The organism is Labilibaculum euxinicum, from assembly GCF_009795715.1.
Classification (GTDB): domain Bacteria; phylum Bacteroidota; class Bacteroidia; order Bacteroidales; family Marinifilaceae; genus Labilibaculum; species Labilibaculum euxinus.
Map to the genome: position 1 here is coordinate 115,343 of NZ_WTCR01000007.1, position 57,671 is coordinate 173,013.

Sequence of the window (57,671 nt, forward strand, 5' to 3'; positions counted from 1 at the left end):
CACAGGCTTCTACCGTTGAAAACATTCATCAAATTCAATATCAGGCTCCTAATATTCTTAGTAAAATAGCTCTGCTTAAACACCTTTTAAAAGACAAAGAGGTATTTAACAAGGTGATGATATTTACCGAGACCAAGAAGAATGCGGATCGGATTGTGGATCGTTTGGAAGAATTTTTGGGCGAAGACCTAAGTGTAATTCACTCGAACAAAGCACAAAACACAAGGATTAAAGCACTTAACGACTTTAAAGAAGGTAGATCAAGAGTATTGATTGCTTCTGATGTTGCTGCCCGTGGTATCGATATTGAAAACATCAGCCACGTAATCAACTTCGACATTCCGAGCAACTACGTTGAGTATGTTCACCGTGTAGGTCGTACCGGACGTGCCGAAAAAGATGGTACTGCCATTAGCTTTGTAAATAAAGGCGAAGAGGAGTTGATGGAACAGGTAGAAGCTTTAATTAAAAAGCCTATTGAAATAGGAGCGGTTCCTGTCGAAGTTGTATTTACAAGCCAATTGCTTGAAGATGAAAAAATACAAACCCGAAATATTAAAATTAAAAACACCATCCGTTTGGATTTATCCAGTGGTGCCTTTCATAAGAAATCAGCTAAAAATTCAAAGACTCCATCGGGTTCAAAAGGCCGCCAAAAGGCAATTGAAAATAAGAAACGAAACCGAAAGAAGAAATCTAAAAAATAAACAAAACAATGAAAAGCCCGAAAGGGCTTTTTTTTGTGCATCAAAAAGCCTTAACAAATAAGGGGTGCCTGCATTTAAAAGCTTATAAATTCAGGAAGGCTTTGGTTTTTATATTTTCCGGGAAAAACATATCAACAAAAAAACGGCCGGACTGTAATAGTCCGGCCGCCATATATCTGTGAATTATCAATTACTTGATCATATCAACACTTCGTTTTACAAATTTTGCTAACTCTGCTCCTTTCAACATATTGTTGGCAAGCAATGCAAGGTCGATTAATTGTTTTACCAACTGATTGTCCTTACCATATCCTTTCAGCAATTCTTCTTTTTCAGCATTCACAGCAGAAATTTGCTTCTGAACCTCAGCCATTTTATCTTTTTCCTCCTGAGGAACTTCGTCTTCTTTCTTGTCCTTTTTCAAAGCATCCAATTGCTCTCTTTCCTCGAATAATGGAGTCAGTTTAGCTGAAACCTCAGCAAGCTTTTTGCCCATCTTAGCATCCTTATCGTTCAGAATGTTTTCAATTAAAGCATGATCCGAATTAACAACCAAATTAAAAGAATCAGGCATTTCACCATAGAATCCCATTCCAGCATTCATGGCAGCCATGTCTTTCATACGACGCATAAATTCCGATTGAGTAATCAGCAATGGCTGCGCTTCCTCTCCTAACGATTCGAAAGCTACAATATAGTTTACTTTCCCCGATGGCAAATGAGAATTGAAAACAGGAATCAAGTCATTTCTTTGTTCTTCAGTAAGCTTAGATACTTTCACTTCATCTTTCTGAATCAATTTTTCAATGATATCAGAATCAACACGAACATATTTTGTAGTTGGTGTTTTTTGCTCCAAATGATTAATCAGGTGATTGTCCAACTGACTGTCCATTACCAAAACATCATATCCTTTTGCTTTTGCAGCCTCAATGTAAGTATACTGAGCATCTACATCAGTAGCATATAAAGTAATGATGTTGCTGTCTTTATCTGTCTGATTTTCCTTGATAATTGCCTCATATTCTTCCATTGTAAAATACTTTCCTTCAGTATTTTTGAACAACATGAATTTTTTGGAACGATCGAAAAATTTATCTTCAGTCAACATTCCATACTGAATGAATATGCGTAAATCATCCCATTTCTTTTCGAAATCTGCACGGTCATTCTTGAAAATATCATTCAAGCTGTCGGCAACTTTCTTTGAGATATGACTGGCAATTTTCTTCACATTACCATCACTTTGCAGGTAAGAACGGGATACGTTCAATGGAATATCCGGAGAATCAATCACACCATGAAGCATGGTTAAAAATTCAGGAACAATTCCTTCAACCGAATCGGTAACAAATACCTGATTGCAGTACAATTGAATTTTGTTCTTTTGAATTTCAACACTGTTCTTAATTTTTGGGAAATACAGTATACCGGTCAGGTTAAAAGGATAGTCAACATTCAAGTGAATGTGAAACAAAGGATCCTCTCCCATTGGATACAACTGACGGTAAAAATCGCTGTAATCTTCCTCCTTCAAATCAGCAGGCTTCTTTGTCCATGCAGGATTTGTATCGTTAATAATATTGTCTTCGTCGGTATCAACATTCTTACCGTCTTTCCATTCCTTTTTCTTTCCAAAAGCAATTTCTATAGGTAAAAATTTACAATATTTGTTCAACAATTCCTGAATACGGCTCTCTTCCAAAAAGGCTTCTTCCTCTTCCGAAATGTGCATTACAATATCGGTTCCCCGATCAGCTTTCTCTACTTTCTCTAAAGTATATTCAGGATTTCCTTCACAACTCCATTTTACTGCTTCAGCACCTTCTTTGTGCGAAAGAGTCACAATATCTACCTTATCGGATACCATAAACGAAGAGTAAAAACCCAATCCAAAATGACCAATAATGGCATTCGCCTGATCTTTGTATTTATCCATGAACTCTTCAGCTCCCGAAAATGCAATCTGATTGATGTATTTTTCAATCTCTTCCTGAGTCATACCAATACCGTTATCGGAAATAGTAATCGTCTTTGCTTCTTTATCAATACTAACAGAAACTCTTAATTCTCCTACTTCCCCCTTAAATTCTCCTGAAGAAGCTAAAGTTTTCAATTTTTGAGTTGCATCAACTGCATTAGAAACAATTTCACGCAAAAAGATATCGTGATCTGAGTACAAAAACTTCTTAATAATTGGAAACAGATCGTTACTGGTAACACCAATTTTTCCTGTTGACATAGTTATATCGTTTTAAAATTTTGAATTACAATTTTTCGAATGTGGAATAGTCAAAGCCTATGCCAAGAGAAATTTTCTGTCAATAAGACAGGAAACAAGAAAAAATTTCAGAATGCTGTCAGTACTTCTCAAATTAAACGACAAACAAAGTACATAATTGTTAGCTGGCACGCAGACCTCAGCCATCATATTACTGATAATTGTTTACTGACACTTTACAAAACATGTTAAATACTATTCCATTTTATTAAAAAATCATAAAAAGCAACTGCTGTTTAACCTTATATTGTATTTTCCTGATAAATTTACAATTCTCAAAAGGAAGCAATATCAGCCAATTAAAATTACATTGTATCCTTTTCAAACGTTCAATCGTCTTAGTCTTACTAATAACAAAAACAAAGTATGATCAAATTCACAATTAGCTCCCTACTACTCTTATGCTCCTTACTGAGCAATGCACAACAAATTACAGGTACAATATCCGATACAGATGGCAATGCCATTCCATTTGCTAATATCTACATAAAAACGCTGGCTACCGGAACAACCTCAAATATCGACGGACAGTATCAATTAGACCTCCCCAACGGCGAATGGGAGCTCGAATACCGGTATTTGGGTTTTAAAACCAAAAATGTAAAGGTGAGGATCAACAACAAAGATGTTGAAATGAATGTTGCTTTGGCTCCTCAAACCTATCAGTTAAAGGAAGTAAAAGTATTGGCCAGCGGTGAGGATCCGGCCTACTATGTAATGAGGAAAGCCATTGCAATGGGCGATTATTATACCAAGCAAGTCAGCGAATACAACAATACGGTTTACTTAAAAGGATCGGGAAAAATCACCAGTGTACCACGGCTTTTTAAAAAGAAACTGGCTGAAGAAGGCATTACTGAAAACAAGACTTTTGTGACGGAAAACATATCTAAAATTCACTTCGAACTTCCCGATAAAATTGAAGAGGAAGTGATATCTGTTCGTTCATCGGGTTTAGGCGAGCAGACCAACCCAATGCAGTTTATTACGGCCAACTTATATGACACCAAGGACGATGGATTCATATCACCCTTAGATAAAACAGCATTTTCTGTCTACAAATTTCAGTTGAAATCGGTTTTTGAAGATCAGGGAAGAATGATCAACAGAATTAAAGTAACGCCCAAACGAAAAGGAAAAGATCTCTTTCGTGGATTTCTGAATATTGCCGAAAATTTCTGGAACATTCATTCCGCCGATTTACAACTCAATCTTCCAATGACAGATGTACACATGCATCAATTGTATGCTCCTGTTAACGAAAGCGTATGGATGCCGGTAAGTTTCGATTTTGATGTGAATTTTAAAGGAATGGGATTTGGCATGAATATGATTTATGTTGCTTCCATTAAAGACTATCAGATAACACTAAACCCTGATTTGGATCATGATTACCTAAAACAACAGGAACTGGCTTTAAAGCAGGAAGCTGAAAGCATCAGGGAAGTAACCAACCAGCAAGATTCGAAAGTTCTGTCTGTTAAAGAAAAAAAGCGGAAAAATGAAATCCAAAATCTTTTGGAAAAGGACGATATGAATAATTCGGAAATGCGAAAGTTGTACCGATTGATGGAAAAAGAAAATCAGGAAAAGCGTGCAGAGAAGGTAAAAGAACCTCTGGAAATTAAAATCGAAAAGCTGAAAATTGCTAAAGATGCCAAAGATAAAGATTCCTTATACTGGACTCAGATGAGACCCATTCCTCTATCGGAAGATGAAAAGATTAGTTTCACAAAAAAAGATTCGATCGAAATTGTTCGTAACACCCCGGAATACAAAGATTCTGTTCGCCAGGAAAATCGGAAATTTAAATTCAAACATGTTTTGTTTGGTAAAACATATCAATACAAAGAAGAAAATTCTTCACTCACAGTTCCAGGCCTTTTTGCTTTCGATAAAATTTCCTACAACACGGTTCAGGGTTTTACATTTAATGCGCCTTTCAGATATACTAAAAAGGATACCATTGGTCATTATTTCGATTTATCACCTGATTTCACCTATGCCTTCTCCCGAAAGCATCTCGATTATTCATTAAGCAGCAGATATCGTTACAACGGTATGAAACGGGCTTGGATCGGGTTTAAAGGAGGAAGCAAAGCGGTTGATTTTAATGAAGAATCCGGTATAAATCCGATGCTGAATATGATGACTTCTCTTTACTATAAAGACAATCATTTAAAACTGTATGATAAAAACTATGTGAATATCTGGCATGAAACCGATCTGGCAAATGGCTTAAATCTTCATACGGAATTAGAGTATGCCAACAGGAAACAACTTTACAACACCAATAAATTCTATTTCACTGGTCCGAAAGACAACGCCTATACTCCCAACATCCCAACAGGCGTAAATCCCGAATTGATTCGAGACAACAAAGCATTAACTTTTATTGCCCAATTAGAATACACTCCTCGTAATCGATACACCATTAAAAAAGGTGTTAAAAGCATGGTCAACTATCATTCGCAACCAACATTTTCAATACTTTATAAACAGGGAATTAGCGATGTAATCGATTCGGAAACCGACTATTCCATGTTGGAAGTATCGGTAAAACAAGCATTTGACATTGGCTTTAACGATCGTTTAAAATATAGCACCCGAGCCGGAAGTTTCCTTACCAACAAGCAGACTTTCTTTGCTGATTACCGCCATTTCAACACCAGCAAACCAGTACTTATGTTTGCGAACAAATGGGATACTTTCCGATTACTTGATTACTATCAACACTCAACAACAGAAGATTATCTAGAAGCACACCTGCAATACACATCCGATCGGTTTCTGCTAAAGCGGTTGCCAATACTGAATAATTCAATGGTAATTCAGGAAAGATTATTTGCCAATTACCTGACTCATGCTGATAAAAAGAATTACTGGGAGGTTGGATACGGTTTATCGCAAATATTCCTTCTCTTAGATGTAGAGGTTGTCTGGAGTTTTGATGGCAAACATCACCAGGACACAGGAATTAAATTGAAACTTAATTTCTAAATTGAACATATAAAAAGAGGCTGTCTCAATAGAAACAGCCTCTTCATTTTAATTTATATTCGGTAGAAAGGAATACCTCTCTCCATACTCAAGCATCTGCTCCATAAAATCCATTGGATAAGAAATTCGAACATCAACAATTTTGCCTTCTTCGTAAACCGGGTGGTAATCCGGATTAATAAAGCCGGCATAAGCAGCCAGATTCAGCTTTTCGAATCTTTCCTTCACTTCCTTATGTAACTCAACATCAACCTTCACGGCATAATCTTCAACCAGACGTTTACCTGCCTCAAAATCGCCTTCCGATTTTATTCGTTGTACTTCTTTCAATAAATCTCCAAATAGTGTTCTCAGTTTTAGATAATCATTCACAACATAGTAAGTCTTCCCTTCTTCCTGCACCTTCACAATCACCTTATCCGATTCTCCTTTTTCAAAAACCCACTTGGCTATTAACTGACGATTTCTCATGTGAGATTCTTCAATCTCTTTTCCCAAGTCAATTCTGGTCAGCTGAGTAATTAATCCATTGCGAATGTACCCGTCGTATTCAGCTTTGGCAACCTCCAAACATGGCATCAATCCCAAGTCTACCATTTTAGTATCCATCATGTAATACAAGGCAAATAAATCAGCCCGGGCCTCTTCCAATGTTGAATGGTAATTTTTTAATGCATCCATCCCCACACCAGGCAACAACTGTCCCGAACCATGACCAAGACATTCGTGCAAGTCGGTATGCAGGTTTCCTCCCAAATATCCATGCTCTTTTGCCCGAGCAACTTCCTCTTTACTATAGGCGAATTCATCAATCATTCCACTTTTTAAAGACGACTGATGATAGGCATGCGTAATGTTATCTATCGTAACTGATTTACTTCCATGTTCTTTACGAATCCATTCTGCATTTGGCAAATTAACCCCAATAGGCGTTGCCGGATGACAATCGCCCCCGAGCATGACTACCGTAATTACCTTTGCACTCACCCCTTTCACCTTTTCCTTTTTGAATCGCTTATCAACAGGAGAGTGATCTTCGAACCACTGTGCATTATCGGAAATAATCACAGCTCTTTTGGTGGCTTCAATATCTTTAAAATTAACGATAGATTCCCAACTGCCTTTAATTGCCAAAGCATCACCATACACTTCAATAAAACCGTTCACTACATCCACATGAGTATCTAAATCTTTCACCCATAAAATTGAATATTCATCGAAGGCTTTTAAATCGCCGGTTTTATAAAACTCAACCAATTTCACCAAGGATTCTCTTTGAAGTTCACTATCCGCAACAGGTATCGCCTTCTCCAGCCAAAACACAATTTTTTCAATGGCCTCGGAATACATTCCTCCCACTTTCCATGTTTTTTCAATCAGCTCACCATTTTCTTTCACCAACTTGGAATTCAAACCTGCAGAAATTGGCCGTTCCGGATCTCCCTTTTCCATTTTGGCATAAAAATCTTCCGCCTCCTTCTCACAAACTCCCTCATAGTAGTTATTTGCAGAATCCTTTATTAAATCCAGTTCAGGATTCAAAACCACACGTTTTGCATCCACATCTTCATCGAACAAAACAGGAACCAATCTGGTCAGCAAACCAACAACATCTTCTCCCTCCAACAAAGGCAACAACTCGTAATTTGTATTGCTCAACAGTTCGCCAAAGTACTCTTCAGAGAATTCAGGCATGAACTTATCCATCGAATAATGATGATGAATTCCGTTTGAGAACCAAACTCTCTTGGCATAAACCAAAAAGCTTTTGAATTCATCCGATTCCCGATCGCCATCGTATGATCTAGCAATAGCCTCCAAAGTGCGGCGAATGCTAAGATTATTTTTATTGTTTTGATCGAACAGAATATCGCGGCCGCAACGCGCAGCTTCCGCCAGATAATAAATCAATTCTTTCTGACTCAAACTTAGTTCCTCAAATCCGGGAACCTGGTATCTTAGTATCTTTATATCAGCAAACTGCTCTGTTTGATATTGGAATATTTTACTCATTTCTCTTTCTTATTTCTTACATCAATATTTTCAACTAATACCCATTTCCCTTTTTGATACTCAAGCGCATCGTAAGAAAAATCAGGTCCGTAATATTCAAATTGATTCTGATAAACTGGCAATGACGGCGCCAAATGATCAAATACAATTCTTTTATCTTTTTTGTTGTATTGAATAGTCATTCTTGCCTGTTTGGCGTATTCGAAAACTATTCTGTCTAAAATTTTTCCTTTCCAGATAATCACCGGCATACCAAAAGTAACTTTTCCTTTCTCATCAAAACTAAGCACTTCAACAAGCTTCTTGTTGGTTCGGAAATCATTTCCATCCCATCCCAACAAGAAATAAGAATTACCAGATTTTGCCTTAAACGGAATAATTTGATAGTACAACGCACCCGGCCAATTTACTGCCGGGTATTGATGAAACATATCAGCTACAAGCTTCGCATCATGCAAAACCTCAACCCGAGTTGATTTCTTCAGTTTAATTTGCAGCAGCCCAAAATATCGGTAAGTTCCATCATCCAAAACACAATTCCAATTAAAAATCCGAAATTTCTGATCGGGAGAAATCAACTTACCCATTTTTGATAATTCAGAAAACGGATAATCAAAACTCTGTTCTTCAACCAACAAATCCGAAAATATGTTTTCAATTTCATTACAGATACTCAATTTTAAAGAATCAGTATCAGCCAGAACCAAACGATCAAACTTAGATTTGATTTGCTGTTCCTTCTCCAATAAATTAATCTGCGAAAAAAGACTCGAAGACCCGAGTAAGACAAAAAACACAAGTAATAATTTTCTCATCAATCTATTTTTGAATATTCTTACAGGAACAGCATCAATTCTGTGAAATATTATTTTTTCACCTTATTCATTGCCTCAATTAGTAAATCTGAGGCATGATGAATTTCCTCATCAGTAATATTTAAGGGAGGTGCAATTCGAAAAGCTCCGGCACAAAATAAGAAAGGATCCATAATAACACCCAACTCATATGCTTCTTTCATGATAGCAAGCATGATCTCCTGAGATTCTACAATTACAGCAATAAACAGTCCCAACTGTCGAAATCCTTTCACCATTGGATGATCTTTTAGCAAAGTCACAAAAAGCTCTCCTTTGCGCTGAACATCATCAACAATATTTTCCTCCAAAAGCACTTCCAGAGCAGCCTTAGCCGCAGCACAACACACAGGATGTCCTCCAAAAGTGGTAATGTGTCCCAACATTGGATTGCTCTTAAACGTGTCAAGTATCTTTTTATCCGATATAAAAGCTCCAATTGGCATCCCGCCTCCCATTGCCTTCGCCAGACAAAGAATATCGGGAACAACATCGAAATGCTCAAACGCAAAAAGTTTTCCTGTTCGTCCAAATCCCATTTGAACCTCATCGAAAATCAGTAAAGCACCTTTTTCGGTACACCTTGCCCTCAAAGTCTGAATGAAATCTTTGGTTGGAATAATCATTCCTCCTTCGGACTGGATGGGTTCCAAAATAACACAGGCTGTTTTATTGGTTATTTCCTCTAAATCCAAAATATTTCCGAATTCAATAATTCGAATGTCCGGCAATAATGGACGAAAGGCATTTTTCAATTCCTCGTCACCCAATACACTTAATGCTCCGTGAGTACTTCCGTGATATGCATTTTTAAAAGTAATTATTTCAGATCTACCGGTAAATCTCTTAGCCAATTTTAAAGCTCCCTCATTGGCTTCACTCCCCGAATTCACAAAGTAAACCGAATTTAAACTCTCAGGCAGATTATCAGATAAGAGCTTGGCCAATTGAACCTGAGGAGATTCAATGAACTCACCATACACCATTAAGTGCATATATTTATCAACCTGATCTTTAATGGCCTGACGAACACGAGGATGCCCATGCCCAAGGTTACTAACAGAAACGCCCGATACGAGATCCAAATATGGCTTTCCGTCCGGGCTGTACATATATATACCTTCTGCCCTCTCTATTTCCAATGCAATAGGAAAATCAGAGGTTGTAGCTACATGCTGCAGAAATAATTGTCGATTTGTAATCATAAACAGAATTTTTATTTAAATACAAAATTCAATAAAAATCCTGCCATAAAAAAACTATCGTGTCATTAAATTAATATCTCCTAATAATTTATCACGATATGATTTTCCTATAGGAATTGCTTTTGACCCACTTTCAGTTTCAATCACAACTGAATTATCTTCAATCACTCCAATTTTACTCAAATTAACGATATATGAACGGTGGATTCTTGAAAAACGAGTAGAGGGCATCTTTTCTTCGATGGCCTTCATGGTAAAATGTATTGTGTATTTTTCATGATAAGAATTCACAACAACATAATTTTCAAGAGCTTCAATCCATAAAATGTCATCGTAATTCAAACGAACCAATGCCGAATTACTTTTTATGAAAATCTCATTCTTATCCTGCATAAAACCTTCGCTGTTTTTATAGCGACGGTTAGCCTTACTAACCGCTTTAAAAAACCTACTGTAACTAATAGGTTTTAATAAATAATCAGTAACATCGTACTCAAAAGCTTCCAGAGCATACTGTTCTTTTGAAGAGATAATAATAATTTGCGGTGTAGTACTTAAGCTATTTAAAAATTCCATGCCACTCATTTCCGGCATTTCAATATCTAAAAATATCAAATCAACAGGTTCGTTTTTTTTGATATTATTTATCGCTTCAATTGCACTTGGGTAGGAGGCTCCAAATGTTAGGAAGTCTGTTCTTTCAATATAACTTTCAACAACTTTTCTCGAAAGCTTATCATCGTCAATTACAACACAATTCATATAGTGGTAGTTAATTTTTATTCAAAAATAGGTAAATAAATCATACTTATCTATTGCAAAGTAGTTTTCATCAAAAATAACAATCTTTTTACCATTTCCGAAATATTTAACCAAAATATTCCCTTTTACAAAACTTAACTTAATATAACTTTTTTTTTCAAATAGGTTATATTATTGCTTCTTTTTTAGAAATTTACCGAGAAGCTCATCCCCCGATCTTACCGATCGCACCAACCAATCTAATTTCAACTCCAGCTTTTCATACTCAGACAATTGCCAATAAATATCCGATCGTCGAAGCTCCGTAGTAAGATGATTTAGTACTATAGCAGCAGAAACCGATATATTAAAACTTTCCGTAAAGCCGTACATTGGAATTTTCACAAATTCATCGGCATTATTCATTACTTCATCCGACAAGCCAGTCAGTTCCGTTCCAAAGAAAAATGCAGCTTTCCCCTTAGTCAGATCAAAATCGGGTAAAAGAATATCATTTGAATGAGGACTTGTTGCAATAATTCTATATCCCTGATTTTTTAATTTCGTAATTGTACTTAAGGTATTTCTTTCTTCTTTATTGTATCTGTGCAAATTCATCCACTTTGACGCTCCCATTACAACATCAGGATTTAAATGATATTCATTGTGATTTTCAATAACATGCAAATCCTGAACACCAAAACAATCGCATGAACGAATTACTGCACTGGCATTTTGAGCTTGAAAAATATCCTCCAAAACCAAGGTTATATATCTTGTTCTGTTTTCAATATTTTTATCCAGTAATCCGATGCGCTTTTCACTGGTAAAACCTTCCAAAAAATGAATCGATTCCTGCAATAACTTCTTCTCCATCCACAAAAAATTAGGAATAAAAAAAAGGAGGTATTATTGATACACCCCCTCTAACATCTTTTGACAACAATTATCTATTGTACAGAGTCTGCTAATTCAGAACCAGCCTTAAATTTGATAACTTTTTTTGCTGGAATATTGATTGGTTTACCAGTTTGAGGATTTCTACCGGTTCTAGCATCACGCTTAGAAACAGAAAATGAACCAAATCCTACCAGTGCTACTCTATCATCACTTTTTAATGCCTCAGTAGTAGTTTCAATGAAAGCATCTAATGCTTTTTTAGAATCAGCTTTAGTCAAACCAGCTTTGTTTGCAATTGCATCAATTAATTGAGCTTTGTTCATAACTTTATAAAATTTTAGGGTTAAAAATTGCTTTTAAATTTGAATCATATACAAATATAAAGGATTTCTGATGGTTTGCAAATTTCCGATAAGAAAAAATAAGAAATTTAACCTTTCAAAGATCGAAACATAATAAAACTATAAATTTTCAAGCTATTCCCCGTAAACAATAAAGAGCAGAATGTGAATTAAATCATAACTCTATTTAAAGGTCTTTCTTATTTAACTGATTTACTAAAATACTTTATTCACTAACATTTAATATGACATGCCAACAATAAACATAACCCCCAACACCACACACACAAACAACTAACATTCAACACTATAGTTAGATTTGAGGGATGTGTAAAACCATCATCAAAATCTCTTGTATATTTCGTTAAAATGTATTACACAATGATATACATCAGTATAAGATGATTGAAAACAAAAGGCTGTTCATAAATAATGACAGCCTTTCGGGAGATCCTATTTAAGTAAAAGGAAGCTTTTAAACTCTGAAAAATCTTTACTTATTAAAATACTCTTTTTTTCTTTTCCCAAACACTCCTGGAGATAGTCCGGAACTCTTATTTCAATATTAAGTACCTTTTCAACTGTATCCTTAAATTTTGCCGGGTGCGCTGTTTCCAAAAAAACACCTACCTCATCTTCTGTATTTAAGTATCTTTTCAAACCCAGATATCCAACGGCACCATGCGGATCAAGAATGTACTTATTCCTACTATATACATCTGCTATTGCCTCTTGAGTTTCCTTATCTGAAAACCACGCTCCCTTTACATCTTTGATTATGTCAAAATGTTTCTCCTGATACAATTCCATCATACGAGCAAAATTACTTGGAGCTCCAACATCCATAGCATTTGATATAGTTTGAACAGAAGCTTTTGGCTCATATTTCCCGGAACTTAAATAATCCGGCACAACCTTGTTTGTATTTGCTGATGCAATAAATGAATCGATTGGCAATCCCATTTGTTTTGCCAGCAATCCTCCTGTAAGATTTCCATAATTCCCGCTGGGAACTGAAAATACAACTTTTTTATCAGTTGGCTGCAATTGTGCCCAAGCGTAGAAATAGTAAAAACTTTGTGGTAACAAGCGAGCTATATTTATAGAATTTGCCGAAGTCAAACTCAATTCTGCATTCAAATCAGTATCTCCAAAGGCAGTTTTAACCAATGCCTGACAATCATCAAAAGTGCCATCAACCTCAAGAGCTGTGATGTTTTGTCCCATGGTGGTTAATTGCTGCTCTTGAATCTTACTCACCTTTCCGGCAGGATATAATATAATCACCTTTACACCCTCAACACCTAAAAAGCCATTGGCAACTGCACTGCCCGTATCTCCTGATGTTGCAACCAAAATGGTTACCTCTTCCTGATCCTGCTTTGCGAAAGCACTCAGACATCGAGACATGAATCTGGCACCTACATCTTTAAATGCACAAGTTGGTCCGTGAAACAGCTCTAAAGTGTTAACACCATCTTCTATCGGCACAACTGGAATCGGGAAATTAAGTACCTCTTTGGTAATTTTCTTTAAATCAAAATCGGAAATGTCGTCACCAACAAAGAGTTTAGCCACTTCATATCCTATTTCAGGCAAACTTAATTCTGTCAATCGTTGAAAGAATTCATCATCCAACTTTGGTATTGAAACCGGAAAAAACAATCCGTTATCCGGCGCAAGCCCTTTTATTACAGCTTCCTTAAAGCTATAACGTATATCTTTATTATTTGTACTAAAATATTTCACAAGTCTATCTTTTCTTGAATCAAAATCTATGCGATTTATTAACTAATTACACTTTTACAGAATTTTCACTCCACCTTCACTTACTTTGGAAACATAAATTTTGTAATCCAAATCGGTACGCTTATAAACTGTATCCATGGCGGCAGCAATAACATCTGCAGACTCCTTTCCTTTTGCCAATGCAAATACCGATGGTCCCGATCCGGAAATACTGCAGCCCAATGCTCCGGCTTCCATAACAGACAGTTTCAATTCATCAAATTCAGGTATCAGAACCTTCCTTTGTGGTTCTACTATATGATCTTCAAGAGAACGTCCGATCAAATCATAATCTGCAGTATAAAGTCCGGCCATTAAGCCTGCCACATTTCCCCACTGACGAATTGCCTTTTTTAGAGGAATTTGGGGAGACAATATTTCCCGTGCTTCTTTGGTCTTGATTTCAATTTGTGGATGAATAACGACACACCATAAATCTGCCGGTGGCTGAATATGAATTACATCCAGAGGATTGTATCCCCTAATCAGACAAAAACCACCAAGTGTTGCAGGAGCAACATTGTCAGCATGAACATCACCCGAAGCAACCTCCTCACCTTTCATGGCAAAATCAACCAATTGCATTCTTGTATATGGCTTACCCAACAATTCATTTACTGCAACAACCGCACCTGCCGCACTTGCCGCACTAGATCCGATTCCACTTCCAGGCTTAATATTTTTAATGATCTCAACATCAAAGCCCTGATCGCTTTCCAAATCATCCAATAAAGCCTGAATAGCAACACCTGCAACATTTTTCTTTGGATCGGTAGGAAGATCCTCATAATCCTTTACTGTTTGTATAATTATTTTATTCTGATCATTTTTAGTAATAATCATTTCATCGCCCACCCCATCGATGGCAAATCCTAATATATCGAACCCACAACCAACGTTGGAAACGCTGCCCGGAGCAAAAATTTTCACACTATCTGACATGTTATTCAATTTTCTTTGTTGGTAATTAATTGCTGGTTATTCTTATGATATCGCCAAAAATTCCCGAAGCTGTAACTTCTGCTCCGGCTCCGGCACCCTTAATAATCAATGGCTGATCGTTGTACCACTTCGTTTTTAACGAAATCACATTATCCTTACCATGTATATCGTAAAACGGATGATCGGGCGTAACCTCTTTAAGGCTTACATTAGCTTTGCCATCTGCGAAAGAAGCGATGTAACGGTACCTGATATTTTTTTCAGCCATCACAGTTCTCCATGCCTCAAAATGATCATTATGAGCTTCGAGATCGCGGATCAAATCAGCTGCCGTCTCTCCATTCAGACAAGATAATGGAATCATAGGCTCATGCTCTACATCCTTCACCTCTAACTTGTAACCAGCTTCGCGAGATAATATCAAAAGCTTTCTTAATACATCCATTCCGCTCAGGTCGATTTTCGGATCTGGTTCAGTAAATCCTTGCTCCATTGCCATTTTCACCGCTTCAACAAATGATTTACCATTATTAAACTCGTTCATTATAAAGTTTAAGCTGCCAGATACAACAGCGTCAATTCCAACAATTTTGTCGCCGGTATGAATCAGACTGTTAATTGTACTAATCACCGGTAATCCTGCTCCAACATTGCTTTCGAACATGAATTCTACATTGTGCTTTTTTGCAGCAGCTTTAATTCTTAGGTAGTTATCAAATTCTGAAGAAGCCGCAATTTTATTGCATGCCACAATAGAAACAGTGGAGTTCAAAACCTGCTGATACACCTTACTAACAGATTCACTTGCAGTGATGTCCACAAACACAGAATTTCTAAGGTTTGCCTGATCCATTCTCTTTACGAATTCCTGCAAATTGGCCACCTCTGATTCTTCCTCCAATTTCTGCTTCCAATCCTGAAGCATATTTTCATCCTTTGCAAAATACATTTTCCGACTGTTAGTCACTGCACGAACAATCAATTGCAAACCTTTCTCTTCAAGAAGATAATCGTATTGATTTTTCATGAATTCCAATAATTTTCCCCCAACATTACCTACTCCTGCAATGTACAGGTTCACTTTTTTATGAGTTGAGATGAAAAAATCCTCATGAATAACATTTAATACTTTTTTTACATCAAAGGTTGGAACCATGAAAGTAATGTTTAATTCATTACCGCCCTGAGCCATAGCCCGAATATTCACTCCGTTTCTTCCAAGTACACTAAATACTTTTCCCGAAATCCCAGGGGTATATCCCATGTCCTCACCAACAACGGCTACAATAGACAAATCCTGCTCAACAGCCGGTTCATTTACCAAGTTCATTCTAATTTCCATTTCGAACTCGGAACGAACCGCCTCAATAGCCAACGCCCTATCACCCTCATTAATCCCAACACTCATACTCTGCTCCGATGAAGCCTGAGTAATTAGAACCACATTAATTTTATTCTGAGCCAAACAAGTGAAAAAGCGAGATGCAAATCCGCTTATACCAACCATTCCACTTCCCGAAAGAGTAAATAAATTAATGTTGTTGATTGAAGAAAGTCCTCGAACTATTGAGCGTTCACTTTTAGGTGCAGAAGTGATCAGAGTTCCCTTTTCGTCGGGAGCAAACGTATTTTTAATGCGAACATTTATTTTGTTCTGCAGTACCGGAATTAAGGTTGGAGGATAAATAACTTTAGCACCAAAATGAGAAAGTTCCATTGCTTCCTGAAAAGACATCTGCTCAATTGGCTGAGCCTGCGATACCAATCTTGGATCGGCAGTAAACATACCACTGACATCAGTCCAAATTTCCAACTCGCTGCATTTTAAACCTGCCGCCAAAATAGAAGCTGTGTAATCCGATCCACCACGCCCAAGCAGTGTCATTTCACCTTTTTGACCGGAAGCTATAAAACCGGGAAACAAAGCAACTTGAAATTCTACATTTTTAACTGCTTCCAAATTCTTATTGGTCTGCTCGCTATTTAGAAATACTCCTTTGCCATTCTGTGTTTTGATAAAATCTCTGGAATCGAAAAGCACAGTATTCATACCACATTGATTTAAATAGGCTGAAAAAATTAAAGATGATAATATCTCACCTGATCCCATTACAGAATTTTTCACCTTTTGCGAGATTTCTTCCAATAGATAAACCCCTTGAAGTAGTTCTGCTATCTCATCAAATTTCTTTGATGTACCCAATTCTATTTCTGCTGGTAAATTAAGTTCATTAATTACTTGAAAATGCCTTTCCTTTACTTTAAAAAGGGAATTTTCATATTCTTTATTTCTATCACTGGCCAGATTAATGCATCTTTCCAACTCATCGGTAACTCCGCCAAAAGCTGAAACAACTACAACTTGCTTACAGTTGGCATAATCCCTTTTAATAATCTCCTGAACGCGCTTACAATTTTCTGAATTAGAAACTGAGCTCCCTCCAAATTTTAAAACCTTCATTGATTAATTTCTTAAGATAGATTCCCTTCCGTACAAATGTCCGGTTGTCCATCGGTTGATATAAATTTTGGTTAAATAGTTATTCTGCTTTATTATTAAGAATGCTCCAACAACACCAATTATAAAATAATCAGTTATTGTACAAGGTACAAAATACCCTATGTTTTTTGAGCAATCAACTACTCACCTGTGGCGATATGTAAAAATTCAACCCCCTAAAGGGTTGTGGTTGTAGTTGTGATTATTGTAGGAATAGTACAAATAGAAGTTTCAGACATAGACATTTCCATGCTGGTTCCCAACATGTTCATTTCAATCGCTATGTTATTTATCTGTTTCAAAAAAGCTATTCCTCATCTTTAAGAGTTTCAAATATATGCTTTTTTTTTTCTTATCTGTATCATTTCAAAAGGATTCTTTCAAATTTTATTGGCCAATAATAATACTGCAACCCAATGCAAACGATATTATTCTTCCTTTTTTTGCTTTTGCAGAAATACAATTCCAACAATTTTTATTGTGATTCCTCCTCAATTAGAACTAAAAATAAAATACTCATTACACCCTCAATACTAGCTGTTTAATAAATTTTAATTAGAATTATTCTAAATAAAATTGTAAATTAAGTCTTTATTCACCAAAACAATATTATCATGAGAAAGAGAATAATTGGTTTAGCAATTGCTTTATGTTTCAGTTTTGCTGTTACAGCACAAACCAATGAGAAAGCAGAGAAAACAGTTGTTGAAAGTGTTTACATTCTGCCAAAAAAAGGAATGGCTGATGAGTTCGAAAAAGCAATTAAAGCTCACAATGAAAAATTTCATCCCAAAGGTGATTATGTGGCAGGTTTACGAAAAGTGGAATACGGTAATAAAGCCGGCTGGTATGTTTGGATTATGGGTCCAACAACATATGCTGCTCTGGATACCCGCCCGGCAAAAGAAAACGGTCATGAAGACGATTGGGATAAAACAGTAGAACCCCTGGTTCAAAAATATGGTCCAATCAATCTTTGGAATTACAACCCCAAATTATCTTTTGGAAAAGAAATTTTAATGAATGCCAAGTATTATGAAGCCTGGGCAATCGATCTGAAAAGAGGACAATATTACCGTTTTGAAGCACTTGCTGAAAAATTAATGAAAACATCGGAGAAATTAGGATTTGCATTTCTAATTTTCAACAACCCATTACATACAAGCGAAAGTGCGGATGTTGGAATGATATGGGATTTTAAAAGCTATGCCGATTGGTCTTCGGATAGTGGATTTAAAAAAGAGTTTGAAAAACTATACGGAGAAGGATCATGGCAAAACATGTTCAATGAATGGATGGATATTACCAATGATTACAATGCTGAATTAAGAACCATCATTAGATAAATAAAACTTTAAAACTTAAGCGGTTAATTGGAATTCTAATTAACTGCTTTTTTTATGCTCAATTTTTTATTTAATTCCCTTTGCATACTTAGCCTGAGTTTACAATATTTGTACTTCTTAAACTTAATACAGATTGTAATGATAAAAGGAGTAGTTTTTGACCTTGATGGCACACTGGCCAATTCAATTGAAGACATTGCCGATTCAATGAATATTGTTTTAGCAGAAAAAGGATTTCCAACACATGACTATGATACGTACAAAACATTTGTTGGCCGCGGACTGAAAGCTCTGGTTGAAAATGCCCTGCCCGATTCTGTAAATGATGAATCTATATTAGAAGCATGCTTTAACAGGATGATGATTGTTTATGATGAAAACTGCATTACTAAAACTTGTTTGTATCCAGGTATTGCAGAACTTCTTACAGAACTGCAGAAAAGAGATATTAAAATTGGCATATTCTCGAACAAAGCCAATGAGTTAACACAGAAAGTAGTAAATGCTTTACTCGCTGACTGGACACTCGAAATGGTAATTGGTGCAGGTGGTGATATTCCAAGAAAACCAAATCCTAAAGGAGCAATACTTATTAGTACAAAAATGCGCATTGCTCCTGAAGAAATGATGTATGTTGGTGATTCAGGCGTTGATATGCAGACGGCAGAAAACTCGGGAATGTACGCAGCAGGCGTTTTGTGGGGTTTCCGCGACATGGAAGAATTACTTGAAAACGGAGCAAGAATCCTTGTCGAAAACCCAATGGACTTGCTTGATTCATTCAATTAAAATATTAGACAAAACGGGAAAGAAAATAGACTAATGCGTATGTTTTCTTTCCTGACTTACAACACTTTCATCTTCGCAAAAACCATTTATTTCCGGCTGAAGTGTAACATGATTAATTTCAAATTCGTCATGAAACATGTGCTCCAATTTATGCAGGACCTTACTTACTTCACTCAAATTGATATCTTTTCTAAAACTAATGTGAGCTTCCAGATTAATTTGATTATCATCCAGTTGCCACAGATGCACATGATGCATATTTTCAATTTCCTCCAGCTCTTTAACTTTCAGAAGAATTTCGTCCAGATTGAGATGAACAGGAGCAAACTGCATAAGAATACGGATACTTTCCTTTACCAAGCCCCAACTTGAATAAACCAGATAGAGCGCGATGAATATTGAAAGCACACTATCAACCCACGAAATTTCCCAAAGGTACATTGCCAATCCTCCCAATACCACTGCAACCGATGATATCATATCCGATAACAAATGCAAATAAGCCGATCGCATATTAATATTGTCCTTAGCATCCTTCTTTACCAATAACATGCTAAGTAAATTCAATAGAATTGACAAACCTCCCAGAATCATCACCAATCCTGATTCAATTTCCTGAGGTTCTGAAATCCGCTGGACAGCTTCCTTTAAAAGGAAAAATGCGATTACAGCTAAAGATATTGAATTAAACAAAGCGGCTAATATCTCAGCCCTTTTATATCCGAATGTTTGTTTTGCAGTTTGTTTACGACTCGATAATTTACTTGCAAACCAACTTATGATTAAAGCAAGCACATCACTAAAATTATGCATGGCATCAGACAAAAGAGCCAAACTGCCCGACATAAATCCGCCTATAACCTGAGCAACAGTAATTCCAATATTCAGTAGAATTGCAATTCCCAAATTTCGCCCTTTTAAATCACCATGATCGTGATGCGCATGTCCATGATTCCCTTTTCCCATATTAGCCTCATTTAATAAGCCTATAAATATAGCAATGAATTCTTTTTTTTAATCAAACTAATTATAAATTGCAAAATAAATTCTGTTCCCTTTTCATTTAGAACACAATCGTTTCCATTTTAAATACTACAGACTGCAGGCTTTCTTCAGAAATCCCATTCTTATAGAATAACCAAGCTTTGCGTCAATTTTTTTATCATTACACATACACATTTGTAGATTCATTAATATTTATATCTTTGCCGTTGAAATAAAGCGATCTCCGAGTTTATAATTTCTAAACCACAACAAAACGGAACGAATTATAAACCGATGGGTAAATTGGGAAACGAATTTGCCTCCCGCTGGGCTTAAACCCTAAAATTGGAAAGGAGTGTTTTTGTGATTTAGTATGATACCGATAGATAAGTAAATGTACTTTGCCTTAGCAATTTACATGCTGTTGAAACTAAGAACATAAACCTCCGATTCTGAATTGAATTGGAGGTTTCTTATATTTAAGAAATGGTAAGTAGTAAAAGGAATATATTATTAATTGCAGGAACCGGCAGAAACGTTGGTAAAACTCTATTTGCATGTCGATTAATTGAAAAATTGAAATGTGAAAATGAGTTGGTTTGTATTAAAATATCTCCTCACTTTCATGAATTAAGCAAAGAATTAGAAATCATCAGCGAAACTGATAATTTTGTAATTGCAAAAGAAACTAGTAAAACAGGCAGTAAGGATAGCAATCGCTTGTTTCGGGCAGGAAGCAAAAAGGTTTATTACGTGCAGGCTAAAGATGATCATCTGACTGAGATACTCTCCTATTTCGAGAAAATACTTTCGGCAGAAACTCCTGTAATTTGTGAATCGGGAGGCTTAAGAGATTTGATTGAACCAGGTCTGTTTTTAATGATCAACAAAAAAGACAATAAAAATATAAAAACCAGAGCTATTGGTTATGGAAAATTAGCAGATAAATGGATTGAATTTAATGGTGAAAATTTCAATTTTACTGCAGAGAACATTTCTTTTACCAATAATGAATGGAAAATAAAAGACTAACAATATGATTACGTTTCACGAGGCTTTAAAAACTGTAAAAAATGCCACTAAAAAGTTAGATACTGAGACTATCAATCTTGCTGATTGTTTGAATCGGGTTCTTGCAGAAGATGTACTTTCAGACATGTCTATTCCGCCATTTAATAAGTCGGCTATGGATGGATATGCTTGTAAACAATCTGATTTGGCAAACAATCTCGAAGTTTTGGAGATTATTGCAGCCGGGTCTGCTCCAGGCAAAGCTGTCGGAAACAATCAGTGTTCCAAAATTATGACCGGAGCGATGGTGCCTGAAGGTGCCGACACGGTAATCATGATTGAACACACGGAAGAAATTGATGACAATCACATTCGTTTTACGAAAGACAAAACAAAATCGAATATTTGCCTTAAAGGAGAAGATATTTTAGAAAATGATGTCGTACTAAAGAGAGGAACCCGATTAAAGGCTCAGCACATTTCTGTTTTAGCAAGTGTCGGATGTGCAAATCCTCTTGTTTTCAGACAGCCAAAAGTTGCGACAATTGCAACTGGAAGCGAATTGGTTGAACCTGATCAAAAACCAGAGATATCTCAAATTCGCAATGTAAACTCATGGCAATTGCAGGCACAACTACAAAAAATGGGCATTCGTGGCAATAGTCTCGGAATTGTTGCTGATTCGAAAGAAGCTACTAAAGAAGCAATGGTAAAATGTTTGGAAGAAAATGATGTATTGATTATATCGGGTGGTGTTTCCGTAGGTGACTTCGATTACATTCCTCAAATTCTAAAAGAACTGGGTTTCAATATTTGGTTTCATACGCTTATGGTTAAACCCGGCAAACACACAGTATTTGCAACCTGCAAGGAGAAATATGTTTTAGGTTTACCAGGAAATCCGGTTTCCTCATTTGTACAATTTGAATTGCTCGGGAAACCATTACTTTACCGACTTATGGGACATGATTATAATGCACCTATGGTACGAATGCCAATAGCTTCAGATTACAAGCGAAAAAGAACCGACAGACTTGAATTTTTACCAGTTCGCTTTAATGCTGACAATCAGGTTGTACCCATTAGCTATCATGGTTCGGCACACATTAATGCTTTTACTTTAGCCAATGGAATTATGGCAGTTCCAAGGGAGGTTGATGAATTTACGGAAGGAGAATTTGTTCATGTTAGACAATTATAACAGAAATATAAATTACCTGCGAATTTCGGTAACAGATCGATGCAATCTTCGATGTACTTATTGTATGCCCGAAGAGGGCATTGATTTAATGGCTCATGATGAAATATTGAGTTTTGAGCAGATTACCGATTTTGTAAAGGAAGCAGTTGCAACCGGGATCAATAAAATCAGACTAACCGGTGGCGAACCTTTGGTTAGAAAAGGAATTGTTGATTTGGTGAAATTACTTTCAGATATTCACGGAATTGAGGAGATTGCCATGACCACCAATGGCATCTTACTTGATCAATTTGCTGGTCAATTAGCCAAAGCTGGCTTAAGAAGAGTAAACATTAGTTTGGATACGCTTAATCCTGAAAAATATAAGAAAATAACCCGACTGGGTGATATCAAGGATGTTTTTAAAGGAATAAAAGCAGCTCAAAAAGCTGGATTGCATCCCGTAAAAATAAACTGCGTTCGCATGCTCGATGCAGATTTGGATGATCTGGAAAATTTACGCCAGTTTTGCAAGAGTAATAATCTGGAATTAAGATTCATAAAACAGATGGATTTGTCCACTGGAGAATTCTCTGTTGTTGAAGGTGGTGAAGGTGGTAACTGTGTGGAATGCAATCGGATTAGACTTACTGCCAACGGAAAAGTAAAACCCTGTTTGTTTAATGCCAGCGAATTCGACAGTAAAGAATTAGGCAATAAAGAGGCAATCGATAAATCGATCAACCAAAAACCAAAAGCCGGCACAAAAAATAAAAACGGCAGTTTTTATGGTATTGGAGGATAGATCAGTAAACAGAGAACAGTGAGCAGAGAATTAGTTAGCAGTGATCAGAAAACAATATTTCAGTAATGGGAGATTTTAGTCATATCGATAAGGATGGGAAAGCCAATATGGTTGATGTGGGTGATAAAATACCTCAAATAAGAGAAGCCAAAGCTATTGGTATTATCCATTTAGAGGCACGCACCATCGAATTAATTCAAGAAAATGCAATGAAAAAAGGCGATGCTTTGACTATCGCTGAAATTGCAGGTATTCAGGCAGCTAAACGCACAAGTGATTTAATTCCTCTCTGTCATACGCTTCAAATTACAAAGGCTGAAGTAAAGTGCAGTATTATTGAAAAGGGCGTTCAGGTAAATACCCGGGTAAAATGCATTGGACAAACAGGAGTGGAAATGGAAGCGTTAACCGCTGCCAGCATCGCTCTGCTAACCATTTACGATATGTGTAAAGCTGTTGATAAATCAATGGTGTTAGGCGAAATTGCGCTTGTAGAAAAAACAAAAACCGATTTGAAGCAATAAAACACGATGAGCATGAGCACAAAAGAAGTATCAGTACTATCTGTAAATATATCTGAAAAAAAAGGAGTGATCAAAAAGCCTGTTGATTCCATAGAATTGCATTCTCTTGGTGTTGTAAATGATGCACATTCGGGAAACTGGCACCGTCAGGTTAGCTTGCTGGCCAAAGAAAGTATCGATAAATTTTCGGTACAAGCCAAACGCAATATCAATTTTGGAGAATTTGCCGAGAATATTACCACCGAAGGACTTTTACTTCATTTGACTGCTCCACTTGATCGTTTCCACATAGGTGACATGATTTTGGAAGTGACTCAGATTGGTAAAAAATGCCATGGAGACAACTGCAGTATTTTTCGCGAAATAGGAAACTGTGTAATGCCAAAAGAAGGTATTTTTTGCAGAGTTTTAAACGGTGGTAATTTAAAAGCAGGTGATGTTCTTTGCTATCATCCAAGAGTAATAAAAACCATGGTAATCACTCTTAGCGACAGAGCCAGCCGAGGTGAATATGCTGATAAAAGCGGTCCGTTACTGGAGAAATTAGCTGAAGAATTCTTCAAATCGAAAAACCGGCATTATCAAATAGAAAAATTCATTATTCCTGATCAAGAATCTGATCTTACCAATTTACTTGAAAAAGCAAAAGAGGAAGATTTTGATCTTGTATTCACTACAGGTGGAACAGGTATTGGACCAAAAGACATTACTCCTGATGTAGTAAAAAAACACGTCACAAAAGAGATAACCGGAATTATGGAATTGATTCGGGTAAAATATGGAATGGAAAAGCCAAATGCATTGGTTAGTCGTGGCATTGCAGGTGTTATGAATAAAACTCTAATTTATACCATGCCTGGTAGTCCAAAAGCCGTAAATGAATACTGCTCGGAGATTTTTAAGACGATTGAACACTCACTTTACATGATGAATGAGTTGGATATTCATGGCTAATTAAAATTAATTGAATTGAAGATCAAGCTATTTCAAATAAATTACTCTATGAAGTAAAATAATGTTTGGCTGCAAGTATTTTTTATTCTACATTTGCACCCGTTATCACAAGAGATAGCAGAGCAATTAAAGCTCAAAAGTATATTGGAGAGATGGCAGAGTGGTCGAATGCGGTAGTCTTGAAAACTATTGTGCGGCAACGTACCGGGGGTTCGAATCCCTCTCTCTCCGCCATGCAGAAATGCAATAGAAAGAAAAGCCTTGTAAACTTAACGTTTACAAGGCTTTCTTCATTTAGTACCAACGCAAATAAACACCTAAAACAACATTAAAAGGGTGTAGCATTCGGTGTAGATTAGAAAGCTTAATTTTGCTACACCTCGAACAGGTACTAATGCACTGTAATTCATCATTTTGCTCCCTTCAAAAATCACTCGTTTGCTAGTTTTGACAAATCGTTTTAAAACATTCAAAAACCAGTGAAAATGAGACAAACTACTTCTATTTTATTTTTTGCAAGAAAAACTACTCAACTGAAAAATGGAGAATCTCCCATCTTTGTAAGAATCACTATCGACGGTCAACGATTAGATATATCTCTTAAGAGAAGTATTGATTCTAAGTTCTGGGATTCTAATAAAAGGAAATGGAAAGGCAACTCTCTTATGACAAAAGAAAACAATCAGATGAATACCTACTTAAAGGAAATAGCCAACCTGTGTGGTATCAATAAGAACTTGAGTACACATTCAGCCTGACATACATTTGCAACAACGGTTACTTTGGGCAATAATCTTAACATTAAGGCTATTTTGAAAATAATGGGACATACCAATACCAGAATGACTAAAAATTATGACAGAGCTAGCGAGAAGCTCATCTCAAACGAGATGAGTAAGATTGAAGGGATGTATCAATATGTATAAAACTCAGTACAAAAATCTTCGAATAATTAAAATCGCTCGAGGATATCAGGAGGCAAAATATGTATGTTCTCTTCCATAGTAATAAACTCAAACGAGATTATTACTTTTATTTATGATCTTCAAATTTTCTGCTTGATCCAAAAACAACTATCAATTCCATTAAAAATATGCAATAACAAAAGAGACTGTCTTATAATGACAGCCTCTTAAAATTATATTTCAGGTAAGTTAAATACTACTGTTTAACCATTCAGTTCCTTTTACGGAACCAAAGCAGGAGTAAAAGTTTCAAGAACTACATCTCGGTCTCTTACAACAAGAGTATCATTAAATGAATGCGTAGTTGTTCCAAAATCTATACTATAATCTAAATAAACCACATTTCTTGCCTTGTCACCCCATTCATCACCATCATTAACATATTTTCCAGTTCCACTTACGCTGTAACCTGCCGTTGAAGGTTCTGAAACAGTACATTTTCCATCTTTAGCAAAATTCAATCGAATCTCAAATGGAATATTAATATCAGATCCTCCGTTTCTGGTAGAAAGAGACAAAGAAACCTCACCTAAAGTCATCGTATTCATCTTAACAACCTGATCATCTGCAACATAATCTTCATGATAAACATTAGTTGTATTTAATGAATTATCTCCATTATTTGCTACAACGACATCCTTACCTCTCCTTAAATAAGTTGCATCCCAAGAATTAATATACTTAATACAATAAAACATATAATCTTTTGGTACTGTACCCCAATCTGAAGCTATAGCTCTATTGGGGTTTTCAACAGCAGGTTCTCCACGCAGAATTGAGTCTGCATTTTGTACATTCTCTATAAGTAATGGAATAACATATGTATTGGTAATAGCATCAGGATCTGCAAAAAATGCATCTGTTAATTGTACTTCTATGCCTCCTGTTCTAGAGCCTTTAGGTATTACAATTTGCATATCTTCTGCAAGCGAATAATAATCACTTGGCATAGGTAATACAGATTTTCCTGATTCAAACTGAAGATTCTGACATAGTGAATTATCAACAGTTACGTCAAGAATCCTATTAACCGAATTTTCATAAACACCTCCTAATGTGGCTATAATTTTACACTTATGCTCATTATCAAGAGTATTATCATAAATATCCTCACCTAACACAATAGTCCTAACAGGCGTTTGATAAGCAAAATACACTGTCGTATAATCGTAGTCCTCAAATTCCCAATCCTGATTATGACATGAAGTTATCAGTGAAAGAATTATCAGTGAAATAAAAATTAACTTTTTCATTTTCCTTATATTTTTAACATTATTTACCAACCCACATTCTGAGTCATATTCCACTTAATCACTTCTTGATATGGCAGCGGACCATAATTCATATAATCCTGATATTGTCTTTTTTCAATGTTTACCACTTGATATGCTCCATTAGAAGAAATTCTCATACCTCTCGCAGTTTCTGAAAGTGATTCATTCCATCTGCGTAAATCCCAAAAACGATTACCTTCAAAACATAGCTCTAATCTTCTTTCATTACGGATTAACTTCCTCATATCAGCAAGAGAACTAATGGATGCTAAATAATTATCCGGCTGAGAAATACCTGCCCTTTGACGAATAGCTGCAATAACATCTCTGGCTGAATAACCATGACTTCCTGATCCATCAGGTCCCCATGCCTCATTGGCAGCTTCAGCATAGGCTAAAAACAACTCTGTATAACGGATGCGAGAAACATAATGTTTCTTATTCGCCTTGTTGGCAGCATCAAGGTTTACATCTTCACGAAGTAATTTACGCAAATAATATCCTGTACGAGTTGATTTAGCGATTGCTCCGATACCATCTTCACCACTATCTTCACTCGTTAAAATGGAACTTGAACCTGGACCAAATACACTTCCATTATATAGGATATAGTCATTCAAGCGAGGGTCTCTACCTACATACGGGTTGTTCTCATCATATCCACTAGCCCCATCAGCAATTGGTAAACCATTAGCCATAGGAAACGCATCAACAAGATTTTGAGTAGGGTTTACACGTCCACTACCATACAATGAGGGTGGATAATTATCTGGTTCCAAATCACTTTCTTCTGAAACATTTGTTCTCCAAAGAATTTCCTGAGGATTTGTACCAACCACTAAATTATCTGTTGTGCTTCCATTCTCTTTTGAATACCAAGTACCTCCTTGTGGATCTATCCCAGCTACACCACCGATAAGATCAAGAACTTGCCCTGCTGCATCAGCGGCATTTTCCCAGGAAGTGGTTTCGTTAAAAGCAGGACTCGCCGCTAATAAGGCAACTTTGGCTCTGATTCCTTTAACAATCCGGGTACTCAAGCGTTGTCTGTTATAGGCGCCAAATACTCTGTTATAGTCAGACACTGATGTTTTACCTTGATATTTTGAAGGCAATTCGCCTTCTTGGATATCTTCAAAATCCAGAGGTAAATAACTTTCGGCTTTTGTTAAATCTTCATAAACCTGAGTTATACACTGCTCAAATGTGCTTCTGGGAATATCATAACTCGATTGTCCATCTAAAGGCTCTGTTAAAATAGGGACACCTAGAAGATTACCTCCAGCATCTTTACCGGCATGTGCCTCTAATAAGTAATACATAAAAAGAGCACGTAAACCATAGGCCTCGCCTTTAAATCTATCATTAAACATTTCTTTAACATATTCACCTGTAGTTGCCCATTCAACCTGATCAGTTTCAGCTAAAAAAATATTTAAATAGTTAATAGCAGCATAAGAGTTCACCCATCTTGAAGTTGGGTTTTCCATTGCCGACCATCCACCGGTAGCCATGGCAAGATAATTATTATTCGGATCATTTGACACTGCATCATCAGTTGCAACATCGTTAAACGAATAGCTTCCTGAAGGTAAAAAAACATATGCATTTAATAACAATCCCTCAGCATAAGCTGCGTCTTCATATATGTTTTCGAGCGTTGGATTATTCTCGTCGGCCGGAGACAATAAGTCTTCACAACCTGTGAAAATAAAAAACAAAGCCAATAATATAAATAAATTTGTCTTCATATCTGTTTTCATTTTAATGATATCATTTAAAATACAGCTTTGACACCAAGGTTATAGAAACGAGTTTGCGGAGCTTTTCCGAAATTCAATTCCAAAATATCCTTATTTTTGCTTAACGTTAATAAATTGGAGCCACTCACGTAAATATTTACATCTTTAACAAATGAGCTGCCTAAAACGGATTTTGGCAAAGTATAAGTTAACTGCACTTTAGCTAAATCAAAACGATCTGTACTATATGTCCAAAAGTCAGACGTTCTAAAATTATTAGCTCCACTTAAGGTCGATAAACGTGGATAAGTTGCCGTGTTTTTAGTTTCTTCAGTCCAGCCATCAACCACAACGTTTGAATATTTCTTATCGCCGTAAACCCAGAAATAATCATTATCCTTAACCGCTATACCTCCCAAAGAGCCAGTCCCCAACACAAATAATGTAAAGTTTTTAAACTCGGCAGTTACATTTAAACCAAAATTAAATGGACTTCCCCAAGTTCCTAGTTTGATTTGATCCCGATTATCGATAACATTGTCTCCATTCTGATCAACATATTTGATATCACCGCCTCTTAGCTCACCACCAAAAGTTTGCTTTATTGTAGTATTTGCAGCTTCTTCATCGCTCATAAAAAAACCATCACTTTGTAAACCAAAAATAGCATCTGTAGGTTTTCCTATTTTGCTGCGATAATCCTCTATACCAAATTCTTCTTCAGTTTTCAACACTTTAGTTTTAACATAAGTACCTGCAGCGCCAATAGTCAAAGCAACTTCACCAAACTGTTTTCTGTAGTTAATTTCAAAATCAAACCCTTTATAATTATTTACACCATAATTAATAAATGGCACAAAAGAACCTGAAGGATAATAAGTTCGAAAATAACTTGGATATTGGCTATATGCTTGTTGAGGTAAACCATCTTTTTTGATAAAAAAAGCATTGGCCTTGAATGCCAACATTTTATTTAACATTAAGGCTTCCACCCCGAAACTTAATTCTTTTCTTTTAACATATCCAAGATCAAGATTTTCACCATGCGTAGGCGTAAAACCCTGATTTTTATATTTATCATCTCTCCAGGAAAAATAAGATGATCTTGAATAGATACCTTGATACATATAATACTCTTCGAAATTTAAATCCGTATTAACCTCTCCTGCAGTTGCACTTAATTTTAAACGATCGAAAATTCCACCTTTTAAAAAATCCTCATCACTAATAACCCATCCTAAACCAATAGTAGGTGAGAAAGCAGTACGCTTATCTTTTGGCAATTTTGTGGAGTTTACTAATGATCCACTAAAATCAACGTAATACTTATGGTCTAAATTATAGGATAATTGCAATCCTACATTAGCATTAGTATACGATTGGAATTCACCAAACTCACGTTTACGAGCTCCGGCAGCTAATAACACAACATCCAAATTATGCTTATCATTAAAAGTCTTTGTGTAATCAAAATGAATAAAGGATTCCATAACGTTATGATTCCATTGCTCGGACAAGTTTTGATTACCACTTCTAGTATCTTTACCATGCTTCGTTAAGCCAACTATAGAATCACCTTCTGTAAAATGTTGCCATTCAGCTTCGTAAACAGCATATCCATTATCAACAGATTGTTTATACTTATTTATATAGTCAATACTTACCTGTCCATGGAATGAAAGACCATCAATCACATTACGCAAGTCAATATCAACACCGCTGGTATATTGAAATCTACGATCAATATAATTTTTATAACCAGTCAGGTACTCATCACCGAATGCTGTTGTCCCAAATTCGGAATTACCTCCAGCCAGATAATTTCCATCAATCAAATACGAACTATTTTCCTCTAAAAGACTTAAAGCATCGTTAGCTGAAGACATGATCGAATTTATCGGAATAAGCGGCGAAAACTTATTCGGTTTTGCCGAAGCTGCCTTTTCCCAATAGTTACCGTTGCCAGACTTATCTGAATTATAAACAGTTGAAATATTCACGTAAGTCTTGATATAATCATTCAATTTCAAATCAATATTACCACGCACACTTAAACGAGAGTTCAGCGCATTTTGACTTTCTCCAAAATTCAACAAAGAATTATTGCTTTCATAAGCTCCAAAAAGATAAAATTGTGCAATATCATTTCCTCCTGAAAAATCTCCATTTACACTATATGTGTTATACATCTTTTTTAAATAATCAGATGAATAATAGTCCACATCAGGATAACGATCCGTATTAGTATGACCAGTGTAGTTCGCAATTTCTTCATCGCTATACAAAGCCGCTAATTTATCATTTTCACGCGCTTGGTTATAAAAAGTCATGTATTCGCCTGAATTTAAATATTCAGGATATGCTTTGGGCATATTAAGCCCTGCATTAACACGAACATTCATCTGCTTATCACCAGTTTTCCCGCGTTTGGTAGTTATCAGCACAACACCATTGGCCGCACGTGAACCATACAATACGATGGCATTAGCACCTTTTAAAAAAGAAATTTGCTCAATTTCTGTTGCAGTTATATCACGTATTTCACGTTGAACTCCATCAATTAGCACTAAATGGTCACCTAAATTCCAAAGATTAGCACCTCCAACAAAAGCTGCAGTTCCATCCAAAGGATAAGTACCATAATGTTTATCTAAGTATTCTGAAGGATTTAATACCGAGACACCATTAGGCATATCCTTTTCCTTAACAGAATTAAAAGTCCCATGTACTAAAGAATCATCATCGGATGCCACTACTTTTGCGGTATCTATTTGGGCATTTACGCCAAACAGAAAGCCGAAGAACAATCCGAATAAAACCATTCCTATTCTTATATGTTTCATCATTTTTTCCATTTATTTATTATTACCATCCTGGATTTTGCCCGAAAGACGGGTAAAGAGTTACATCAGAAACTTTCAATGGCAACCAATAATGTTTTTGTTCAAACACTCTGGTTAATACTACGCGTTCACGATAGTTAACAGGTTTACCGTCTGCTCCACGGTCAAATTCAACTGCTGTTTTTTCTTTATATTGCTGTTTCTCAGCCAACAACCAACGTCTCAAGTCTTGAAAGCGGAAATCTCCTTCAAATCCAAGTTCCATAGCTCGTTCACGAATAATTTCGTCCATAAACTTGCCCTTATTACCTGAATACCGAGCATCAATAATACCAGCACCAGCCCGTTCGCGTATTTTATTAAATGCACCTTCAGCAGTTAAGGTATAATTATTTGCACTGCTGCCAGCAGAACCGTATCCTTGCAATACAGCTTCAGCATACATCAAATAAACATCTGCTAAACGCATATATGAAAGATGCATGTAGTTTCCATTAAAACCATCAATTTCATTAATTCTCATTGGAGTTACTTTACTAAGCAAGTATCCAGATCTACCTGACTTGTTAATTTGACGACTCGCCCCACCAGTAAAAAGCTGTGCATATCTAAATTGTTCTTTGTCTGCAGGAGCTGAACCACTAATTACTTGATCTCCATCAATGATAATATCATGATAGAAACGAGGGTCTCGATTTGCCCACGGATCATTTGCATCGTATCCCGAATTAGGATCATCAATAGGTAAACCATTTGCCATACCATAATTTTCTACAAATCTGGCATTTGGACAAACTGCACCGCCACCTATATTTGCTTCTGTCCATAACGCACTTGGTCCCCAAGCGCAACCTTTAAACCACTCGCCATTTACTAAGCATTGAAAAATAGCCTCCCTGGTATCACCAATACCTCCTGGAATAGTAGAACGTCCGTCAGTATAAAACAAAGCACTATAATCACTAAAATTCAGCAGAGCTATATTCGTTTGACCAGCATCAACAATTTTAAGTAACTCACCAAACACATCAGCTGCTTTTTTACAGTATTCTACGTTAAAGGTTTTCGATCCTGTTGACTCATAATTCATTAATGGACTCCCGGCATATAAATAGTTTTTCCCTGCATATGCAAGTGCCATAATTTTAGTAATTCGTTGTTGGTTATTACCTTCTGTATCTTTACCTACAACAGTACCATCCCAATCAGTCGGTAATAATTCTGCGGCTCTCTCAAAATCTACGGCAGCCTTATCAGCACATTCCTGATAGCTTAGGCGAGGCAACTCTAATTTTTCAACTGACCCTAATGCTCTATCAAGATATGGCAATCCTCCCCAAAAACTCATGAGTTTAAAATGAAACCAAGCACGGAAAAACAATAATTGACCTTCAATTAAATCTCTTTCCTCTTGAGTAGCATCTACCATATTGTCCAGATTTTCAAGACCCAGATTTGCTTTTCGAATGGCATACCATGCATTTGGCCATAGCCCTTGTTCTCTTTGGCCTTTTCCAGTTACTACTTTACCTTTATCCAAGTAGGAAATCCAATTAGTATTGGTCCAAGCCCAATAATCTCCTTTATCAAAAGCAGTATTTAACCAAACTGCACTTTCTCTCTCAATTACCTCATCACCTAAGTTCCAGTCACATGACCAGTTTGCAGTAGTAATATCAGGAACAGCACAATATAATTCTTCAACAAAACCTTGAAAATTATAGAAATTAACAAAAGCATCTGTTTTAGATATTTCAGACTCAGGTGCTTTATCTAAATAATCCTCGCAAGAGGCCAGCCCAATAATCATTAAAAAGACCCAACCCTTCAATAATAAATTTATATATCTTTTCATCATATCCGTTTTATAATGTTATGTTAAGGCCTAAGTTGATGCGTTTCATTGTTGGATATGCACTATTACTATTGTTTCGCCCCTCTCGATCATCAGGCATATTAGTCCACATCCACAAGTTATTACCATTTATAAATACCCTTAACGAACCAATTCCTAATTTTGAGGTTACCGTTTTATTAAATTCATAAGCTACCTCAGCATTCTTTAGTCTTATATATGACCCATCATAAATATCAGTAGTTCCTCTGGAATAAACATGCGAACTCCATCTAGGCATAGCAAAATCAGCATTGGTATTTTCAGAAGTCCACCAACTACCTAATTCATAGGCCTTGTTGGTACGACCCCCGAAATTATTGAAATACACTGATCGATTTGTGTTATTTACACCATAAAATTGAGCCATGATACTAAAACCTTTCCACTCTAATCCTACAGTACCACTGTAAGTATTTTGTGGTCGATCAGGATATCCGTATGGTACACGATCAAAATCATCGATTATACCATCGCTGTTATAATCTACTAATTGATAATTACCCGGTAATTTTTCAGCATCGTAAGCATTCTCTACCGTGCTACCATACACTTCATCCCATGTATTGTAATAACCATCATTTATTATCGAACGCGTTTGTCCAATTTGTTTTCCCGCAGTCCTCTGATAATCATCAAGTAACAGCTCATCATCAGCAAAAATAACTTTATCTTTAGCATGAGACATGCTAAAATTACCCCAAACACGCATACCATTTTTCAGTACTTTGTTTAAGCGCACTTCAATCTCATACCCTTTAACATCAACTTCACCCAGATTACCATACGATGGTGTTCCTCCAAAATACGATGGTACAGCTCTATTTCCACCATCTAATAAAACATCAGTACGATGATCTTTAAACACATCCACACTACCTGCTACTAAACCATTAAAAAAAGCAAAATCAGCACCGACATTAGTTTTAGCTACTTTTTCCCAATGCATATCAGGATTACCAATCCTATCCTCTTTCCACCAAGTATATTGACTCGTGGAACCAGGACTGTTACCTAGGTTAGCATCGCCTCCATAGGCCCATTGTGTATCGTATAAGAAGCGCACCCACGTATTGTCACTACCAACTTCACCATATGAAGCACGAAGTTTCAACATATCTAAAAAGCCTACACCTTTCATAAAATTCTCTTCACTAAGCATCCAGCCTACTGCTCCCGAAGGGAAAAAAGCAAAACGATAGTCGGGTCCAAATTTTTCGGAACCATTATAGGCACCATTCAATTCAACAAAATATTTTGATGCATAATTATAAGTTGCTCTAAATACCCAGTCTTCACGGAAATGTTCAAATTCACTTCCTGTTGCATATTTATCACGACTAAACAGCCCCATCATTGTAACATCGTGTTTACCGAATTTTTTAGCATAATCCATTTGTAATTGATAAAACAACTTTCGATAATCTTCACTACCGCCCCACGAATTGGTATAAACCTCATCGCCACGTGTACTCCATATTGAAGGCATCCAATTAAATTGATTGGTTCCAAAATAGTTTGAATAATAAACCTCACCAGTGCTGGCATCCACCCATTTAGATTGAACTCCTCCACCATCATTCACACCTCCAACAGTTTTAAATTTATTATCAAAAGACAAAGTACCTTTAGCACTCAATCCCTTTAACAACATACTTAGATCTTGCTTCAAGGTAAAATCCGTTGTTATGGTTGCCGTTGTTTTTTTACGTATCCCGTTATTGGCTAGTATTGCAGCCGAATTAAATGCTTCTAAAGGTTCTGGTTGATAATAGCCCCATGAACCATCAGGATAATGAGGTAAATAACTATCAGGAGCTGAAGTATAAATAGCCTCCCAAACACGAAACTCCCAATCGTCTTGTCCATAAACATCTTGCTTAACGGCATAAGAACCGGCTAAATTAGCAGAGAAAACAGTGGTATTTGTTAAGTCAAAATCCAAATTACTGCGAACATTAATACGATCAAAACCATAGCCTGGTGAATAACTCTTATCATTATCAAAATGCTTCAATATATCTCCTTCCGACAAATAGTCTACTGAAGTAAAATACTTTACAGTCTTGGTACCACCGGAAGCGCTTACATTTGCTTTGTATGACATTGCAAAGTCTTTCACCAATTCATCTTCCCAGTCTACATTAACATATCTTTCACGTTCTGTCTGATCTCTTTGATTACGATACTTGTTGAGTATGCTTTGGGGAGTATAATCAGCCCATGAATCTGGATATAATGCTACCTCCCGTTCAATAATCTCGTTTCGAAGCTTTAAGGCATCATACGAATCGTATTTCTCAGGCAATTTAGAAGGTATTTTTACAGTGGCACTAAGATTAACACGAATTTCTGCTTTTCCTTCCTTTCCGCGTTTAGTAGTAATTAAAATAACACCATTAGCACCCTTTACACCAAATACAGCAGTGGCAGAAGCATCTTTCAGTACCGAAATACTTTCAACAGATGAAATATCGACACTACTCATTTGCCGCTCAATACCATCTACTAAAATTAGTGGACTACTTTCATTCCAGGTACTTTGACCCCGAATATATATAGTAGGATCTTCTTCTCCGGGAGTTCCACTGGAGGAAACCGTAATTACACCGGGTAAATTACCGGTTAATGCAGCCCCAACACTAGTTACTCCACCTGTTCTTTCCAGTGTTTCACCTTTTGTCTGAGATATAGATCCTACAACACTTTCTTTCTTTTGTTTACCGTAGCCAACAACCATTATTTCCGATAATACACTCACTTCAGGTACCAAAATCAAATTAAATTCTGCCTTTCCGGCAACATTGACTTCCTGTCTTTCCATTCCAATAAACGAAACAACGATAACTGGTGTTTCCTGCGGTATTTTTAATACAAAACAACCATTAAAATCGGAAATAGTTGCATAGTTTAAATTTCCTTTTACCATGATTGTTGCCCCAGCAATTGGTTCTTGCTCACATACTATTGTCCCCCTAATTTCTCTTAAATTTTGTGAGAACACATGAGTAGAACTAAAAACAAATACAACTAGAAGCAAAAAATACTTTTGTAGTTTAATCCTTAACATATTAAATAAGGATAAGTTTTGAATAAATAAATACATTGTACGTTCCATTACATAATCAGCTTAAATTCACTTAAGTATTCCAAATTCATTGAGGCAAATAAACCTTTGTTTATTCCTATATCATTATCAAACCTTAAACGCCTCCCTCGATTTAGGTATTCACTTAAAAAGCTGCAATACACATTTGGTTTTTCATAAACTTCTGTAATCATAATTTAATAAATTTAATAATTATTACAAATTGATATATTGGGGGTTTTATCGCTTACAATTCCTCATATCTTTCTTAATACATACAAATTAACACTTACACTCTGTCCTTATTTACAATAAGAACAGAGTGTGCGTTTTTTGTCTGCAAGCAGATTTCACAAACACTAATCCTTTCTCGAATAAAAACCTAAAACTATTTCTTCTTGAAGTAACTTTAAGATCTTTTGTGTTATAGCCGTTCGCCTCAATCGTTTCCGTGCTACTACCTATATATATAATTTAGTTTTTACACTCTTATCTATTCCAGTTTTACCAATAATCAGTAAATAATTCTCAGGCAAGCGCTCGAAGCAATTTTATAATTAAAGACATTCCTTTCTTCAAATTTTCGGATCTCTAGATTTGACAATGAAATTATTACAACGCATATTTGTGATAAGCTTATAATATGTTCGATTGTTTGGATCATAGTCAATTGCTGATGAAAAAAAAACTCACTCACACTTTGGTCTTTAAATTGTAATTGTTTTATGTTGCCCAACATAAAATGAAATTATTTCCAATTAACCATATCAGAACAATGAAACAGGGATATGAAAACCTTCCTGACAAAATTGGATGATAAAAACAATCATTTCTTGACATAGGATCATTCTTATAAAAGACATTATTCCTCTTATATAAGAAATAGTGGAAGTGAGCAACCAAACTATCTAATCTAAACACAGAGCAATTTCTATCTGATTTAGAAATACCAGTTGAAAAAGTTATAGATAAACCAGATAAGAGAACAACGTTGCAAATAAACATACAGAATCCCTTTTTCATCACTTTACATTTCTCCAAGTTCATTGAAATTAATTGTCTTTTGCACTAGACTAATAACTGTTAATAAATCAAAAATAAATACAATTAATATTAATGATTACTAATTCTGGATATGCAATTTTCAATTTCAGATATTCTTACAAAAAACAAACATATCATCGCTTAGGAATGCCGTCCTGAATCATCGGAATTGACAAATTAATAGCTATTCTGGGTTGTGCAGGCAGGAAATATTTGACTTTGTCGAAATACCAATCGGTAGGTAATTGTGTTTCATCGATGCGGTCACACACATCATTATTGCTTAAAAAAGGAATTATGAAGTCAAACAAAGCAGGAATCGTACTTCCTTAGGCTGTAACACAATTACTCTGAGTTTAAAATGATCCTTTCTAGCTTAGTATAATACCTAATTAAAATCAAAACCAGCTTTATAAAATCTTTCTTTCCAGCTATATCTTCATTAAAAAATATGCAGTTCAGGGTAACCCTACTCTCTTTTACTTTTTAGCCTTGATACAGCTGAAAATTATTTATTTTAAGATACTTTTGAAATCAAATTGGCACAAAAATTACTTTAACATAGACGTTTCAGATAACCATTTGCAGAACTTAAAGAAACTTTGTGGAAAATCACGATATAAGAAAATATTAACAAGCATATCCATATAAGTTTGTATACAATCTAAACCGAAGACGTTTGGGTGAATATATTTTTAAATCACCAATAAAATACGAATCAGAAAATCTGAGAAGGTGATTTTCCGTAATATTTCCTAAAAACAGTACTATAATATCCCACAGTAGCAAACCCGGATAACTCACTAATTTCCGTAATGGAATATTTTTTTGATTGCAATAATGTCAATGAATAATCAAGTCGAATGGATTTAATAAAATCTGTTGGTGATTGATTTGTAAGTGATTTTACTTTTTTATACAATAATGAAGGACTAACATTCATTTTAGATGCAAAATCATTCTTTGAGAAATTAGAATTACTTATATTTTCCCGAACAACCTCCACCATCTGCTTAACAAACTGCTCATTAAGCTGATTATCATATATTTGAACACACTCATCATTAAGATTAATAGTTTTCAAGGCCTTATCCCGCGCAACTTCACGATTTTGAATAATAGTTCTTATTTTCTGTTGAAGAAGAGTAACATCAAAAGGTTTTGTGATATAATCATCTGCCCCAAGTCCCAATCCCTTTAGCTGTTGAGCCTTATCAGATAAAGCTGTTAATAAAATAATTGGAATATGCGAAGTTTCATAGGTTGATTTAATTTTGCGGCATAACTCATAGCCATTCATGTTTGGCATCAGAATATCTGAGACAACTAAATCCGGAAACTCTTTCACAATAACTTTCCATGCCTGGTTTCCATCAGCAGCTAAAAATATTTGAAAACTGGAAGCTAATGCTAATTTCAAAAATTCCTGCAAATAATCATTATCCTCAACAATCAATACTTTCATTTTTGAATCAACAGATGGCTCGATAACATCAAGTAATTCTTTATTCAAATCTTTGCCTATATATTCTGGATTGATTAGTGTTTTATTGGATATTGATTTATTTTCATTAAACTTATCTGTTTCTACAATTGGCAGTACAACCTGAAAAGTAGATCCAATATTTTCCTGACTTGAACAAATAACTTTCCCTCCGTGCAGATCGACATAATTTTTCACTAATAATAAGCCAATACCGGAACCTATAACTTTAGAGTTTATGGCATTTTCGCCCCGATAAAACTCCTTAAATAATTGTTTTTGGGCAATTTTACTAATTCCTAATCCCCTATCTTTTACCTCTAATATCCATTTACTCTTTGTGCAATTCAGCTTAACCAATATAGGCGCGTTCTCAAAGGAGTATTTCACTGAATTGGAAATTAAGTTATCAACAACTTTTTCAATCATAACCTCGTCAAAAGCAGTAGTAAAAGTTGAAACATTTGATTCAAATTTTATTGCAATATTTTTTGATTTGGCATAAGACTCAAACATCATCACCCTATTCTCAACTACTTTTACAATATCAGACATTAATAAAAAAGGCTTTTCTTTCCTCACATCAACTTTCTGAAAATCCATTAATTGAGTAACTACTTTTAGTAAGCGATGCGTTTGGTCTGTTGCCAGAAAAAGATAATGTAATGCTTTAGCAGATAAGTCAGGTTCTTTGTTCAATTCTTCAATAGGTCCATTAATCAAGGTTAATGATGTTCTTATATCATGAGCAGTATTAGCAAAAAAATTAATTTTCTCTTCTGAGTGATTCTTTTTCAAACGATAAATGTAATATTTAAACATAAAAACTGAAAAACCCCCAATGACAATCAAAACCAGCAATTTAAACCACCATGTATTCCAGTACGGCGGAATAATTTTTAAGCTAATAAACCGCTCATCAATAATATCAGCCATAGAACTGTCGTACATCCTAACCCGAAGGGTATACTCCCCACTCTGAAGATTGGAGTAGGATAAGATACGATTATTGCCAGGCTTGCTCCAGTATTTATCTAAACCTTCAATCTTCCACGAAAATTTTGCACCGGATGATGTAACACCGATTGGAATCAATTCCAAACTAATTGTATTCTGATAATGTTTAAGAAACAGTTCCTGCAGACTATCTAAAGGAGATTCCAATTTAATGTCAGATGATTCCCGAACTGAACGGCCAGCAACGGTAAGCTCCTGATAAAATATCTTCCCATTATATTTTTGCAATGCTATTTGATCCGGATCAAAAATTAAGGCTCCTTTATTAGTTCCCCATATTAGCTTTCCAGAACTAAGTCTAAAATGTGAATTTTTATTATAAGACACATTATTTAAATTATGCAAAGAACTAAAAGTTACAACCGTATTATCTTTTTCATTCAATCTGCAAATTCCTTTTTCTGTTCCTATCCAAAAAAATCCATTTAAATATTCAATACTATTTACAAAATTTGTTGTCAAACCAGAATCGACAGAAATTTGCTCCCTCTCTTTTGTTAAAAGATTGTATTTAATGATCCCATCGCCACTGGTGCAAAGCCAAGCAACGTTATCCCTTAAAAAAATATCATAAACCAGATACCCCTCCACAAGACTCTCTGTACTTCCACTATTCTTATCAAACAAAATCAAACTATTGGTTGTACCTATCAATAATTTATCGGAATTAAATTCCCGCATTACATTAACTGTAATATTCTTAAATGAAACAAATCGGTCTTCATCTGATTTATAACATATTAAGGCACCTCGTACTCCTCCTATCCAAATATCCCCTGCACTATCTTTTAAAATATTAAATACAAAATTATTTGCAAATTCCACATTTGTTTCTTCTTGCGAATAATGTGCTAATTCCATTCCTGTTTTTGGATCAATTATATATACGCCTGAAGAATATGATCCAGCCCATATCCGCCCTTTCTCATCTTGACATAAGGAAAGAAATACCTGAGCATGTTCCTTATTATTATAATAGTACGTTTTCCATTGATTACTATTTACATTCAAATAACTGATTCCATTATTAGTGGCAAACCAAATATTTCCATCACGATCTTCAAAAACACTATTAACACAATCGTTAGCAAGAGAATTCGAATTATTGGCTACATGAATTATTTTTGTAACGTTTGAATTTTCCTGGTCATAATAAGACACTCCACCACTATAAGTACATACCCAAACCCGTTTATTCTTATCACAAAAAATATCATAAACTCCATTACCTTGTAATGAACTAGAATTGTCAACATCTTCCTTAAAAATGTTTATTACCTTGCCATTATCTCCGCTAATTTCCCATACACCTTGTCCGTCTATTCCAATTAACAAAGTTGATTCAGAATTACGTTCAATATCAAGTATTGGCTGATTTGGGATGCTATCTGTACCCAACAAATTGAAATGTCCATTTTCTTCTTTTAGATAAAACAATCCATCTGCCATAGTGCCGATCCACAGCCTATTTAAACCATGATCGTAATACAAAGAAGTAACAGCATAATTTGTCGGTTTCGCGAAAGAATAATATACTTCAGAGCTGAAATCAATTGTATTAAAAAGCTTTATTTTCCCATTTACCGAATATAAAAATTGTTTTGAATCATACCATACTAAGGATTGTACAGCTTCTACCGCACCAACTATTTTCAAACCAGATTCCTTATTGTAAAAATACAAACCGAAAGTAGATGCTAACCATAAATTACCAAAACTGTCAACCAGCATTTCATCAATTGAGATAAAATTATTACTTAATTGTTTTGATATGTTAATTACTAATTCAAATTCGTCCTTGACTTTATTATATTTAAAAATTTGTCCATTATTTGTATATGAGTATAGTCCGGCCTTTTCACAAACAAGGCTAACAGTTAGAATGTCAGCAGTTTCAAAAGGCAATTGATAGGTTCTGATATCATCATGAGAATACCTTACAATTCCCATTTTTGAAGAAATCCAAATAAAGCCATCATCGTCACTACAAGCCTTATTGGTTTCACGAAAAGATAAACCATATGTTTCATTCAAATTAAAAAACTGAACTTCATTTATACCAACGGCATTAAACACACCAAAGCTCAATTCATAAATAAAAAAAAATACAAATATCAATTTTCGTAATCTCATAATCTTTTCTTCCTCTTGTTATTGTTATCGCACATTATGAAAAACATTTATCGAACTCAATTACAACTGTTTATTGGTAATCATCAACATTTATCCAGCGCATAAAGGGCTAAATTATAAAATTTCAACTGCCATACAAAAAACTTGGGAATACTAATTCAAACATCACTTTTCATTCAAAAAAATATTTGACAACTAAATACACAGCTGATCCTCCCGGTAACAATTACCATCGAACAAACAAAAAGACTCACCACAAGCATTATCATTTCCTAAATTTCGCAATCAGATACCTGTAGAAAGATCAGCACATATATTATATTTCAACTACCAAAACCATATTGACCTGTTCAGAGAATTTTGGCAACTTTATAAAGTTTACTCCTTTCCTGATGGTTCAAATAAATAATCTGACATTAGAAATGCCCTAACAAGACATTAAGTTGTTTTTATATGAAGAAATTAACAACCACCACTAACTATATTCTTAGTGCGTATATTTATCACTTGTGCTATTCCAGCATGGTTTGCCGGTTTTATTAACCAATTGCAAAACAATAATACACTATTAGCATAATTACGATTTTTAATTTTAGATAATATTCTTCTAAAATTAAATATAACAGTTCGCTTGTGTCCGATTAATACCTGTTAATAAATTTACCTGTAAATTGGTATAAAAAAGGAGAGGGTACTTCCTCTAACTGTTTATCTCTCAAAGCTGTAATTTGATTTTGAGAAACACATTATAATATGGATCAAATCAATGAATTAAAATTTGCCGGACAGCCGATAATCAAACAGATTATCGATTTGCAAAAAGCTGACAACATACCATCACTAATAAAAAGACTAGGCAGTGACCTAATTATATCCATCCTATTTTAATTCTTTCCTGTTTTTTGTATTTTTCAATAATAACAACATCCTTTCGGCATAACGTTCACCTAACATTCGATATCCCTCAGCCGAAAAATGCAAATGATCCTTAACACCCGGACAACCTTCTGAAGAAATAATATATGAATTCGGAATCACCTCAGGAAGTGTGGCTATTATTGAATTCATACTTGCACACTTCCCTTCTTCGCCGGCACTAACCATTTCACCAGCAATCAGTGGAACTTTTTTAGGATTTAAATTCAGATCAGCTATCAAATTATCGTACACCAACTTTACTTTCTTTGTCCAAAGTGTATCGCCTGTATTTGATTCCCCCTGATGCAATAAAATGCCTTTTATTACACCTGTTTTTTGAGCTATTTTTGCCATTTCAACAAGACGCAAATACGGATTCCCGTCATAATCCTTAACCATATTTTTCAACCAATCAGGCGACGATTCGACATAGGTTTTATAATTATCTTTATCAAACAGTTCTATTTTACATCCCCCAACAGCCACATTGATTACACCAACCTTAATGTTCTCCGGAAGGTTTTCTAATAGAGTGCGCCCAAAATAATCTACAGGAGTTAAGCCTGTATGACAGCGGCATAGAGGTGGAATTGCTGTATACCAGTTACCTTTTCTTCTGTTTAATTCAGGACAGTCAACAGTTGCCAGTACTTGAAAACGCTCGTTGACATTAACAGTATCCTGAGGTTCGAATCGTGCGTTTCCCTCCATATTAGATTGTCCCAAACTAAGGAATACGTACATCTCTTCTTTTGGAGAAATTGTATTGCTAATATGGAAATAGTCAAAATCAACATAACCGTCAACCATTTTTGTGGCATAATTAAAAAGACCAAACCGATACCCCATAAAATGAGGCAGAGTGTAAGCCATTTTCAAGGAAACTCCTATTTTTTCCCAGTTTTCACCATCAAAACTGTAATAGAACTCAGCTAAATCCTTACGTTCTTTAAAATCGCACTCTGCTTTTAAATAAACTATTTCCTGCTCAAAGGGTAAACTTTCAATTTCAACTGGTTTATTTGTTTGAGCACTAACCATTACTAATTTCTTTACTCCATTTTCATTTTTTACTCCGACCAAGCCATATTTTTTTTGCAACAAGGCAAGACCTGCAAAATCACCATCTTTCATATTTGAAACATCCAACTTAGTTGATCCTGAACATTCAGGACCAAAGGTTCGTTGAGTCAAAGTATTTCTGGCCGTTAAAAATGAAGTGTCGATTCTACTGGTTATTAAACGCAAATAACCATCCCTATCCTTTACTGACCAAAAATTATCCACTTCATTATGATTCCATTGCCAAACTAATGGCAAATTCTCCTCATTTTTGGTTCTATTGAATTCATCTGATGCAACAATACCAGGAATTAAACCTCTTGATAGGGGTAACTGAAGTGTTTCAGGAACTTTGCCATCTACTCCGAGCACCGGCCATCCATTTTTCCACGTAACGGGTACCATATATGGTATACGACCTACAGCACCATTATCGCGGAACAAGTAGGCAAACCATTTTCTATCCGGAGTGTCAATTAGTCCACCTTGAGCCACACCTTTATCTTGCAATGCCACACGACCTTCGTAAGGTCCTGTAATCTTATCTGCCCGATGAACAATAACTGTTCTCATTCCTCCTTTGGGCCATGTAATATGAAACAAGTAATACTTGCCATCAATTTTGAATAATTGAGATCCTTCGGCTGGTAATCCTACATTGGTTCCTGCAGGTGCACTTGCATTTTCTATAATCACCTTTTCTGATCCCGGGATAATACCAGTTAATTTTTTATTCAATTCAACCATTTTAATATTGCCACTACCATAAATCATATATATGCGGTCATCATCGTCAAAAAACAGGGAATGGTCATGTAACGAAGGTTTGAAAGACATCTTCTTCCATGGCCCTTTTTCAATATTTTTTGTCGTATAAATATGTGTTTTACCCGTAGTACTAGAAAAAGTACTTACGTAATATTTTCCTTTATGATAACGAAGACAACTTGCCCATGAACCTTTTCCATAAGCATTTTTTCCATTATTTAATGATAGTGCATCGTTACTTTCCAACACATTATATGCATAGTTAACCAATTCCCAGTTTACAAGATCCGTAGATTTCATAATAGGAACTCCCGGGTTCATGTGCATGGTAGTACTGCTCATATAATAGGTATCACCCACTCGTACTATAGACATATCAGGCACGTCAGCATATATCACTGGATTATGTGCCAAATTTTCCTGAGCATAAAGGTGACTACACATTAAGATATATACAAAAAGGATACTACTGTATAAACGGATAAACTTCATTTTAAATTTTTTAATTAAAAAATATTCCACTCCTTATTGAAAATAAATAATTCACTTATCGATCTTTAAAACATTTATTAATAAGACTTCGAAAAGCTTATTAATACTTATAACAATCGAATCTAATCTGTACTAAATTAAGCTTTAATCAAATCAGCCTATTTTATTTTAAGATATTTCACTTTCAATATCAGACATAAACAATCCTGTTGTAATACATTAACTTCAATTACTAAGATAGTATTTAAAGAAATTAACGCATTTCAAATAAATCCAACAAACAAAAATGATAGTTATTGATATTATATATCTTAATTATCCACTCCCTCAAGACACTAAACAAGAGTAAATAATCTATGTCAAAATTACACTATAAAAAAAGGCCAACTGTGTTCCTTTCAAAATTTACTATTCTGAATATCAAACACAATTGACTCCTTTTTCCCTTTTTAGAAAGGTTTTGTTTTTAAACTAAATACAAGAACTTCCACAGCTCCTGTATATAGTTTTGTTTTTGTTGTTCATTTTTAACCAGGTACTCTATGAGCTAACTGCTCGTTAATTAATTTGGTTGAGCATCATTTGCAGCGGTAGCATACAAACCTAATAAACAACCCGTAAATCCTTTAGCCCTATTGGTTGAAAGTATATCTCCGGAAACAACTCCGCCAACGTTTATAAAATCAGATCCATCAATGGAATAAGAAAACTCATATTTATCCCCATCTGCAGCAACTTTTAATCCAAGAGGTTTTTTAATGTCTATTTTTTCGCTTGCAATAACCACTGACTGTCCTTTTTCCGTCCTTTGAAGTACGAGGTAATAATCTTTTTCTTTCTTCGTAATTCCAAAAACATAATTAAAACCTTCGTTTTGCAAACATGTTATTCCAGCTAAATCTTTTTCTGAAGATGGTTTATAGTCAATATCTGCTGAAAAGGAAAAAGTATTGTGCTGCTGGCGGTAAAATAGTGTTGATGTAGGTTTAAGCTCTTTTATATTTACATCAAACGGATTAATTCCTAACCCTTTTTTTGTCAAAGAGATAAATTCTTCCCGAGGCCCTCTAAGTCCTATCCATCTATCATCCAAGTTTTCTGAATTGAAATCTTCCTTATACACAAAGTTTCCATTGGGAAAAAATCCATCCTTACCTGTTCTATTCCCGGTTACACCTTCAGGCATTTTTAATTTTGGTTCCATAGGTATAAGTCCATTTTCAAAAACGGGGAACAAACCAGACCAATCAACAGGTAAAATAAATGTTTCACGTCCAATATTTACCCTGTCCTTTTCATTAGGACGAATGGCAAGAAATACTCCATAATATTTATCACCCGGTCCCTTTACAATATCTGCGTGACCAGCCCAATCAACTTTATAATTTCTATTATTGCCAAAATATCTTTGTGTTAATATAGGATTACTTGGCGCTGGATTAAAAGGTCCTTTAGGACTTGAACCAATAAATACTACTTCACTATGCCAGCCTCCGGTACCTCCTTCAGCACACATTAAATAATAATTGCCATCTTTTTTATATAAGTGAGGGGCCTCAATCCAAATTGGTCTTTTAGAAATATCAGTTCCACCATTCACAATTACTATGTCTGATTCAGGGATGATTTTGTCATTTTCCACATCATATTCCCAAACTTTGATAACCCGATGCCCATTATATAATTCTTTACCTTTTGCGGGAGCATCATTATGCACGACATATCCTTTCCCATCATCATCAAAAAATATAGAAGGATCAATACCTGCAAAATCAAGTTTGATAGGATCACTCCACCCTTTCATTGGGTCTTTGGTCTTAACTATAATATTCCCAAGTCCTCCGGCAAACGCAGTAGTAATCATATAAAAAGTATCATTATGAGGATTATATGTTATTCCAGGTGCATACACTCCTGAACTGATTCCGGTATCATGAACATCTAATTGTGATGTACGATCCAAAACGTGACCAATTTGTTTCCAGTTTACCAGATCTTTTGAATGAAAAATTGGTACTCCCGGAAACATGGCAAACGACGAACATACCATATAATAATCATCTCCTTTTCTTGTAATAGCCGGGTCTGGATAGCATCCTTGCAATATCGGGTTATAGAATTCCCCCTCCTTTAACGGAAAATCGTTATAAACCTTGTCGTTTCCTTGATAAACAAAATTATTAAACACAGGTCCATTTTTTTGTGCTTTTGTTTGAGCACATGCGCTAACAGCAAATAACATTACAATACAACCTGACAAAAAATACACCGGCCATTTTGTTGACTTAAATTTTATTTTTAGAACTCTACTCATCATTTTTTATTTAATCTAATTTATTTAAAAACTCTCTTGAATAACTGCAATAACATTCTTCCAATTAATTAATAGTCTTTATTCCTCATTTGTTTTTGACATGTTTTAAATTCTCCCAACACCTAATAATCAGAATTATTCATCCTGATCATTGGCTCTACCATACCAATTTAATATGAAACTCAATCCTGTTTATGTTGAGATATATGTACTCCCCGTTGCAATAGTCCTATCACCTACTTGTTCAATTTTGCTGCGAGTTCTGCGTAGATTCATGGTGTTATATTTCTTCTACAATACCATAATTTAGTTGCTAACCAGACCTATTCGAATGCCTTTTTATTGAACCAGGCAAAACAAATACTGGGCTATATTAATATTTGATGAAATTATATTATAGGAGGAAAATCGATTTTAAATCTTAGATAAACATTTTCAATTTTGGGACATATCAATGATTAGTCATGTATTTAGATACACAAAAGCAATAAAAGATGATTTGAAAAACCGGAAATAGATTAATATTCCAAATTATCCAGATCAAAAAAAAAATCTTCAAACCTGATTTTTACAATTGTTTTATGTCATTTAGAAATCAACACATGCCGGTATAATTCTTTCCCAATGGATTGGTGTTGCGCAGATAGAGATTATTTGACTTGGTCAATTTTCAATTAAATACTAATTGGCATTATCAATAAAAAAAGCCACTATGAAATACATAATGGCTAACTTAATAAGTAATATTACAATGAACTTGCAACAAAAAAGTGGACAAAGAGTTACGTCATGCAACTATTTTATATTTGTTTAATAGTTTTCCATATTCTATTGGTGAAAGTATAGGTATATCAATATAAAACACACCTTAACTTCATTAATTCAAAAGGTTCTATTATTTAATTCCGTAAAAAGAGATAACCTGATTGGGTTTAGTATCTACATCATATTCATAGATTTTTTGTAACTGGACATTCTGTATCTTCTCCTTAGTATTATTAATTGGTTGAGGTGTCGCTTTTAAAAAGTAAAAACCATTTGTATTTTCACCTTCAGCTTGCCTAATGCCATCTCCACGCAAAGGAATGTAGGAACGCACACGGCACAAACCGCCATTTAATGAGTGAATTTCGGCTTTGACCAGTTTCCCTTCTGCCCACTGCATACTAACTTCAAACCCGCCTCTTGCTTTAAGTCCACTAACAGTTCCATTACGCCACACAGCAGGCAAAGCCGGCAACAAATGAATTGCTTCATCGTGGCTTTGAAGCAGCATTTCTGCAATACCTGCTGCACATCCAAAATTACCATCAATCTGAAAAGGAGGATGTGCATCAAAAAGATTTGGATAGGTGCCACCACCTCCACTCATGCCTCCATTTCCGACAACAGGTTTTAATTGATCTGTAATTAACTTAAAGGCATGATCACCATCAAGCAAACGTGCCCAAAGATTAACTTTCCATCCCATAGACCATCCTGTAGATTCATCGCCACGTGCCAGAAGTGATGTTTTTGCAGCATCAAATAATTCCGGGGTGCGGTAGGGCGAAATTTGGTTGGATGGATATAATCCATAAAGATGAGATATATGACGATGATGGTCATTGGCATTATCTAAATCTTCCATCCACTCTTGTAACTGTCCCCATTTGCCAATTTGCATTGGAGGCAAACGTTTTAAGGTTTGATTTAAGGTGTCAACTAATTCGGGATCTTTATTCAAAATTTGAGCAGCGTTTATGGCGATTTTAAACAGATCAAAAACCAATTGATTATCCATTGTTGTTCCTGCTGTAATTGAGGTGGAACGCCCCATTGGTGTATTCTCCGGTGAAACAGAAGGACTTACAACCAACCAGTTATTTACAGGCTCTTCAACCAGAAAATCCACAAAGAACAGAGCTGCGTCTTTGATGACAGGATAAACAGATTTTAAATAGTCTATATCTCCGGAAAAGGCATATTTTTCAAACAGGTGTTGCGACAACCAGGCACCTCCCATTGGCCACATACCCCAATTGGCTCCATCTATAGATCCGTTAATTCGCCAGATATCAGTATTATGGTGTAATACCCATCCTCTGGCACCATACATATCCTTTGCAGTTTGTTTTCCTGTTTCAGCTAGTTCGCGAACCATTTTAACCAAAGGTTCGTTCATTTCGGATAAATTGGTAATCTCAGATGGCCAATAATTCATTTCAGTATTAATATTCACTGTATACTTACTATCCCAGGCAGGGAAAAGGTTTCCTGCCCAGATGCCTTGTAAGTTGGCGGGTTGCGTACCGGGACGCGAAGAAGAGATTAACAGATATCTGCCAAACTGAAAATAAAGAACCACCAATTGCGGATCGTTGCCTTTGGCAAACTCTTTTATACGCACATCGGTTGTATTCTTTACCGAATCCGTTTCCCCCAAATCTAACTTAACGCGGGTGAAAAATGAGCGATAATCGGCAATATGCTCCATCAAAGCTTGTTCATAGTCTTTTTGTATTGCTTTATCTAAGTATCTGTTTACCCTTTTCTCGGCGTTGCCACTTACATCTTTATAGTTATTAAAATTGGTTGCAACAGAAATATAAAGAGTTGCTTCGTTGGCATCTTTTACAGTTAATAATCCGTTTTCAGAAGAAACAGAACCGCCTTTCGTAGTAATCTTAACTTTAACATTGAAAGCTACCTCCCCTATTATGCCCTCCTGATCGCTGCTGATGCCAGACATTATTAGTTCATCATTGCCGTTTGTGGAAACAGTTACTTCGGAAGGTCTGTCCATACTTGCAGAAAAATTAATGACACCTGATTTATCTGCTTCTATTTTTGCAATAATAACTTCATCGGGATGGGAAGAAAACACAGTGGTTTTATAGTTAACACCATCCACTTTATAGGAAGATGCTACAATGGCATTATTGATATCCAACTCTCTATAATAATCGGTATAGTTCTCATGCCCCTGAAACGACAGCTTTAAATTACCTGCCGTTTGATAAGACATCCCATGAGACTTTTTACTAATCATTTTCTGATCGACCAGATCACGCGCTTCAGCAAATTTGCCTTCAAAAATAAGCTTGCGTACTTCGGCCAATGCTTCTTTTGCCTGCACATTATCGTTACGGTTAGGCCCTCCTGCCCATAACGTATTCTCATTCAACTGAAAGACTTCATTAACAGGGTCGCCAAAAACCATTGCGCCTAAACGACCATTCCCTACCGGCAAAGCTTCTACCCATTGTTTTGCAGGTTTATCGTACCACAGCTTCAATTCCTGCTCTTGTGCCTGATCCTCTGCACACGAAGAGATAAAAAGAAAAAGAGCCTGTATAAATATAAATTGGACTCGTTTCATTATTTCACATTTAAAAAATTAATATTCAATCACTTGCTCAGTCCAGGTTGGTTTTAAAATATAAAATCTGCCATTTTTATAATAAACAGGTTCAATACCTATCTGAGGGGTCTTTTCCCAATCCTGAAGTTCCGGACAATAGGGATACAGACTTTTTCCGTACCCCTTGTAATGACAAGAACTCCAGATATTTCCATCTGGTCCTATAAACAAAGCATTGTGCCCGGTTTCGCAATAAGGATCTTCTGTGTCTTGAAGTTTCATCCATCTAATTATTGCTTTACAATACTTATTTTCACTACTATTAATATTCAATATAGAGATCTTAATATTTCTCTATTTAATCGCTTTAAGTTCATTGGGTAATTTTTCCATAGAAATCTTTATCAAAAAGCAAACTTGATGATAAAGATTTCTTTTGATTCTGTATGATTATTAATGGGTAACCATTATTAATTATGGTTTTTATTTATCCTCTAAACGGACGAACTTTTACTTTTTTGCTACAGCCCCTCTTATTAACCTAATATAATAAACAGCTCCTGCAGTGCTTCCAGGAAGAGCTTTAAATTTCACCCATACATGGTCTTTTCCAGATACCATCGAGTTGGGAATGGAATAAACAACATCTTTAAACATAGATTGATTCCAACGGCCTGTATTATCTTCGGTCAGAAGTTTTTCATCGTCGATATAAATATCAAATTTCCTGCTCCCCCATTCTGCACCCCAATAACGAACTCTTAAACTCAAATCAGTTTCCGAATTTGTTGCCAAATTGTAGCTAAAAAAGCCGTCATTCTTAGCTTCGCGGAAAAACTCATTTAAATTGTTGCCTTTATTGGAATTTTCTGATAGCATGCCATGATCGGTTTCGGGCTGTTGCTCACCAGGCGCAACCTGATCGATTGTGCGTTTTTCCAGAGCAAGTTTTTCTTTTTCAATATTTGCCAATGAATCTGTGTATGCTTTGTAGCCTGAATTTGACAAAGCCAACCAATACATCATATACCTGGCATCGTGTATTTTACTAAACGGTTCCAGTGTAAGTTCGACAGGATTGACCATTTTTACATTTAGTGTAAAATTTAACGGCTTACCTTCAACCGGAACTAACTTATTTCCTATATTTTGAATGTCATCATTAATCAGTATCGGAGCTTTGTCGATAGGTAAAAATTTACCACTTGAAGATTGTCCCCAACGACCATCATCCGCAATTAAGCCTTTTAAATCTTCGGTTCCGGTTTTCGCACCCAATAATATAGGTCCATGCATGAAAGCGATGTATTCAGGCACATTGGGTAAATGTTCGATGGTATTTTGCATGGGCAAAGTTATTTGAACCACATCGCCTTTTTTCCATTTTCGGTCGATGCAAACATAAGACGAAGGAAGCAATGTACCATCCACAATCTTTCCATTCACTGAAATTTTCAATGCACCTTTATTTACCCACGCCGGATAGCGAACTAATAATTTAAATTTCGAAGCTCCCTCTGAAATAGTAAGTTTTGTTTGTTCTTCATAAGGAAAATTTGTTTCCTGTTTGATTTTCAAGCCTTTTTCTTTCCAGTCTAATTCCGATGCGATAAAAAGATTCAGAAATAATGAATCTTCTGAATGGGTGTATATAAATTGGTTGTATTTGCCATGGTTTTCCATGCCTGAACCAACACAACACCACATCGCTTCGTTTGGAGCTGAGTAAACCCTGTAATGGCGAGGACGTGCCGGTGTAAAATAAACGTATCCACCATGTTCGGGATGCTGAGAAGAGAGGATGTGATTGAAGATGGTACGTTCGTAATAATCGGCATATTTTCCAGCTGGATTCACCCGAAACAGGTCTTCGGTTAATTTGAGCATGTTATACGAGTTGCAGGATTCGGGTCCATCATTTACATTTACAAAATCGATACATGATTCTTTGGCCGGAAAATGTTCCCTTCTGCTGTTGCCACCAAAAGCCAAGGAACGGTTAGTTGTTACAGTTTCCCAGAAAAAGCTACCCGCCTTACCATATTTTTGATCAGTATCAAGTTCTGCTATTCGCTCAAAACCAATAAATTTGGGAATCTGAGTATTCGCATGTTTGTTGTCAAGCATATCTATTCCCTGTGACAATGGATCTAGAAACATTTTATGCGAATAACGTTTTGCAGCCGTGAGGTATTTTTTATTACCTGATATTTGGAATGCATCGGCAAGTACTTCGTTCATACCACCGTATTCGTTGGCGAGCATATCTTCCATTTGCTTGTCCGACAAACCCTCTGTAATGGTAATTGCCCAATCGCAAAATTGAAGAAAAATGTTCTTTGCATCGATATCTTCTGTGTATAGCCAAGCATCTCTCAAGCCTGCATACATTTTGTGAATATTGTAATAAGGTGCCCATGCCTCCCATATTGCCCCAACTTCTCCAGCTTTTATCTTTGACCATAACGCTGCACTGTGTGGAACGCCACCAACATACCCAACACCCCAATCAGGATACTTCTGGTTATTGGCTTCTTGACAGGCCTTTAGCTCAGAGATCATATAATCCATGCGCTTTTTGCATTCTGCATTACCGGTTGCTGCATAATTTATTGCCATTGCCGTCAGGTAATGCCCTCCTACATGCCCGTCTAAGCCTTCCCAGTTGGGATAACTCTTTGCCTTTTCTGATAATCCAGCTTCTTTGCGATAAGGAGCCAATAAACGGTCGACATCGTATTTCAACAGAACCTCAATATTCAGGTCGCGAGCATGTTTGAACGGCCCATCGAGTAGCTGTACATCTCCCAAAGGAAATTCGTTGGAATATAGCTTTTCTTGTGCGCTTGATGCAATAGGAAATATAAACCCTAATAACATCACGAATTTGAATATTTTTTTAAACATAATACTGAAGCTTAATTTGTTTTTATAAGATTACTCATAGCTATTCTCACTAGCATTCATTAAAGTCAATTATTCTATCCAAACAACAATTTCAAAAGAGTACAATATATAAACCAGATGGTTATAGCAAACCCATCGTTTTCTTCAAAAATGCATATTATTAAAAAACTCTAGTTAAGAAGATTAATTACAACAACTTGTACACTCCAATTATGACATAGGGCTCTTCACCCGGATTTAACTTGGGCATGGTAAGCGTTCCAATAAATATGGCATGATTAAGATAATCATATCTGCTATCGGTTGGAGCCTCCAAATCAACAATTGATTTTGCATAAAAACTATCCTCTTCGTCTTTTGCTGGCACATGCATCAGTGCTTTGTTTATGACCTGAATTATAATGCCATCGTTCGTTTTAAGCAAGTAACGTGCATTGAGTTCCGTATCGCCATCTGGGCGCACCAATTGCCAATCTTCACCACCAGGCAACACTTCGCCTTGAATGTTTGGCCCTTTAAAAGAGCCACCTGTTATGGGTATCATCCGACGGGTTCCCCGTTTGCTTTCGCCTACTACAACCATATTGCCAATTTTCACTTTGGCATCCCACATAAACTCAGCCTTAAAATCGTTATAAACAGGTTCCATTTTTATGGTGGCAGGTTGCTGAGCAGCTAAATCTGAGACCGCAAAAAAGGCATACAACACTGCTACTAACACTAAATTAGATTTCACATTTATCATCTTCGACAAATTTTAGTTCTATTTCCAACCACAACAGGCCATTTATGTAAGACACCATTTTTATATAGCTGATCTACAACCCTATCAGCATTAAAAAAATGCAATTACTTACTAAACTTCCAATAATCAAAGTTGAACAGTTCGCCATTATTACCCACAAACACGAAATACAAATCGTGAATGCCCTTAACCTTATTTACTTTGGTAGTGAAGGTTTTCCACACGTCTGCCCCACCTGTATTGGTAATTTCACAAACACCAACCAATGCGCCATCTTTAGCATCTACACGAATCTCAATTTTTCCACCGGTTACAGAAGTAGCTATTGCTTCGAACTTCTTTGCGCCTTTGGCAAAATCAACACTTCGTATTTTTAGATAATCGCCATTATTAATTTTAGTAACATACACGCCATTACTTCCCGATTCTGTTTTCACCCCTTCGGACCATGCGATTGTTTCGGCTTCGGTTCTTTTATATGGATTCAAATTTTCCAGGCTTGTTTTTATGCCTTCTTCTGTAGGAATAATGGACGGAATAGTTCCATTGGCATTATATTCAAACTGTTCCAAACAGGTAGAACGCCTAAATCCGCCTCCATTAGGCAAAGCTTCGTTATGGTAGAAAAAATAAGAATTTCCTTTATAATCAATAATACCGGCATGGTTGGTAAAAGATAGTTTTGGATAACGTTCCATAATTAACCCTTGATATTTCCATGGTCCTGTTGGCGATGTTGATGTTGAATATCCAATAGATTCAGGCACTCCATTAGCAGCATAAATTAAGTAATAGAGGTTGTTGCGTTTGTAAAACCATGGGCCTTCGACATACTTTGTACACGGGGTACCATCTTTTCTTACACTTTTACCAAACGACTCGGGCACCATATCAACGGCAACAATACCGTTTTTACCAATACTCTTGTCATACGAAATCATATCTTCGTTTAACTTAACATACCAAACACTGGGATTGCCCCAATACATCCAGGCCTGGCCATCGTCATCAATAAATACAGTAGGGTCGATATCTTTCCATAAATCCTCACTATCAACAAGTTGTTTACCCAATGGTTCTTTAAATGGCCCGTATGGAGAGTCGGCAACTAATACACTGATTCCGGCACCATGAATAGGTACATAAAGGTAGTATTTTCCGTTTCGCTCAATACACTGAACAGCCCATGCTCCATTTTTCTTGTTTACCCAGGCAACATCCTTTTCTAACGAAGCCACAGCACCATGATCGGTCCAGTTTACCATATCTGTTGTTGAATAGCAACGCCAGTCGTACATGGTAAAGAAATTGTCCACCGTATTATCTTCATCATGTGATGTATAAAGATAAACGGTATCATTACAAACCATTGGTGCCGGGTCGGCAGTAAAATAGGTTTGAATAATAGGGTTTTGTGCTGTTACTGTACTGAATATTAATACAAATGAAAATATTAATAAGATTTGCACTCTCATAATTATTGTTTTAAATGTGAACTTATTATTTATCATTAAACTTCCACCAATCAAAGTTAAACAGATCCTTTTCCCCTTTAAAAACGAAATACAAATCGTGAACTCCTTTGATATTTTTCACAGGGGCTGTGGCTGTTTTATAGATATCTCCTTCAGCCGAAGCTGTAATATCTACCAGACCCAAAACAGATCCATCAATTTTATCGGAATGAATTTCGATTTTACCGCCATACAATGCAGCCACACACACTTGAACAGATGAAATTCCTTTGGAAAAATCAACTCCTCGCACTTTAATATAATCACCATTATGGATTGAAGTAACTATCATGCGTTCGGCTATCTTCTTTCCCCGGTTCCAGGAAACATTTCGTTCCCACTCAATAACCTTTTTGGTATTAAGCCCCTCACTAAACGCTATGGTTTCGGCTTCGTTTTTAATGTATGGATTTAACGTCCCAATTTGAGTGTTTATGGTTTCGTCCCACCAAGGTAGTTTTATTATTGTACCATCCTTATCGTAGACAATTTTGGTAACACAAATCGAACGGCGTTCGTAATGCTTCGACATTGTTTGTTTCAATATGTCATAATTGAAGCCAAAAACATAAGATTTTCCTTTATAATCTATTATTCCGGGATGGTTGCCACTAGAGCGCTGGTCGCCTTCCATTATCATCCCTTTAAATGCCCAAGGGCCAGTTGAGCTATTGCTCATAGCATAACCAATACCTTCGGGGCAACAGGTTGATGCATAAGCCATATAATATTTTCCGTTACGTTTCCAAGCCCATGGCCCCTCCTGATAATGAAAAGCGTCTGTTTCGCCCTTCTCTTTTACAAAATCGGCCATTCTTTTAGGTTCAGCTTCTACAGAAATCATATCTTCGTTCAACTTAACATACCATAACTCCGGATTTCCCCAGTATAGGTAGGCCTGCCCATCATCATCGATAAAAACAGAAGGATCAATATCCTGAGGTCCGTTTTTTATCAAGGCTTTTTCAATTGGATCGGTAAATGGCCCATATGGACTATCGGCAACCAACACGCCAATTCCAATACCGTTTGGCATGGGGCAGTATAAATAAAACTGACCGTCTCGCTCAATACATTGCGGTGCCCATGCCCCATTGTCATATGGCACCCATTTAAAATCCTTTAACGAAGCTACAACACCATGGTCTGTCCAGTTAACCATATCTGTTGAAGTATACAGCAACCAATCCTGCATTTTAAAACCGAAAGCATCATCTTCATCGTGCGATGTATAAAGAAAAACGGTATCGTTGTAAACCA

Annotated in this window: 35 protein-coding genes, 1 tRNA gene and 1 riboswitch (2 of these 37 running past the window's edge); of the genes, 11 read left to right on the forward strand and 25 right to left on the reverse strand. The window is 35.9% G+C overall.

Annotated features, from left to right (window positions below):
- On the forward strand, positions 1 to 707 hold the 3' portion of the coding sequence (locus tag GQR60_RS11010) for a DEAD/DEAH box helicase (protein ID WP_191991611.1). 622 nt of this gene lie to the left of the window's left edge; the window shows 707 of its 1,329 coding nt (coding positions 623–1,329); its start codon lies off the left edge, out of view; the stop codon is at positions 705 to 707.
- Positions 708 to 897: 190 nt separating this feature from the next.
- On the opposite strand, the gene htpG is transcribed toward GQR60_RS11010, so the two are convergent.
- Positions 898 to 2,949: a molecular chaperone HtpG gene (gene htpG / locus GQR60_RS11015; protein ID WP_124992974.1), complete on the reverse strand. Its 2,052-nt coding sequence runs from the start codon at positions 2,947 to 2,949 to the stop codon at positions 898 to 900.
- 405 nt (positions 2,950 to 3,354) lie between these two features.
- On the opposite strand from htpG, the gene GQR60_RS11020 reads away from it, so the two are divergent.
- On the forward strand, positions 3,355 to 5,988 hold the full coding sequence (locus tag GQR60_RS11020) for a DUF5686 family protein (protein WP_124992975.1): 2,634 nt from the start codon (positions 3,355 to 3,357) through the stop codon (positions 5,986 to 5,988).
- A gap of 48 nt (positions 5,989 to 6,036) precedes the next feature.
- Here the strand turns inward: GQR60_RS11020 and GQR60_RS11025 are convergent, their stop codons facing one another.
- From GQR60_RS11025 to thrA, 9 genes are all read right to left on the reverse strand, one after another.
- Positions 6,037 to 8,001: a dipeptidyl-peptidase 3 family protein gene (locus GQR60_RS11025; RefSeq protein WP_124992976.1), complete on the reverse strand. Its 1,965-nt coding sequence runs from the start codon at positions 7,999 to 8,001 to the stop codon at positions 6,037 to 6,039.
- The gene (locus GQR60_RS11030) at positions 7,998 to 8,816 is read right to left on the reverse strand and encodes a hypothetical protein (protein ID WP_124992977.1); all 819 of its coding nucleotides are present in this window, start codon (positions 8,814 to 8,816) and stop codon (positions 7,998 to 8,000) included. Before GQR60_RS11030 ends, GQR60_RS11025 begins: the two co-directional genes overlap by 4 nt.
- 50 nt (positions 8,817 to 8,866) lie before the next feature.
- Entirely contained in the window at positions 8,867 to 10,060 is a 1,194-nt protein-coding gene (locus GQR60_RS11035) for an aspartate aminotransferase family protein (RefSeq protein WP_191991612.1), read from the reverse strand.
- A 54-nt stretch (positions 10,061 to 10,114) separates the two neighbouring features.
- Positions 10,115 to 10,822, reverse strand: coding sequence for a LytR/AlgR family response regulator transcription factor (locus GQR60_RS11040; RefSeq protein ID WP_124992978.1), 708 nt, complete (start codon positions 10,820 to 10,822; stop codon positions 10,115 to 10,117).
- Between the two features lie 171 nt (positions 10,823 to 10,993).
- Positions 10,994 to 11,677, reverse strand: a complete 684-nt coding sequence (locus tag GQR60_RS11045) for a TrmH family RNA methyltransferase (protein WP_124992979.1) — start codon at positions 11,675 to 11,677, stop codon at positions 10,994 to 10,996.
- A gap of 74 nt (positions 11,678 to 11,751) precedes the next feature.
- On the reverse strand, positions 11,752 to 12,024 hold the full coding sequence (locus GQR60_RS11050; RefSeq protein ID WP_124992980.1) for an HU family DNA-binding protein: 273 nt from the start codon (positions 12,022 to 12,024) through the stop codon (positions 11,752 to 11,754).
- A gap of 471 nt (positions 12,025 to 12,495) precedes the next feature.
- The gene (gene thrC / locus GQR60_RS11055) at positions 12,496 to 13,791 is read right to left on the reverse strand and encodes a threonine synthase (protein WP_124992981.1); all 1,296 of its coding nucleotides are present in this window, start codon (positions 13,789 to 13,791) and stop codon (positions 12,496 to 12,498) included.
- Positions 13,792 to 13,845: 54 nt separating this feature from the next.
- Positions 13,846 to 14,772: a homoserine kinase gene (locus GQR60_RS11060; protein WP_124992982.1), complete on the reverse strand. Its 927-nt coding sequence runs from the start codon at positions 14,770 to 14,772 to the stop codon at positions 13,846 to 13,848.
- A gap of 25 nt (positions 14,773 to 14,797) precedes the next feature.
- Positions 14,798 to 17,233: a bifunctional aspartate kinase/homoserine dehydrogenase I gene (thrA, locus tag GQR60_RS11065; protein ID WP_124992983.1), complete on the reverse strand. Its 2,436-nt coding sequence runs from the start codon at positions 17,231 to 17,233 to the stop codon at positions 14,798 to 14,800.
- A gap of 653 nt (positions 17,234 to 17,886) precedes the next feature.
- Here thrA and GQR60_RS11070 point away from each other — a divergent pair.
- Together GQR60_RS11070 and GQR60_RS11075 are read left to right on the forward strand one after the other, a co-directional pair.
- Entirely contained in the window at positions 17,887 to 18,618 is a 732-nt protein-coding gene (locus GQR60_RS11070) for a hypothetical protein (RefSeq protein WP_124992984.1), read from the forward strand.
- Positions 18,619 to 18,756: 138 nt separating this feature from the next.
- Positions 18,757 to 19,407 (forward strand): HAD family hydrolase, encoded by a 651-nt coding sequence (locus GQR60_RS11075; RefSeq protein WP_124992985.1) that lies wholly within the window; start codon positions 18,757 to 18,759, stop codon positions 19,405 to 19,407.
- A 30-nt stretch (positions 19,408 to 19,437) separates the two neighbouring features.
- Here GQR60_RS11075 and GQR60_RS11080 read toward each other — a convergent pair whose 3' ends face one another.
- On the reverse strand, positions 19,438 to 20,373 hold the full coding sequence (locus GQR60_RS11080; protein ID WP_124992986.1) for a cation diffusion facilitator family transporter: 936 nt from the start codon (positions 20,371 to 20,373) through the stop codon (positions 19,438 to 19,440).
- Positions 20,374 to 20,621: 248 nt separating this feature from the next.
- Positions 20,622 to 20,763: riboswitch (molybdenum cofactor riboswitch) on the forward strand.
- A gap of 114 nt (positions 20,764 to 20,877) precedes the next feature.
- On the opposite strand from GQR60_RS11080, the gene GQR60_RS11085 reads away from it, so the two are divergent.
- The 7 genes from GQR60_RS11085 to GQR60_RS11115 all read left to right on the forward strand — a co-directional run bounded on the left by GQR60_RS11085 (position 20,878) and on the right by GQR60_RS11115 (position 25,623).
- Positions 20,878 to 21,423: a hypothetical protein gene (locus GQR60_RS11085; RefSeq protein WP_124992987.1), complete on the forward strand. Its 546-nt coding sequence runs from the start codon at positions 20,878 to 20,880 to the stop codon at positions 21,421 to 21,423.
- Between the two features lie 4 nt (positions 21,424 to 21,427).
- Complete coding sequence (locus GQR60_RS11090) at positions 21,428 to 22,603, forward strand: molybdopterin molybdotransferase MoeA (RefSeq protein WP_124992988.1); 1,176 nt, start codon at positions 21,428 to 21,430, stop codon at positions 22,601 to 22,603.
- Positions 22,587 to 23,387, forward strand: coding sequence for a GTP 3',8-cyclase MoaA (locus tag GQR60_RS11095; protein ID WP_124992989.1), 801 nt, complete (start codon positions 22,587 to 22,589; stop codon positions 23,385 to 23,387). Before GQR60_RS11090 ends, GQR60_RS11095 begins: the two co-directional genes overlap by 17 nt.
- Before the next feature lie 65 nt (positions 23,388 to 23,452).
- The gene (gene moaC, locus GQR60_RS11100; RefSeq protein WP_124992990.1) at positions 23,453 to 23,911 is read left to right on the forward strand and encodes a cyclic pyranopterin monophosphate synthase MoaC; all 459 of its coding nucleotides are present in this window, start codon (positions 23,453 to 23,455) and stop codon (positions 23,909 to 23,911) included.
- A 12-nt stretch (positions 23,912 to 23,923) separates the two neighbouring features.
- Entirely contained in the window at positions 23,924 to 24,865 is a 942-nt protein-coding gene (locus GQR60_RS11105) for an MOSC domain-containing protein (RefSeq protein ID WP_160463463.1), read from the forward strand.
- Between the two features lie 146 nt (positions 24,866 to 25,011).
- A tRNA-Ser gene (locus GQR60_RS11110) sits at positions 25,012 to 25,099 on the forward strand.
- Between the two features lie 251 nt (positions 25,100 to 25,350).
- Positions 25,351 to 25,623 (forward strand): Arm DNA-binding domain-containing protein, encoded by a 273-nt coding sequence (locus GQR60_RS11115; protein WP_124992992.1) that lies wholly within the window; start codon positions 25,351 to 25,353, stop codon positions 25,621 to 25,623.
- Positions 25,624 to 26,051: 428 nt separating this feature from the next.
- Here the strand turns inward: GQR60_RS11115 and GQR60_RS11120 are convergent, their stop codons facing one another.
- The 14 genes from GQR60_RS11120 to GQR60_RS11185 all read right to left on the reverse strand — a co-directional run.
- Positions 26,052 to 27,083, reverse strand: coding sequence for a DUF5627 domain-containing protein (locus GQR60_RS11120; RefSeq protein WP_124992993.1), 1,032 nt, complete (start codon positions 27,081 to 27,083; stop codon positions 26,052 to 26,054).
- A gap of 23 nt (positions 27,084 to 27,106) precedes the next feature.
- Complete coding sequence (locus GQR60_RS11125) at positions 27,107 to 28,855, reverse strand: RagB/SusD family nutrient uptake outer membrane protein (protein ID WP_124992994.1); 1,749 nt, start codon at positions 28,853 to 28,855, stop codon at positions 27,107 to 27,109.
- 26 nt (positions 28,856 to 28,881) lie between these two features.
- A complete protein-coding gene (locus tag GQR60_RS11130) occupies positions 28,882 to 31,692 on the reverse strand; it encodes a SusC/RagA family TonB-linked outer membrane protein (protein ID WP_225441390.1) in 2,811 nt (936 codons plus the stop codon).
- A 19-nt stretch (positions 31,693 to 31,711) separates the two neighbouring features.
- The gene (locus tag GQR60_RS11135) at positions 31,712 to 33,544 is read right to left on the reverse strand and encodes a RagB/SusD family nutrient uptake outer membrane protein (RefSeq protein ID WP_124992995.1); all 1,833 of its coding nucleotides are present in this window, start codon (positions 33,542 to 33,544) and stop codon (positions 31,712 to 31,714) included.
- Between the two features lie 10 nt (positions 33,545 to 33,554).
- On the reverse strand, positions 33,555 to 36,701 hold the full coding sequence (locus GQR60_RS11140) for a SusC/RagA family TonB-linked outer membrane protein (RefSeq protein WP_124992996.1): 3,147 nt from the start codon (positions 36,699 to 36,701) through the stop codon (positions 33,555 to 33,557).
- A 1,732-nt stretch (positions 36,702 to 38,433) separates the two neighbouring features.
- A complete protein-coding gene (locus GQR60_RS11145) occupies positions 38,434 to 42,348 on the reverse strand; it encodes a hybrid sensor histidine kinase/response regulator transcription factor (protein ID WP_124992997.1) in 3,915 nt (1,304 codons plus the stop codon).
- 879 nt (positions 42,349 to 43,227) lie between these two features.
- Positions 43,228 to 45,588, reverse strand: a complete 2,361-nt coding sequence (locus GQR60_RS11150; protein WP_124992998.1) for a beta-xylosidase family glycoside hydrolase — start codon at positions 45,586 to 45,588, stop codon at positions 43,228 to 43,230.
- Between the two features lie 562 nt (positions 45,589 to 46,150).
- Positions 46,151 to 47,902, reverse strand: coding sequence for a glycoside hydrolase family 43 protein (locus tag GQR60_RS11155; protein WP_225441391.1), 1,752 nt, complete (start codon positions 47,900 to 47,902; stop codon positions 46,151 to 46,153).
- An 895-nt stretch (positions 47,903 to 48,797) separates the two neighbouring features.
- Positions 48,798 to 51,263 (reverse strand): glycoside hydrolase family 95 protein, encoded by a 2,466-nt coding sequence (locus GQR60_RS11160; protein WP_124992999.1) that lies wholly within the window; start codon positions 51,261 to 51,263, stop codon positions 48,798 to 48,800.
- Positions 51,264 to 51,281: 18 nt separating this feature from the next.
- Complete coding sequence (locus tag GQR60_RS11165; protein ID WP_124993000.1) at positions 51,282 to 51,527, reverse strand: hypothetical protein; 246 nt, start codon at positions 51,525 to 51,527, stop codon at positions 51,282 to 51,284.
- Between the two features lie 228 nt (positions 51,528 to 51,755).
- Positions 51,756 to 54,152 (reverse strand): glycoside hydrolase family 127 protein, encoded by a 2,397-nt coding sequence (locus GQR60_RS11170; protein ID WP_225441392.1) that lies wholly within the window; start codon positions 54,150 to 54,152, stop codon positions 51,756 to 51,758.
- A 187-nt stretch (positions 54,153 to 54,339) separates the two neighbouring features.
- Positions 54,340 to 54,897: a DUF3237 domain-containing protein gene (locus tag GQR60_RS11175; protein WP_225441393.1), complete on the reverse strand. Its 558-nt coding sequence runs from the start codon at positions 54,895 to 54,897 to the stop codon at positions 54,340 to 54,342.
- A gap of 104 nt (positions 54,898 to 55,001) precedes the next feature.
- On the reverse strand, positions 55,002 to 56,372 hold the full coding sequence (locus tag GQR60_RS11180; protein ID WP_124993001.1) for a glycoside hydrolase family 43 protein: 1,371 nt from the start codon (positions 56,370 to 56,372) through the stop codon (positions 55,002 to 55,004).
- 25 nt (positions 56,373 to 56,397) lie between these two features.
- Positions 56,398 to 57,671, reverse strand: partial view of a family 43 glycosylhydrolase gene (locus GQR60_RS11185; protein WP_124993002.1) — the 3' portion only. The gene runs 121 nt beyond the window's last position; only the last 1,274 of its 1,395 coding nucleotides appear in the window; its start codon lies off the right edge, out of view; it ends in the stop codon at positions 56,398 to 56,400.

Coding starts and splice junctions, on each gene's coding strand:
- htpG (WP_124992974.1), bottom strand. CDS start 2,949: ATGTCAACAGGAAAAATTGGTGTTACCAGTAACGATCTGTTTCCAATT.
- GQR60_RS11020 (WP_124992975.1), top strand. CDS start 3,355: ATGATCAAATTCACAATTAGCTCCCTACTACTCTTATGCTCCTTACTG.
- GQR60_RS11025 (WP_124992976.1), bottom strand. CDS start 8,001: ATGAGTAAAATATTCCAATATCAAACAGAGCAGTTTGCTGATATAAAG.
- GQR60_RS11030 (WP_124992977.1), bottom strand. CDS start 8,816: ATGAGAAAATTATTACTTGTGTTTTTTGTCTTACTCGGGTCTTCGAGT.
- GQR60_RS11035 (WP_191991612.1), bottom strand. CDS start 10,060: ATGATTACAAATCGACAATTATTTCTGCAGCATGTAGCTACAACCTCT.
- GQR60_RS11040 (WP_124992978.1), bottom strand. CDS start 10,822: ATGAATTGTGTTGTAATTGACGATGATAAGCTTTCGAGAAAAGTTGTT.
- GQR60_RS11045 (WP_124992979.1), bottom strand. CDS start 11,677: ATGGAGAAGAAGTTATTGCAGGAATCGATTCATTTTTTGGAAGGTTTT.
- GQR60_RS11050 (WP_124992980.1), bottom strand. CDS start 12,024: ATGAACAAAGCTCAATTAATTGATGCAATTGCAAACAAAGCTGGTTTG.
- GQR60_RS11060 (WP_124992982.1), bottom strand. CDS start 14,772: ATGTCAGATAGTGTGAAAATTTTTGCTCCGGGCAGCGTTTCCAACGTT.
- thrA (WP_124992983.1), bottom strand. CDS start 17,233: ATGAAGGTTTTAAAATTTGGAGGGAGCTCAGTTTCTAATTCAGAAAAT.
- GQR60_RS11070 (WP_124992984.1), top strand. CDS start 17,887: ATGAGAAAGAGAATAATTGGTTTAGCAATTGCTTTATGTTTCAGTTTT.
- GQR60_RS11075 (WP_124992985.1), top strand. CDS start 18,757: ATGATAAAAGGAGTAGTTTTTGACCTTGATGGCACACTGGCCAATTCA.
- GQR60_RS11080 (WP_124992986.1), bottom strand. CDS start 20,373: ATGGGAAAAGGGAATCATGGACATGCGCATCACGATCATGGTGATTTA.
- GQR60_RS11085 (WP_124992987.1), top strand. CDS start 20,878: ATGGTAAGTAGTAAAAGGAATATATTATTAATTGCAGGAACCGGCAGA.
- GQR60_RS11090 (WP_124992988.1), top strand. CDS start 21,428: ATGATTACGTTTCACGAGGCTTTAAAAACTGTAAAAAATGCCACTAAA.
- GQR60_RS11095 (WP_124992989.1), top strand. CDS start 22,587: ATGTTAGACAATTATAACAGAAATATAAATTACCTGCGAATTTCGGTA.
- moaC (WP_124992990.1), top strand. CDS start 23,453: ATGGGAGATTTTAGTCATATCGATAAGGATGGGAAAGCCAATATGGTT.
- GQR60_RS11105 (WP_160463463.1), top strand. CDS start 23,924: ATGAGCACAAAAGAAGTATCAGTACTATCTGTAAATATATCTGAAAAA.
- GQR60_RS11115 (WP_124992992.1), top strand. CDS start 25,351: ATGAGACAAACTACTTCTATTTTATTTTTTGCAAGAAAAACTACTCAA.
- GQR60_RS11120 (WP_124992993.1), bottom strand. CDS start 27,083: ATGAAAAAGTTAATTTTTATTTCACTGATAATTCTTTCACTGATAACT.
- GQR60_RS11125 (WP_124992994.1), bottom strand. CDS start 28,855: ATGAAGACAAATTTATTTATATTATTGGCTTTGTTTTTTATTTTCACA.
- GQR60_RS11130 (WP_225441390.1), bottom strand. CDS start 31,692: ATGATGAAACATATAAGAATAGGAATGGTTTTATTCGGATTGTTCTTC.
- GQR60_RS11135 (WP_124992995.1), bottom strand. CDS start 33,544: ATGAAAAGATATATAAATTTATTATTGAAGGGTTGGGTCTTTTTAATG.
- GQR60_RS11140 (WP_124992996.1), bottom strand. CDS start 36,701: ATGGAACGTACAATGTATTTATTTATTCAAAACTTATCCTTATTTAAT.
- GQR60_RS11145 (WP_124992997.1), bottom strand. CDS start 42,348: ATGAGATTACGAAAATTGATATTTGTATTTTTTTTTATTTATGAATTG.
- GQR60_RS11150 (WP_124992998.1), bottom strand. CDS start 45,588: ATGAAGTTTATCCGTTTATACAGTAGTATCCTTTTTGTATATATCTTA.
- GQR60_RS11155 (WP_225441391.1), bottom strand. CDS start 47,902: ATGAGTAGAGTTCTAAAAATAAAATTTAAGTCAACAAAATGGCCGGTG.
- GQR60_RS11160 (WP_124992999.1), bottom strand. CDS start 51,263: ATGAAACGAGTCCAATTTATATTTATACAGGCTCTTTTTCTTTTTATC.
- GQR60_RS11165 (WP_124993000.1), bottom strand. CDS start 51,527: ATGAAACTTCAAGACACAGAAGATCCTTATTGCGAAACCGGGCACAAT.
- GQR60_RS11170 (WP_225441392.1), bottom strand. CDS start 54,152: ATGTTTAAAAAAATATTCAAATTCGTGATGTTATTAGGGTTTATATTT.
- GQR60_RS11175 (WP_225441393.1), bottom strand. CDS start 54,897: ATGATAAATGTGAAATCTAATTTAGTGTTAGTAGCAGTGTTGTATGCC.
- GQR60_RS11180 (WP_124993001.1), bottom strand. CDS start 56,372: ATGAGAGTGCAAATCTTATTAATATTTTCATTTGTATTAATATTCAGT.